Genomic DNA, 57,671 nt, shown 5'->3' with positions numbered 1-57,671 from the left:
CGTGCGGGGCGATCTGGTTCATCCCGCCGAACACGCTCTGCTGAGGGATCTGCGGGACGCCCTTCAGCGTCGACTCGGCGAACGTGAGGAGGGACACCGGGAGGCCGTCGATCTCCCGGGTGGCGTCGTCACGGAACTCCAGGTTCGCGCCGCCGTCGCCCGGATCCTCCTGGAACTGCGCGAGTTCGTCGACGATCGCCTCGCTGTTGTCCGAGAGGAATTCCTGGAACCCGGGGTCGAGGAGCGCGCGGACGTCCGTGAGCTGGGAGCGGGACAGCACGACCGTCAGGTTCTTGATCTGGCCCCGGTCCTCGTCCTGCGCGAGGTAGTCGGCCATGGCCGCGACCTGCATGAAGAACAGCTGGCTGTAGCCGTCCAGGGCGTCCGTCTCCAGCCGCTTGCGCTTGCGCGCCGACTCCTGGCCCTGTTCGTACCGGGCCACGACCTGCTCGGCGAACGTCTTCGACTGCGAGAGCCGGAACCGGGCGCGGGGGAGCGGCGCCCCCGGGGCCTGGGGAGCGGCATCCCGGAGGTGGTCGAAGAACATCGGCATCCCGGCCAGCGGCACACCGACCGAGTAGTGGACGAACAGCCCGTCGCCCATGCCCGGGGCGCCGGCGTAGTTCGGGAAGTCGAGGTCCGGGGCGATCCGGGCGTCCTGCCCCGCGGGCAGGATCTCCAGTTCCAGGCCCATGCCCGCCAGCGGGGTCTTCTCGGTGGCCCGGTAGAACGCCTCGCGCACCGTCCTGATCTCGTCGACCAGCCGTTCGAGGGCCGCCGGCCCGGACTCGCTCCCCGTGCCGACCACCGAGACGGCCCCGGTCACGAACTCCAGGTTCGAGTAGTCGGCCCCGTTGCGCAACGACCGCTTGTCGGAGACCAGCTTGAAGTCGGCCGCGGTGCTCTCGGCCAGGTCGGTGTCGCCCTCGTACGTCGCGCCGCCGGACGTCTCGACGGGCATGTCGATCTCCGTCTCGAACCCCAGCTTCCGCTGCACGGCGGGCTCGCCGGCCCCCGCGGCGGCGGCGCCCGGCTCCGCCCGCCGGACCGCCTCCGGTCGGCCGGCCGGCCGCGCCATCACCCGTCGCGCGTTGGCCTCGGCCTCGCGCTCGAAGGAGTCGCCGGGATGGCTGACCCGCAGGCCGTCCCCCCGGTCGGTACCGGCGACGGCCCCCTTCCGCTGCTGGATCACATGGGTCAGCTCGTGCGCGAGGGTGTGCCGGTCGCCGCCCCCGTGCCCGATGACCACGTCCCGGCCGGAGGTGTAGGCCCGCGCGCCGATCTCGGCGGCCGACCGCTGGGCGGCCGCGCCGGTGTGCAGCCGCACGTCGGAGAAGTCCGCCCCGAGCCGCCCCTCCATCTCCGCGCGCACCGGCCCCTGGAGCGGCCGTCCGGCCCCCCGCAGGACCTCGTGCACGCTGGACCGCTGGACCGGGTCCGGGCCCTGTTCCTCCCGCCCGCCCCGCGCCATCCGGGCCACGACCGCGTTGCCGATGCTCCGCTGCAGCTCACGAGCCTGCTCCGGGGACATCGCCCCCGCCACGGGCCCGCTCACCCGCGCCTCCCGGGCCCTGTGGTCACCTCCGCCGGCCCGCTCGCCGCCGTTCCCCCTGCGATCGTCCGCCCTCGCGCGCACTGGCCCTCCCGGTCGCCTTCCGCTGCCCTGCTCTCCTCTCCCTACACCGCCGGCACCTCCCGCTCCCATCCCCGAAAGTGCAGCCCTGGGGCCATGCCCCCTGCCCGACCCGGGTGATCCCGGGCCCACGGGTCGCCGGGGGGCTGGGCGGCCGTGGCGGCTCCGGCGCCCCCGGTGGGGCGCCGGAGCGGGGGCTCAGGCGTACCGGCGGTGGCCGGTGTGGTCGGACCCACACCCGCGGTACCACGCCGCGGCCGTCGCCCCCTCGCGCACCGTCGTGGCGATCGGCGTCGACGCGGAGCCGAACCAGCGGCTGGGCAACCCGGACGTGCTGCCGCTGGTGTCGCTCGCCGCGGAGCGGGCGTGGGTCGAGCGGCTGCTCGTCCGGCGGCCCGAAGTGAGCTGGGACCGACTGCTGTTCAGCGCCAGGGCATCCGTCTACCAGGCGTGCCTCCCGGTGGTCGGGCCGCTGGGCTTCGACGACGCGCTGATCACGGTCGACCCGCCGGCCGGCACCTTCCGGGCCCGGGTCAGGCTCCCCTGGCCCGCCGGGCGCTGGTCCCGCTCCACCCGGCTGACGGGCCGGTCGTGGCCGGAAGCCGACGTTCGGTCAAGAGGCCAGGAAAAGCGGGGGTTTCGGACGCCGACGGCCGCTCGCCGTCCCGGGGGTGGCGGAGGGGACCCGGCCGTGCGCGGTCGCCCGGCTCCGGCGGACGGGCCGGCCGGCGTCGTGGCGCGGCTGCCGGGAACGGGTGAGCGGGACTCGGCGGGTGGCGCCGGACCGCAGGACACGGAACGTCTGACGCCCTGTCAAAGTTCCTGGTTCTCCTGCGAACTTGTGTGAATGCCCTTTACGCTCCCATTAAGGATGGGCGGCTTTCCGTCACGCTCGAACTCCCTCGCGGGGTCGGGGCGGAGGGCCCGAACCGTACGATGAGAGCAGGGATGACAACGACACGTGAACAGGAGCCCGGTGCCGTGCGCGGCCCGGAGCGGCGGCGTCCGGGAGTGCTCGGCCGCCGGACCGTGGGGGGCGCCGCGGCGTTGCTCCTCGGAATCGGGGCGTGTTCGCTGCTGGCCGCCCCGGCCGCGTTCCCGCAGGCGGCCGACGGGACGGTGACGGTCCGGGTGGTGCGGGCCGTGGACACCACCGGGGTGTGGACGCCCGCGCTGGAGCCCGGGATGGCCGGCGTGACGGTGACCCTCACCGACGACGCGGGCACCGGCGTCGAGGGCAGCACGGCGGCGGACGGCACGGTGACGTTGACGCCGGGCAGCAAGCTCACCGGCGGCAAGTACCGCGTCCAGGTGGTGAACCCGAAGCCGGGCAAGCTCTACCCGGCCTTCGCCTCGCGGCAGGGCCTGGCCGGCGCGCCCAACCAGCTGAGCAGCAACGAGGAGTTCGTCGACCTCTCCGGCGGCAAGAACGCGGTGCTCACCACCGGGCTGTGGAGCCCCGGTGACTACTGCCAGAAGAACGCCCCGCTGGTGACCACCTGCCAGCCGACGACCCGGGAGGGCGGGACGCAGCGCACGCTGGTCTCCTTCCCGTACAGCGCGCGCGGCCAGGACGGCGTGGACGTGAACGTCACGAACGTCGCCACCAACGCCGAGACCGGCACGCTGTTCGGCATCGCGTGGAACCGCGCCGACCGGCGGGTGTTCTCCTCGGCCGTCGCCAAGCGCACCACGGACTACGGCCCCGGCGGCGCGGGCGGGATCTACGTGACCGACCTGGAGACGAAGCGGACCACGCTGTTCGCCACCGTCCCGGACGCCGGCCGGACCGTCCACGGCGGCGGCACCGACGACGCGTTCCTCGCGACGCCGGGCAAGGAGAGCCTCGGCGGCATCAAGATCACCGACGACGGCAAGGACCTCTTCGTCGTCAACCTCGCCGACCGCAAGCTCTACCGCTACGACGCCACCGGCCCGACGGCCGCCGCGCCGAAGGCCGCCTACCCGATCCCCGACCCGGGCTGCCCGGCGGCCGGGGACTGGCGCCCGTTCGGCCTCGGCCTGCAGGACGGCACCGGCTACCTCGGCGGCGTCTGCTCGGGCGAGTCGACCGGCCAGGTGTCCGACCTGCGCGCGGTGGTGCTGCCGTTCGACCCGGCCACCGGGGCCTTCGCGCCGGCGGTCCTGAGCCAGCCGCTCGACTACCCGCGCCAGTCGACCGTCGGCGGGGGCCCGTGCGACGGAGCGGGTTGGTTCCCGTGGACCAACACCTACCCGACCACCCAGAACGGCCGTCCGTGCGGTAGCTCCACCATCGCCAACCCCGAGCCGGAGTTGGGCGAGATCGCCTTCGAGACCGACGGCTCGATGCTGCTGTCCTTCCGCGACCGCTTCGGCGACCGCGCGCCGGCCGCGCCCGCGCCGGGTTCCGTCGCCGTCGTCATGTCCGGCGGTGACCTGAACAAGGCCTGCCCGGCGAACGGCACGTACGTGCTGGACACCAACAGTGGCTGCGGACTGTCCCCCCGGGGCACCCGCTTCTTCGACACCAGCTGGGGCGGTCACCGCAACACCGCGTTCGCCGGCATGGCCTTCTCGAAGACCGAGAACACCATCGCGACCTCCGCCTTCGACCCCAACCACACCGCCTTCGGCTATGGCACGTCGTTCCTCCAGCGCGACGGCACGCAGGACCCGAAGTTCGGCCTGCGGCTCAACCCGGCGGGTCCCATCGCCCCGTTCGGCAAGGGCGCCTCGATGGGCGACCTGGAGGTGCTCTGCGACCAGGCCCCGCTCCAGATCGGCAACCGGGTCTGGTACGACCCCGAGCGCAGCGGCATCCAGCGCCCGGGTCAGCGTCCCGTACCGGAGGCGACCGTCAACCTGTACGACGAGTCGGGGAAGCTCGTCGGCACCACGAAGACCACCGCGCGAGGTGAGTACTACTTCGACGACTCCAACGTCACCGGCGGCCTCAAGCCGCGCACCAAGTACACCGTCCGGCTGGACAACCCCGCCGACTACGCCAAGGGCGGTCCGCTGTACCAGTGGGTGCCGACCGACGCGGACGTCGGCGACAACACCTTCATCGACTCCAAGGGTGTCGTCCCGGCGGGCGGGCAGTACGTCGAACGGGCGCTGACCACCGGCGGGCCGGGCGAGAACGACCACACCTTCGACTTCGGCTTCCGGCAGCAGGAGGGCGCGCTGCGCCTGGTCAAGCACGACCAGGACGGCAAGCCGCTGGCGGGCGCGAAGTTCCGGCTCTGGAAGGAGACCAACGGCACCGACGGGCTGCAGAGCACCGGCGACAAGTCCGACACGGCGGTCGGCGACCCCTGCACCACCGGGGCCGACGGGATCTGCGCGGGCAGCGGCGCACCGGGCACGTACTACTGGCAGGAGGTGAGCCCGCCGGACGGCTACTCCGCGCCGGCCACCACGGTGTTCGGGCCGCTGGTGCTGAACGCCGACAACCTCGCCACCGGAGTCGAGGTGACGGCCGTCAACCGGCTGATCCCGACGCCCACGCCCACGCCGACGCCCACACCCACGCCGACGGTGACGGAGACGCCCACGCCGACCCCGACGCCCACGCCGACGCAGGCCCCGACGTTGCCGTCCCCGGCGGCGACGCCGCCCGCGCCGCTCCCCGCCCCCGGTTCGCACCTGCCCAACACCGGTGCGGGCGAGGGGATCCCGGTGCTGTTGGCCGGTGCGGGCACGCTGAGCGTCCTCGGCGCGGCGTTCGTCCTGATGGCCCGCCGGCGCCGGGCCTGGCGCCGGTAGCCGACCCCCTGTGGTCGACCCCCGGTAGTTGGCCGCCGGGGGCGACCCCAGGCGGCTGACCCCCGGCGGGGTCGCCGCTTGAGGCGCCGCTGCTGAAGCGCCGCCGCCGATCGGGCGGGTCCGGGGACCTCAGGTCCCCGGACCCGCCCGTGTGTGGTGACCCGACCGACGAGAGAAGGAAGACCCATGGCCCGGAAGACGAAGGCCGACCCGCCCACGACACCTCCCGGGCCGCGCCGTCGGACCTTCCGGCTCAGGGCCCTGGTCGCCCTCGCGGTGTGCGCCACCGCCGCGGGCGGCCTGGTCGCCTACCGCACGGTCGCCGCCGAGCCGGGGGAGCGGGCGGTGACCGTCGACGAGGCCTCCCGGCTCGCGCTGTCGCGGCTGAGCCTGTTCCAGGCCAGCCCGGTCGCGGTGAAGCTCACCGCGGCCGAGGGCGGGGGCGTCGAGGTCCGGGTCGAGGGCGTCGTCGACTACCGCACCCGCCGGGGCGCCGGCCGCTACCAGGTCACCGGGGCGAACGGCCCGCTCGACCGCGGCCTGGTCGTCTGGGACGCCGGCGGCCTCGGACTCGCCCCCGAACCGGCCGGCGCCGAGGGCCCGGCCTGGCAGCAGGCCGAGCGCGTGGCCCGGCAGGGCTGGTCCCCGCGCACCTACACCGCGGACCCGTTGGACGCCGGGCTCCAGCTGATCGTCCAGCTCGGCGCCGACCGGCCCGACAACCCGCTGCTGCTCGCCCAGTCCGGCGCGCGCCGGCTGGGCCGCGACCGGCTCGACGGCCGCGACTACGACCGGTTCTCCGGCCCGCGCGCCCAGGGCGCCGCGCCCGACGGCGAGCGGTCGCCGCTGACCTACTGGGTCGACGACGACGGCGTGCTGGGGCGGGTGACGATGCGGCTGCCCGGCCTGGGCACGCCGACCACGGTCGCGTTCGGCGGGCGTGACGACACCGCCAAGCTCCCCGAGGCCCCCTGGCTCACCGGCTGACGGGCCGGCCGGCCGCCCGCCGCCATCCGGCCGGCCCGCCGGCGCCGTCATCCGGCCCGCCGTCAGCCCGCCGGCTGTGGCGGCAGCGTGCCGGGGTCCGTCGGGAGCGGGTACGCCGCCGGGTCGACCGCCCCCGGCAGGCCGGTCGCCGGACGGCCGGGCGCCGCCGGGTCCGGCAGCGACGGCTGCGCGGGCGGCGCCGGCACCTGGCTGAACGGGACACCGGGCGGCGCCTGGACCGGTGCCGGGCGGCCGCCGGGGAGCGGTCCGCGCCCCGGTCCGCCGCACGCCGCCGCGGCCTCCAGGCCGGCCGGGCTCTGGGTGACGGGCCGGTTGCCACCGAAGCAGTTGCCCGGGTCGACGGAGGCGAGCACCAGATCGACGCCGTTGCCGTCCACCTGGTTGCCCTCGACCCGGTTGCCGCTCGCCGGGTGCCCCGCCGGGTCGGTGACCACCACACCGACCGCGCGGTTGCCCCGGACGAGGTTGCGCTCCACCCGGTTCGCGGTGCCGCCGCCGATCCCGATGCCGATGCCGAAGCCGCCGTCCGCCTGCTCCGGCGAGTCGGCGGCGTTGTTGTCGACGACGACGTTGCCCGCGATCACCGCGCCGTGCTGCGGGGCCAGCGCCTCCAGGTCGTTGGAGTTCACCGTGACGCCCACCCGGTTGCCCGCCGCGCGGTTGCCCAGGATCCACAGGCCGTCCGAGGCGTTGGTCAGCTCGACGCCGACCGCGTTGCGCTCCACCGTGTTGCCGCGCACCAGGGTGTCGCACGGTTTGCACTGGCCGACGTAGATGCCCGAGTCGGCGTGCCCGGAGGCGTAGGAGTCCTCGATCACCCCGGCGCGCGCGTCGAAGGCGTAGATGCCGTACAGCCCGTTGTCGTACGCCGTGACCCGGGTCGCCCGGAAGCCCACCACGGGCGGGAAGCGGCCGGTGTCCAGCGGGTCGTACGCCGAGCCGCCCGCGCCGCGCTGCTGCAGCTTCTCGTCGGTGACGCCGGTGAACAGCACACCGTTGGCCAGGTAGCCGTGGACGGTGAGGTTCTCCACCACCGAGCCGGGCCCGGTGACGGTGATGCCGTTGGCCAGCTTCAGCCCGCCGTCGAACACCACCGCGGTGCGGTCCGTGCCGCGCACCACGACGTTCCGCTTGGCCACGCGCACGCTCTCCCGGTAGGTGCCGGGGCCGATCAGGACCGTGTCACCCTCCCTTGCGACGTCCACCGCCTTCTGCACGGTGGGGAAGTCCTCCGGCACGCGGACGACACTCCCGGGCGGGTGCGCGGCGTCCGACGCGGCCGGACCGGTGGAGGAGCACCCGCCGGCCGCCACCGCGACCGCGGCGGCCACGGCGGTCGCGACAACCGCCCTGGAGAATGAGTGACAGTCAGAAAGCTTGATTTGCATGCCACGTGTTCTACCGTCTCCAATAGGGCGCATGCCCCCTGAATCGGAGATCGCGCCGCCGTCGAACCCCGCCGCGGGCCACGCCGTCGGGCGGCGACGCGCGCTGCTGGCGGCCGGGGCGGTGCTCGCCGCCGGCGTCGGCGCGGCGGTCGGCGAACTGGCGGACGACGACCGCGCACCGGGTCGCGCCACCGCCGGCACCGGTGCGCCGCCGCCCGAGCCGCCGATCCCGTTCCACGGCGCCCGGCAGGCCGCGCTGACCTCCGCCGTCCTGGCGGCCCCGCAACTCCCCGCGACGAAGCTGCTCGCCTTCGACCTCCCGCCGACCTCCGCCGCCGCGGACCGCGCGGCCCTGCGCGCCCTCCTCACCGCCTGGACCGGCACCCTCGCCGCGGTGGTCGGCCCCACGCCCGACCCGCGCCTGCGCACCGACGACGGCGTGCACCGGCTGACCTCCCTGGTCGGCCTCGGCCCGGACCTCGCCGCCCGCCTCGCCCTCGCCGTCCCCGCCGGATTCGCCGACCTGCCGCCGTTCCCCGGCGACCGCCTCGACCCGGCCCGCGGCGGCGGCGACCTGCTGCTCCACCTGTGCGCCGCCGATCACTGGACGCTCGCCGTCGTCGCCGAGCTCGCCACCACGGCCGCCCGCGCCGCCGGCGCCACGCCGCGCTGGGCGCAGTCCGGCTTCCTGCCCCCGACCGCACCGGGCGCCACGCCCCGCAACCTGTTCGGCTTCAAGGACGGCACCGCCAACCCCGACCAGGACACCGCCCGCCAGTGGGTCTGGGGCCCGCCGGGGCCGCACGAGAACGCCACCGTCCTGGTCTACCGGCGGATCCGGATGGACACCGCCGCGTTCACCGCCCTCCCCGGAGAGGCCCAGGACCTCGCCATGGGCCGCCGGGCCACCGACGGCGCCCCGCTGACCGGCACCGCCGAGCACGACGAGCCGGACCTCTACGCCAAGCGCCCCGACGGCGCCTACGTCATCCCCGCCACCGCCCACGTCCGCCTCACCGGCCCCCGCCTCGACGGCGGCGCCCGGATGCTGCGCCGCGGCTACAGCTACGACGACGGCCCCGGCGACCGCGGTCTGCTCTTCTGCGCCTTCATGCGCGACCCCGCCCAGTTCACCCGGGTCCAGAACCGCCTCGCCGACCGCGACGCGCTCAACCCCTTCATCGAGCACACCGCCTCCGCCGTCGCCTACGTCCTCCCCGGCGCCCCGGAGGGCACCACCCTCGGCGCCCACCTCTGGCCCTGACCGGCCCCCGCCCGGCAGTCAGGGCGACTCGGTTGCGCAGACGCAGCGGGTCGGGATGCCCGACGAGGACGGTTGTCAGGGTGCGCGGACAGTCGTGCAGCGGCTGGGGCGAGACGATCGTGCACGCCTTCGACGGTGAGGAGGTCGTGCGGCGCTCGGCCGGTCAGCCACTGGGCGAGGTCTCGGCCGGGGAGAGGAACTCGCTCGGCTGTCCACTCCAGGTGACCCGCAGTGCCTCGCGGGCCCGGGTGCAGGCGACGAACAGCAGGCAGCGCTCGCGCAGCAGGTCGGACTCGTGCTGCAGCGGGTCGATGTCGGCCGGGGTGATCTCCCGGGCGAAGGGGACCGCCTCGGCCGACGCGCCGAGGACGGCGACGGCCCGGAACTCCAGCCCCTTCATCGCGTGCATCGTCGCCAGCCGTACGCCGGGTGTGCCGGTCGCGCGCTGCCCCTTGACGCGGATGACCGGTACCCCTGCCGCTTCGAGCTTCTCCACCGCGTTGTCGAGGGTCAGGTTGAAGCGGGCGCAGACGCCGATCTCCGAGGGGTCCATTCCGTCGATGATCCACTGCTGGACCTGCACGACGAGTGCCGCGACTTCCTCCTGCCGGGTGGCGAATCCGTACGTCTGCGGGCGGCGTCCGTGCAGGAGCGAGCGGTAGCCCGCCAGCGAGTCGCTGCCCTCTCCCTCCAGGGATTCGACGCTGACCGGCGCCAACAGGCGCGCCGACCAGGTCAGGATCTCCTCAGTGGAGCGGTAGTTGACGCGCAGCCTGAAGCTGCGGCCGGTTGTCCGGATGCCGAGGGATCCCAGCGTGACGCGCGAGTCGTAGATCCGTTGGTGCGGATCGCCGGTGAGGAACAGGTCGTCGGCCCCGGCTGTGACGGCGGCGCGGAGCACCCGCCACTGCGCCGGGTGAAGGTCCTGGGCCTCGTCGACGACGACGTGCCGGTGGGTCGGGCCGTGGTCGCGGAGCAGGTCGGCGGCCCGGGCACAGACGCGCAGATGGGTGGTCTCGCCGCGGTCGCGCAGGGTTCGCTCGAAGAGCTCGACGCCCTCCCAGAGCAGCTTGCGCCGACCGGCGCCGAGCGGTGTCCCCCGCCCGTTGCGGGTGGTGGCGAGGTACGAGTCCAGGTCGCGCCGGTCCTGGCCGAGGACGATGTGCCGGTACTCCTGGGCGAGGAACTGCTCGGTGAACGGCAGGCTGAGCCGCTTGACGATCTGGCTCCACAGCTGCCGCTGTTCGCGGTCGCCGAGCGGTTGCGGAACCCGAGGGTCGTGGCGGCGCACGATCCCGTTGGCGTAGGCGTCGACCGTCATGATGTCGACCCGCGCGAGTTCCTCCTCGTCACCGTCGAGGAGGAGGCCCAGGTTCTCCCGCAGACCGGCGGCGAGGGCGTTGGTGTAGGTGGTCAGCAGGATCCGGCCGTCCTCGGAGCGGCTGAGCAGGTGCTTGACGCGATGCAGCGCGGCGACCGTCTTTCCCGTGCCGGGCCCGCCGGTGACCTGGACCGGGCCGTTGTAGGAGGTGCGGTAGGCGACCCGGCGCTGCGACGGGTGGAGGAAGATCCGCCAAGCGGCGAACGGCTTCTCCAGCACCTCCTCCAACTCTTCCGGACCGGTGACGAGCCGGATTCGCCCGGAGGTGTTCGCGATGACGGTGGCCAGGTCCTCGACCGGCTCGGCCGGTGCGTCGCCCGGGCGTCGTGCGGCGACGACGTCGCGGTAGACGTCCTCCGGGGTGAAGCCCTCCGCAAGGTACTGCAGCACCTCCAGCTGGTCCTCCGGGAACAGCGTGGCGAACGCCTCCAGCTGTGCCTTGTCGGCGATCGAGCGCACCGCGCGCAGGACCTGATCGTCGATGCCGAGGTCGCGAAGTGTCCTGTCGGAGACCTTCTCGAAGAGCAGTCGCGGCGCCTGACGCGCGGCCTGTTCGTACATCGGCGTCAGCTGGTCGATGGCGACCGCGTTGCGGACCTCCAGGGCGCGGGTGGCGGTGTTGGCGCTGTAGAGGCGCTTGGTGGCCCAGGAGTACGCGTCGTCGTGGGGGAGGACGTTGACCAGCAGGAAGACGTCGCTGCCGTCGTCCGGGGCGAGGACGACGCCGCGCCAGAAGTCGGTGATGCGGATGGTCCGCATCCGCGGGTCACGGGACTTCTCCACCGACTCCAGGTGGAGGCCCTTGTCGGCGTTCAGCTCGGCGGCGCTGAGGGCCTGGAACTTCGCCATGGCCTTGCGCACCCCTGCGCGGACCGGCTTCTCCAGGGTGTCGTAGCCGTCCCAGAAGCTGTGGGCGAAAGCGAGTCGGGGCATGGTTCCTCTCCTGTCCCGGTGATGGTCGGGGTGGCGCGCGCGGAACCGCCGCGAGTGTGCCGGACGGGGGTCTGCACGGGTCGTCCGGTCATGATCCCGGACGGCTGTCGGTGCCGGCCACCAGCGCCGCGAGACCGCGGAAGACCGTGAGGAGTTCAGCTGGCCCGGTGTCCAGGTCGAGGGCATGCTGGTGCAGCCTGATACCCCGTCCACCCAGGCCTTCGGCGCCGCGCACCTCGTGAACCCGTGCCTCCTCCCGTCCCGCCGCGTAGACCAGGTGGCCCTCGGTCAGCCCAAGGGCCGTGCAGTACGCGAGCATCTGGTACAGGTCCGCGTTCGGGTAGACGCCGGACTTCTCCGTCTTGTACTTGGCGTCGACGACGGCGACCGGTGTCCGTCCGTCGGCGGCGTGGATGACGAGGTCGGGGCGCATCCGGATGCGGCGGGCGGTGTCCAGGTGGTGCCGGTCCTGGAGGCGGCCGGTGAGTCCGTGTTCGCGGGCGGCCTCGCGCAGCGCACCGGTGACGAAGTCCTCGAATAGGACGTTCATGTCGAACAGGAAGCCGTCCAGGCGGAGTTCGCCGGGCCGGTGCTCGGGTGAGGAACCGGCCAGGATCACCTCGGCCAGCCGGAGCGCCGGCTGGTAGCGGGCGTTCAGGCGGGACGGCTGCCAAGCCGGCAGTGCGTGCCCGCGTACCAACGGCTCCGCGTCGACCAGGCGGACCCGATGGTGCGCCAGCCGTCGCCGTACCGGGCCCGGTACGCCCGGCAGCCGCAGCAGGGTCTCGGCGGCGGCCCGGAGGATCCGGTTCTCCGGAATGTCCGCCGTGTAGGCGTCGTAGGCGATCTCGACGGGCGGGGTGCGGCCGAAGTGCCGGCGGATCTGCTCCGCTTCGCGGATCCGGCCGCGCACGACCAGCGCGGACTCCTCCACCTGCCGGTAGCCCTGGAGGACGCCCTGCCGCAGCGCCGCGTCGAGCTGCCGTTCCACCGCGTGCGCGAGGGCGGGCACCACGTCGTCGTACGCCCCCGAGTCCACCGTGCCGTCCCGCCCGCGCCGCCAGGCCTGCGCCGGGTCGAGGCTGAAGCCGAGCAGGAAGAACAGGCGGCGCACCGGCGTCTTGGGCGCTATCCGGACCGTGAGCGACCGTCCGGTTCCCGGAACGGGGACCCTGACCGCGCCGACCAGGCTCCCGGCCCGGAGCAGCCAGTGGCCCGTGCGGTACGGGTCCGGCACGGCGCTCTCCAGGACGCCCGAGGCGGCCAGGGCTCGTCCGGCGGCGTCATCCAGCGGGACGGAGCGGGCGGGCGCGTACTCGCGGACGGAGATGTCCGCGGCGTCCTGGCCGGCGGAGTCGTCTCGGAGGTTCACGGCAGGGACTTCCGCAGGGCGTCGAGACCGTAGCGGGCCTCGATGTCCTCGCCCTCCCCGTAGTGGTGCTCCTCCAACAACGGCAGGATCTTCGTCCGCCAGACGCGCCGCAGCCGTGCGTCCTCCTGGATTCCCGGCTTCATCAGGTACGAGGGACCGATGGCGAAGTCCGGGTCGCCGATCCGCTCGTTGAGGGCGTTGAGGAGCCGGGCCGGCTCCGGTCCCGCCTGTTCACGCTCCGACCAGCGGGCGAGCAGCCCGGCGGTGGGCTCTATCCGCGGGGACAGTTCGACGAAGGCGAAGCGGCGGCGCATGGCGGCGTCGACGAGCGCGATGGAGCGGTCGGCGGTGTTCATGGTGCCGATGACGAAGAGGTTCGGCGGGAGGGCGAAGTCGTCGCCGGAGTAGGTGAGCCGGACGGACTTCCTGCGGTATTCCAGCAGGAAGTAGAGCTCGCCGAAGACCTTGGCCAGGTTGGCGCGGTTGATCTCGTCGATGATCAGGAAGTGCGGTACGTGCCGGTTTCCCTCGCGCGAGGCGAGGTCGGCGAGTTCACGCAGCGGACCGGCGGTGAGCCGGAAGGCGACCTCGTGCGTCTCCGGGTCCTCGACCGGGCGGAACCCCTCGAAAAAGTCCTCGTAGGCGTAGGACGGGTGGAACTGCACGAGCTTCACCTGCTCCGGCCCGCCGCCGAAGTGCTCGGCCAGCTTGATGGCCAGATAGGTCTTGCCGGTGCCGGGCGGTCCGTAGAACACCAGCTGCCTTTCCTCCCAGAGCAGTTCGCGGACCTCCTCCAGCCAGTGGGTGCCGTCGACGAGAAGCTCCTCGGCGAGGGAGTCGTGGACCGGTGGCAGTGACAGCTCCTTCGCCTCCTCCACCGGCGGGTGCGCGGTCGCCGTCGAGACGGCCACCGGAGTGACGAGCCGGGCGAGGACATCGGCGATCGGGGTCAGGTCGACGACGTCGTGCTGGACGGAGAGCTTCTGCTGCACCTCCTCCGGAAGGTCCTCGTACGGAAGGCCCTCCGGCTGCCAGACGGCCTTTCGCCGCAGGTTGGACAGGCCGCCCGGGGAGTCGGTCTGCTCGGCCGGGCCGTCGATCTCCCCGAGATGGAGCAGGCCGTCGGCGAGCGTGACGACGGTGTCGCCGGCCCGCATCTGGGTCAGGAACGCGTGCATGTCGTCGACCAGGCCGTGCTTCTGGTTGTACGTGGCGGAGCCCTCGTAGCCCTCCTCGACGTAGTTGCGCAGGGCGCTCTTGGTCGGGTCCGACTCGTCGAGCGGCGGCAGGTGGGCGCCGGAGAGCGAGACGATCCCGTCGGCGAGCCAGAGCCGCCGCACCAGGTTGTGGCCGGAGACGTTGGAGCCGCGCACCAGCCACGCCTTGTGCGGGATGCGCCAGCTGCCGGGCAGGTAGTCGGAGAGGGGGTGGCCCTCGGCGGTCCGCCAGGTCTCGGGCCCGCCGGCGTTGTAGCCGAGTACGACGGTGGCGGCGGCCGAGGGCGAGTTGCACTCGATGTCGCGGTTCGCCACCCAGTAGCCCGGGCGGTCGTCCACGAGCGACCAGTCGGCCCGCAGGCCGGCACGCAGCCGGCGGCCGTAGTCGCCCAGCTTGGGCCAGTCGGTCACCGCCGCCGACGACCCCTCCAACAGCAGGAACTTGGGCGAGCCGTTGTTGCCGATCTCGTCGAGCAGCCGCCCGCGGGCGACGAGGTCCACACCAGGCAGCTTGATGCGGAACTCGGGGTGATCCGGGTGGGACATGGCGGGCCTCTCCTGCGTCTACCTGATGGCGGGTCACAGCCTACGTGTTGACTGTGTCAATCGATGATGTCAGTCGATGATCAGTCCGGCGTGGGCCCGGTAGTCGATCCCCTGGACGTGGACCTCGATGCCCAGGTTCTGCAGTGCGCGCGCGGTGTGAAGCAGCGAGATCTTGGACACGGTGAACAGGGAGTCGGGGGTGAGCGCGGCGCCCGTCTTCAGGGCGATGGCGAAGACCACCCGGCGCGGCTCGAAGCGGCCCTCGGGGAAGGTGGGGAACCGCTTCCGCACGGCCGTGACCAAGGCCTCGTTCGCGTCACTCTCGGCGTGCAGGGCGTCGGCCGACACGTGGCCCTGGACGAACAGGTGGCTGAGCGGGCCCGAGTCCTTGGCCCGCTTGACGTGCACGAGGGTGCCGTCAGGTGCGATCAGGTCGGCGGCCTCGAAGCCGTGGGGATGCAGCTTGCACTGGATCAGGCCCCCGTCCAGGAACGCCCATTCAAGGGCACGGGCCGCCAGCCGGTTGTAGCTGTTCTCGTGGGTGTTCTTGAGCCCCTCTGCCAGGGCCTCGTCCTGCGTCGGCCACGCGGGGAGGCCGTAGTCCGGCGAAGCCGCGAACAGCTTGCGCACCTCGGTGTCGACGTACTCCACGTGGTTCGCGCCGATCTCGTACCACCTGTTCTGGTGGCGGACGAAGGTGCTGTTGCCCAGGGCGAACTCCGCCGAGATCCACTTCAGCGCGTCTGTGGCCGGCCCGATGGGCACGCCACCGTCAATGTCGGTCATCAGCTGGATCCCGACCCTCTTCAGGGCATCCAGACGCTCCTCGGCCGGGAGTGCGTCCAGGAGGCCCTGGAGACTGTCGAGTGTCACCTCCTCGGCGAGGAAGGGCTTCCTACCGCGACGGGGGGAGACACGTGCCGACTGGCTCTCCGCCATGACGTCGAGCAACGCGGACGGGGTAGCGAAAGCGACCCGCCCCGAGCCCGCGCTGCTGTGCAGGGCTTCGGCGAGCTGTGTGTCGAGGACCGCGATGCGGGGATCGGTCCGGGCGAGGTGGCGGACGTAGGAGATCCGCTCGAATCCGGAGTCGGGCTCCCGGTCGAGCTGGGCGCCGATCGCCCGCAGGTCGGAGACGAGGTGCGGACCTTCGAGCGCGAGGCGCACGTTCAGGGAGTCGGATCCGAGGACACGCGGGCGGGCCTTCCTGATCCGGGGGTTCAGCTCGGCGCTGAGGCCGATCTCCATGGCCCGGCCGACGACGCGGGTGCAGATCTCGCCGTACTCGTCCAGGTCGAAGGTCCGGATGTGCTGTCCGCGCGCGGTGGAGCTGCGGTCTGTGTACGCGCGGGAGTCCATCCGGGTGTGCGTCAGCTCGCTGACGGTGCCGGGGTCGACCGTGCGGAGCGCGAAGTCCAGGCCGAAGGACGGCGTGATGAAGAGGGACTCCAGCAGGAGGTGGCCGGAGCCGAAGCAGACCGCGAAGACCCGGTCGTCCACGGGCAGGAGGACGGCAGCCGCCGCGAGGTGGTTCGTGAGGTCGACGGGCTCGCTGACGAGCCGGACCAGATCTCCCTGCCAGGGCGGCTTCCTCCCTACGCCGATCACGCCGTACGACGCGACGCCGGGGATGCCGGCGATGTTGACGGTCTTGACCTGGAACCCCTGCTGCTTCTCGTAGTCGGAACGGAGGGCCGTACGCAGTTCGGCGGGCGACGAGCCGACACCCTGGAGCAGGTAGACGGTCGTCGGCCTGGTCTCGGGGAGAGCGGCCGGAGCGAAGGGGAGGGGGAGCTGGGTGTACACGGGAACCGCCGATCGCTGGTCGGGTGGCGAGCTGTTAACAACAGTAGCAGTGAACTCTGTTGGCAATGTTAACAAGCTGCTCGGGGCTGTGCTGTGAATTACTCGTGCCCGCCGGGCCTGTCCTCCGAGTAGCAAGAAGCCCCTGCTCGATCGAGCAGGGGCTTCTTCGTTCGGGTGGTCAGACCTCGCCGAACTCGCCGGCCTGGACGGCGGCCACGAAGGCCGCGAACGAGGTGGCCGGGAAGACGAGGGCGGGGCCCTGCGGGTCCTTGGAGTCGCGGACGGGGACGATGCCGTCGGCGACAAGGTTCCGTGCGGCCTCGATGCAGTTGCCGCCGTTGCTGCTGTGCGAGGACTTGAACCACTGGGGTTCGGCGGTCACGGTAGTTCCTTCCTGAGCCGGCGGATCACAGCCACAGACTCGGCCTGGGAGAGTGCGAGGGCCTGCAGCTGATAGTAGGCCGTCAACATGGGGAGGACGGAGTCGCTGTCTCGCTCCAGGTGCCCCTGCTGAGCGGACTCTGCGTAGGACATCAGGGTTCTGTTGGGAAGCGTCAACACGTTCACTGGCAGGTCGAATGCCCGATCTTCGCCTATGGCATACGGCGCCACCTGAACTACGGTGTGCGGCAGTTCGGCGAAAGTGACCAACCGGTCCAACTGTGCAGCCATGACCGACGGGCCTCCGACCGGCCTGCGGAGGCAGCTCTCGTCCATGACCACGTGGATCAGCGGCGGAGGCTCGCGGCGCAGCTGTGCCTGCCGGCTGGCAAGAACCTTCACGCGCTCGTCGGCTTGCTCCGGCGTGATACTCCCTCGGCGTACTGCCCCCGCGGCAATAGCTGATGCGTACTCGTTGGTCTGAAGCAGGCCGGGAATGATGCCGAGGTCGAAGAGCCTGAGCTCGACGGCGCGGCGCTCATGAGCAACGTACTCCGGGAATCCTTCCAGCAAAGCCGTGTACTTCACGTCGCCGGCATGGCGCTTGAATACGCCGTCAGTGCCGAAGGCCATGTCAAGTTGGAGTGCCAAGCGACGGGTTGGGGGGCGTCGGCCAGTTTCCACGGCAGACACGTGTGTGGCTGAGTAGCCCGTGGCGTTCGAGAGTTCGTCCTGAGTCCACCCCCGGGCCTCGCGTGAGCTGCGGAGGAAGGCTCCGAATGCTGCTGCAGGCGACGAGTCGGGGTTCAGCTCAACCTTGTTCACGGACCAGCGTCCTTACTCTTCGAGCAAGCCTGACACGTTGAAGACTGTCCCGACTCTACGTCAGAGTTGGTCGCCCCGGGTAGTGAATCGACTACAGAAGGGAGCGGCCGTCATGCCTCGAAAGAAGTCGGCCCCCACCTGCCAGCCCCAAATCGGCGAGATTGTGCGCGACTTGGCCAAAGGGAGGACCAGCGGTGGGCTGGTTGAGGGCGTCTACATGGACTGCCTGGCCGGCCTCTACTACCTCCGCTCCGAGCGCGGTGGCTGCGAGTGGACCACGAGACCCGAGAACGTTCAGCGATTGGACACTCCCCGCTTCGTCGCCGTGCAGCACCTGAGCCGGCCGCGTTCAGTGGGCTCGGTAGGAGAGGTCGCGTGAAGCCCCGACTCGGGGTCATGGCGCTGCTGTTGTACGGCGTCGTCGTGGCGCTCAGTGCGTTCGCCGCCCTCGTTGTCGGCTGGCCGATCCGGAGCGGCCCCATCGCTCCGTGGCTCCTGGTCGTCGGCCTCGTCTTCTCGGCCGGAGTGATCGGCGCGCTGCCGGTCTCGGCGGCGTGGCTCCGTCGCCGGGGCGGCGACGCCTGACCCCCTGTTCCTCACCGCAAGCTGTGCGCCACTCAACCCTCATGGAGACACCGCGATGTTCTCGCTGCCCAGGATCCTGACCGACCCGCCGGGTCGCCGCCTCGGCCACCAGGCCCTCATCCTCAACCGGGACGGTGCCGTGCTCCTGATCGGCACCACCTACAAGGAAGGCCTGCTGCTCCCCGGCGGCAGTGCCGAACGCAACGAACTCCCGCACCTCGCCGCCCGGCGGCACATCGAGACCGAAACGGGCCTCGCCCTGCCGCTCGCCCGTGTCCTGGCCGTGGACTACGTGGCCATGCAACTTCTGCCCGAGGGGATGAACCTCGTCTACTGGGGCGGCCGACTCATGCCGACTCAGGAGGAGATCGTGAGACGCCACCGCCCGCCCGCGGAGATCGTCGAACTCCGCTGGGCCCACCGCGCCGAACTCGCCGACGCGATGGAGGCCGACCAGCACCGCCGGGCGGAACAGGCGTTCGCGGCCCTCGGCCGAGGCGCCCACCTGCCCATGCTCCTGCGGGGCGTCCCGGCTGCGTAGATGAGGCGCACCTGCCCGCCTGGCGCACAGCACCAGGCGGGCAGAGCCGCTCGCGACTACGCGTCAGCGGCAGGGTGGCGGGGCCCCTGCCCCGGCGGAGGGTTGAGCGTGGACCTGAAGGTTCCGGACTCACCCTCGGTCAGCGGGTTCTCCAGGGTCAGCCCGGCAGCGGCCATCCGGTCGTACTCGGCGAGGATGAGCTCCTTGGTGCGGTAGGTACCGTGCGCCTTGAGGTCGTTGTCGCGGGTGACGTTGAAGGTGTCCAGGATGTACGCGGTGTCGTCGCGCGAGATTCCGTAGAGGCGGAAGAACAACGCGTCCAGCTCGGCGCGGATCACCGCCCGGCGCTCGGGATCCCAGCGGAATGGCGTGCCAATGTCGCCGATGTCGGCGGCGAATGATGCCATGTCATCTGCAGTGTAAGTGAGTTCAAGAAGCCTGGGAATGATGGCCGCTGCGTGGAGGGCCAGCTCGGTCGGCCCTGGGATCGGGGTCTGTTCGACGTAGGTGTAGGTGAGGTGGGTGCCCCCGATCTTCTGCCGGACTGCGTAGTCGCAGGCCAGTGAGGACATTGCCGCGGCGAGGAGTGGTGTGTTGCTCGGCAGGGCCGGCAGGGCGAGAGGAAAGGGGTGTCCGAAGCCGTTGGCCGGAGCAACGGCCGTGATCATCGTTCGCTCGTCGCTTGCTCGGCAGATGTCCCGCCAGCCGAGTAGCCAGCCTCGGTCCCAACTCCTGGCCGCTAGACGTGCGGCAACGCCTGCTTCCATAATCTCCTTGCCGTTCTTGTCGTAGCGGCCTGTCGGTACATCCTGCTCAGGAACCCAGTACCGCGGCATTGGAACGGCGGATGCGTCCTGATGCTGCTCGACGGTGAATCGCGGCAAGGTGCCCTTGTTGAGCTGCTTCTCAGTGGCGTTCTCATAGGTGGAGAAGCGATGGTCGTAATGATGGAGCATCTTTGCCTCGTACAGCGGAAGCAATCGTTGGTCACCACGCGCCAGCACGTTGCCCTTCCGTTCCCATCCGTCCTTTAGGAGATCATCGTAGGTCTCCCCTGATTCGGCGCTGGGTCGAAAGAGATGCGAGTCATTCGACATGTGAAACATGGTCATGAATGAGATTTCCCAAGGGTTCCCGTCTTCGCGGCCCTCGTGGATGAGAACTGGGATGCGACGGTAGATGTCGAGGGCGATCTCCGCGTCGCGACGGCTGCTGAACGTCGGGCAGGTTCCCGTGTTGGGATTCATACGGAGAATATCGGCTGCCGTCAGCTGATAGCGACGCTCGGGAATCTCCTCGGGCTGGCGGACCTTGAAGACGATCTGGGCCGGGGTATCCAGGTCGCCCTGGCTGCGCAGCATGAAGAGGCAGAAGCGCAGCTGGTTGTGGACCTCGGGGAAGATCTTGTCCTCGTTCTCGAAGTCGTAAAGTGCGGCCAGACGTCCCTGCGTTACCAGGTCCTTGAAGAAGTACTGCGTCGTCGCGTCCGTGGCGATGCCCGAAGGGACGATTACACCCGTGCGTCCCCGGGAGCCGGTCAGTATGCGGTCGGTCTCCGTGAACACCGCATAGGTGTTGATGTCGCCTCGGCCCGTGAGCGGGAACCGGTTGCTGGTTCGCAGGAAGTGACTCTCGCCTTCCGCCCGCCGCTTGGCATCCTCGAACTCGGTGTAGAGGTGGCTGCGGTCGGGGTCGTCGCGCAGGGAGACGATCAGGCTCTTGCGGGCGGCCGCGTTCTTGGCGTTGGCGATCGAGGGGTCGCGCTGGGCGAAGAACTCCTGTTCCTGGAGCTTAACGCGCTCCCATGGCGGGTTGCCGACCACTGCGTCGAAGCCGCCGGCCCAACCCGTGTCCGGCTGGACTCCCGCGCCGGACTCGGGTACGGAGAAGACAGTCGGGAACTCCAGGTGCCAGTGGAAGAAGTGATACTGGTTGCGGAGCTGGAGGATCTTCGCGTGTGTGGTGTCCGAGACGGCCGACTGGTTGCGGCTGCGAAGGGCGCGGAAGAGCTGATCGGTAGGGGCGTCGGGCGCACCGACGTGCTTGGGCCAGACGAACGCGGCGCACCAGGCGTCGGCAGCGTGCAGGTCGTGGATGTAGGCCGAGGTCTCGGTGTACTCGCGATAGGCGTCTTCCTGGGCGCGTACATCGGAGAGGATATCCGCGCGGGCGGCCGTGATGCGGGCGAGTTCGGCGGCGTACCCGTCGTTACCGGGAAGGGTGTCCGTGTCGAAGCTGAGTTCGTCCGCCCCTCCGCGCTGGGCCTTGTTGCGCTTGATGAGGCCAGTCGCGTACTTCTTGTCGTCACCCTCGATCGCCTTGAACGCGTCCTCGGGGATGCCGCCGGCCAGCAGCTTGGGTGTGGCGCCGATCAGGCCGTTGCCGTGCTTCACGTGCGCGTCGAGGAAGCCGAGCGGCTTGCCGGGCTCAAGCGCCTCCAGCCACAACGACACCTTGGTCAGTTCGACGGCCATCGGGTTGAGGTCGACGCCGTAGATGCAGCGTGCGATCACCTCGTGCAGCGCGTGCCGCATGGCGTCCGCCGTCGGCTCGGGGTTGTGCTCGCGGACCGCTGCGACCCGCTTGGCGATCCGCCGCGCCGCCGCGACGAGGAAGTGCCCGGAACCGCATGCGGGGTCGCAGACCGTCAGGGCCAGCAGCTCCGCGATGATGCTCTCAGTCGCATCCGGCTGCTTCTCCTTCGCTGCGCGCTGCTCACCGCGCTTCACGGCGTCGTCTATCACCGGGTCGAGTGTGGTGTCGAGGAGGCACTCGATGAGAGATGAAGGGGTGTAGTAACTCCCCGTCGTCTTCCGACTGTTACCCGCTACCTCGACCAGCTCGAAGCTGCGGTCTGTTGCCGAGTGCTTCGGCTCCAGCTCCAGCAGCGACTCGTAGACCGACCCCAACTCCTCCGCGTCCAGGTGCCGGTAGTCGACCGCTCGCCACCGCCGGGCACTGGGGTCCCGCACCTGGGCGAGGTGGCGCACCGCCGTGAGCAAGGCCTCGTTGGAGAGCTTCAGCCCGGCGAGCGGCGCGTCGGCGTCCTTGTGGGAGAAGAGGCCGCCGAGCCCGGGCAGCCCGAGCTCGGGCCTACCGTCCGGCTCGCCGAGCGCGTTGAGGACGATCCGCAGCGCCTCATACAGATCGCCGTGCGCGGTGCCCTGACGCCGACGGGCCTGGGCGCGCAACCGTGCCGAGGAGAAGTACTTCTCATACGTCCCGCGCTGCTGCTCGGTCGCATCAGGGTGAACCAGAGCGTCGCGATCCTCTGCAACGAAGACGAACAGCAGCCGATAGACGAGCCGGAGCAGCGCCGCCTGCAGTGCCTTTGGGCGGACGTTCTCGCGTAGCGCGCCGTTGTCCGGGTGGCGCAGGAAGCCAGTGCCCAGGACGGTGAGCGCGTTCTGCACGCCGAGGCGCAGCTGGTCGAGCGCGCGAGCACCCGAGCTGACAGCCTCCGCGCGCCACTTCTCCAGCCAGCAGGCGGATGCAGGGGAGCCCTCCGCCACCGTGAACCGGGAGGCATGCAGCACGCAGTACAGCAGCACGAACTCGCTGAACAGCTCGCCGTCGAAGAGCGCTTCGAGGTCGAACTCGACGTACGCAGCCGTGGCGAAGGACGACGAGTCGCGCAGCAGCCGGAGGCGGCGGCCGTTGGTGAGCAGGGCCCACTGGTGGGCCTCAACGCGGTTGAGGCAGTCCTGGAGCATCGACTGCGGCGGCATCTGTCCGGCCGCGGCTCGCTTGTCCAACTCCTGGTTCCACGGGATCTGGTGGATCAGCGCCGGCCCGTGGCGGTGGCTGACCGGGAACCGGTGGCCGGGGTCGGCGTCGGCCGCGATGCCCTCCGCGCCCACCGGTGCGAGCGCGCCGAAGTCGAGCTTGCGGAACAGCTGCGTCAGCCAGTCGGCCCCGGCCCGCCCCGTCGGGTCAGCGGCCGGTGCGCCCGTGACCGGGTCCGACGGCAGGGCAGCACGCAGCTCCCGCCAGAGCGGCTTCAGGTACTCCCAGGCCCGCTCGGCCTCGTCCCGTACAGGCACCGAGGCGGGCAGCCCGTAGTCGGCGGGCTTGGTGCCCGGCAGGTTCCGGGCCTCGGCGATGCGCAGCAGCATGTCGGTGGGCAGCAGCCCGCCGACGGTGGTGACGGCGGTGAAGACCTGGGCGGTGCGGGTGGCGGCGGACATCAGGCGATGGCTCCAGCGGACGGGACGGCGGCGGACGCCGGAGTGGCGGGCAGGTAGACGTACGCGCCGAGGATGTCGGCGTCCTCCTGCGGGACGACCTTCAGCCCGCGGACGATCTCGTCGCCGGCCTTGCGGACCCGCCGGTGCGAGGCATCGAGTTCGGCGGCGAGGCGCTTGCCGTACTCCTTCAGGTGGTCCGTCAGCTCGTCCTTGCCGTCCAGGGTCCGGACGATCTGGTTGCGGGCCAGCTGCGGGTTGGTGTTGTCCGAGGCGCGCGCCGCCAGCAGCTCGGCCGCGGCCTCGTCGTCGAGCCAGCGGGCCCGGGCCGGCATGCCCTCGAAGGCGAGCAGCCGCGCGTCCTCGGCGACCAGCTGCTTCTCGCCGGTGCGTGAGGGCAGGGTGAGGTGGAAGCGGTACCGGACGAGCAGCAGCGTCGTGCGGACGCTCACCGCGTCCGTGGTGAGCACGCCGCACCGGCGGGCCGGGCGCGGCCCGGGGGTGTTCGCGTCGAGGGCGGAGTCGAGCACGTACGAGGCGACCGCACCCACCGCCGGGTCGGTGCGGACGAGGGCGGCCTCGCCCCGGGCGATCGCCGGGTCGGAGCGGAACGGGATCTGGCGGTCCTCCTCGACGATGCGGCCGCCGAGGGTGGCGGCCAGCGCGTCGCGCAGTCCCGCCGGGGTGCCGCCGACCTGTGCCGTGAAGTCACCCGATCCGTCCCGCGGGTCGCGGACCAGCGCCTCCAGCCCGTGCAAGGCGGCCAGGGTGAAGTCGCGCACCTCCTCCGCGCCGCCCAGCGCCGCCCGCACGGCGGCCACCTCGCGGGCGACCTCCTCGGGGTGGATGGACCGCTGGGCGTACTTGGAGCGGGAGGTCCGCTCCCGCTCGGCGGCCGAGTTCCACTCCCGTTCCGCCTGGTCGAAGGACTGCTGGGCGCTGGGCAGGTCGAACAGACTGTCCTGTACGCCCTGCCGGCCGTGCAGCAGCAGCCACTCGACGATGGCGTCCGTGACGGCGGAGGCGGTCTCGTCGGGCACGGACACGGAGATGCCGAGGTCCTTCTGGATCTGCCGGTGCTTGGCGAACAGCACCTCCAGCACCTTGCCGTCGATGCCGTTGTCCTCGCCGAACATGGTGACGACGCGGACCTGGTCGCGCTTCTGCCCGTACCGGTCGACCCGGCCTTCGCGCTGGTCGTGGCGGGTCGGGTTCCAGGCCAGGTCGTAGTGGACGACGGCGTCGAAGTGGTGCTGCAGGTTGACGCCTTCGGAGAGGCAGTCGGTGGCGATCAGCACGCGGCGGGTGGCCGGGTCGTCGGCGTCCTGGGCGGCGAGTTCCTCGATGCGCTCCAGCCGCTGCTGCGGGGAGATGGTGCCGGTGACGGCGGCGACCTTGGCCTTGCGGCCGAGCGCCCCGGCCAGTTCCTCGGCGAGGTATTCGGCGGTCGGGATGTAGCGGCAGAAGACGATCGGGTGGTAGCCGTCCGCGAGGAGCGACTTGAGGTGCTTGACCAGGGCCTTCAGCTTCGCGTCGTGCTGCGTGCCCTCCAGGGCCTTCGCCCGTTCGGCCAGCTCCTTCAGGCGGGAGCCGGCGTTCTCGGTCTCGCCGGCGCCGGGGGCGACGTCCAGGCCTTCGAGGGTGTCGCTGTCCGCGGCGTCGCTGGTCAGCGGCGCGCCCAGTGCGTCCGCCTCCTGGGGGGTGCGGGCGACGGCGGAGGCCGAGCGGGTCCGCAGGGTCTGGGCGGCGGCCCGGGGCGAGGAGACCATCGAGCGCAGCAGCGCGATCACCGACCACCAGGCGATCCGTGCCTCCCGCTTGCCCTCGTCGCCGGCGGCCCGGACCCGGTCGCCCGCGTAGGCGATGGCGTCGTCGAGCAGGGCCCGGTAGCCCGGGGCGAGCTTGTAGGGCTCGTCCTTCGTCCACCGGTCGGAGGGGAAGGCGGTGCGCTCGGCGAGCGAGTCGTCCGCGAGGCCGTCCTCCTTGGTGAGGTAGCTGCGGACGTCCGCGCGCTTGCGGGCGATGAAGTGCTCGGCGAGGCGGGCCCGGCCGGTCGGGGTCTCCAGGTTCAGGTTCGCCAGCTCGGGCTTGACCAGGCCCAGCAGGTTGCGGAAGGCGGACTCCTTGCCGGAGTGCGGGGTCGCGGTGAGCAGCAGCAGGTGCCGTTCGGGGTCGATGGCCACGCGCTTGAGAAGCTCGTAACGGAGCTGGTTGGCGCCGGACTTGGTACCGGTCTGGGCGTCATCGGCGGCGACACAGGTGTGCGCCTCGTCGACGATGACCAGGTCGGGGCAGTTCTTGATGAAGTCCTCGCGGTGGCGGGTGGACTTGATGAAGTCGGTCGAGATGATCGTGTGCTTGTGCTTCTTGAAGAGCGACTGGCCGAGCTCCAGCTCGCGCTCCAGGCGTGAGACGGTGGAGGAGAGCACCAGCTCGGCGTCGATGCCGAACTTCTCCCGCAGCTCGCCCTGCCACTGCTCGGCCAGCGCCGGGGAGCACAGTACGGCCAGCCGGCTCGCCTCGCCCTGCTCCAGCAGCTCCTTGGCAATGAGGCCGGCCTCGATGGTCTTGCCGATACCGACGTCGTCCGAGACCAGCAGCCGGACGGTGCGCTGGCGCAGCGCCATGAGCAGCGGCACCAGCTGGTAGGCGCGCGGCTCGACGGCGATGGAGGCCAGCGAGCGGAACGGACCGGCGCCCGACCGGAAGCCGATGCGCAGCGCGGTGCGCAGCAGCCCGGCGGCGAACTGGTCGCCCAGGTCGTCCGGGCGGGGATCGGCGAACTTGGCCTGTTCGACGTCCTCGAAGGCCGGGAAGACGGCGGCGATGTCGTCGTTGCTGCCGCCTAGCGGGCGCAGCACCAGCAGATCGGCGGCGCTGTCGGGCAACACCACCCATTCCCGGCCGCGGGCGGTCACCAGCGAGCCGGCCGTGTACGTGGGGCTCATGAAGTCTCTCGGTTCCTTAGGTGTCTTCGACCAGTGTCTTCGACGCCGGGGTCGCCGGCAGGGGGTTCAGCGGGTGCGGAAGTAGCCGGCGTTCTTTTCGACGATGGCATCCCAGTCCGTTCCCGCCGGGAATCGCAGGACGTCCCAGCCCATCATCTCGAGACGGTCCACCGCCTCGTCGTCGCGGCTGGCATCGTCGCCGTGAGCCGGGCTGTCGACGAACACGGCCACGTTGCCTCCGTCGACCCGGAAGATCAGGTCCGGCACGGCCGCGGCCTCCGGGACGAAGGCGGACACCTCGTCCGGCAGCCGGTGTCCCTTGGCCTTGAGCCAACCGAGGAGATCACCGGCCGCTACCAGCTCGGCGAGGTCCGACTCCAGCGGTGTGACGGTCTCCGGCGCTGTCCCGGTCACCGAAGACTCGGTCCCGTCGCCCGTTCCGGCGGCCGGCCGTTCGGCCGCCAGCCGGAGGAACTGCTCGGTGCGCGACTCCCCGCGAGCGGTCCGCTCGGTCTCGGCGGACGTGAGTCGCAGCAGCAGCGGACCAGCCGCGTGGCGGCTGAGCTTCCGGTGATGGGTCTGGTTGCCGTAGGTCAGGAGGCACTCGTAGCAGCCGCGCGCGCACTCCCGGTCCTCGTCCGGACCGCCCTGGTCGACTCCGTGTTCGTCGAAGTGGCAGATGTCCAGGGCGGTGCTGGCGGCCTTGGCGAGCGCGTGCCGGTCGTGCTGGAGGCGGCGCAGCACGCCGGCGCCGCCCTCCGCGGCCTCGGTGAAGAGGATCCGGCGGCGCGGGCCGTCGTCCGGGGGCAGGAGTTCGGCGGTCAGCTCAGCGTCCTCCAGCTCGAAGGCGGCCTCGATGCCCCGCTCCAGCGCGTACATGAACGACAGCGCGATCGGTTCGGGCAGGGCCTCGTCGAGGGTGACGACGAGGATGTTGCGCCGGTCCTGGACGTACGGCAGGACGCGCTTCTTGCGGCGCTTCTCGTTGCCGTCCTCGTCGGCGACCGGCATGCCGGTGCCCTCGATGGCCTCTGATGCTGCCTTGTCGTTCAGCCAGCGGCCGTCGCCGAGGTCGAGCCAGTAGCCGTCCGGTTCGTTCTCCTTGTCGCGGACCCGCCCCAGGTTGGTGATGCGGACGGTGGCGGAGTCGCCGTAGTCCAGGGCGAGTACCGGGGCACCGGCGGCGTCGGTGACGTGCGAGGTGAGGCGGCCCTTGCGGATTCCGTGGTCCTGGAACGCGTAGGACGTCTCCAGGCGGAAGCCGGCCCGGCGCCGCTCCTCCTCGTCGGAGGAGATCCGCTCGCGGGGGGTGGTGTAGACGGTGTGCAGCTGCAACAGGTTGCTGCGCTTGGCGGGGAGCGGCTCCTTGCACATCTCGCAGCGGTTGGTACCGACCTGTACCTCGTGGTGGTAGCCGCAGTCGCCGCAGCGCCTGGACTCGGCCGTCGGCAGGTCGCCGGAGGCATCCGGCGGGAGCTGGATCCGGGTGACCTGGTAGCGGGCGCCCTCGTGGTAGATCAGCGCGCCGGGGCCGAACTCGCGGATCGCGAGGAACCGGGGGCGCTGGAGGTAGTCGCCGTCGCTGTTGCGGCGGCTGCCGGGACGCGGGATGTAGGCGGCCAGCGGCAGGCGGGGGAAGCTGTAGCCGGGCAGGAATCCCTCGGACGCAAGATACCGGTAGGGGTTGAAGTCGCTCATGACCGACTTGGCGTCGGTGGAGCGGTTCAGCAGCAGGTCCCGCTGTGTCTCGGCCTCGCGCCGACGCGAACGGGCGCGAGCTTGTTCGCCGTTGCTCAGGCTGGTGTCGACGACCCGCCGGTTCTGCTCGTACTGGTCGAGCACGGCGGCACGGAACAGCTCCCGCCACCGTTCGAATGCCTCGTTGAAGGTGTCCGGGGCCTTCGTGACCTGGTCCTCGATCCAGGTCTCGTACCACCAGGTGGTGTTCGCGAAGTCGGCGACGAGCGGCGCGAGCACTGTCCGGGCCGCCACGACGGCCCGGAGTCGGGCGCCCTCGTCGAGGGACTGGTCGCGGATGTCGGGGCGCAGCGGCAGCGGCATCTCGGGGTCGGGTCGCTCCTCCCCGGCCGGATCGTAGGCGACGTCGATCACCTCGGGGACGGCACGGCCCAGGCGCATGGCTGTTTCGGCCAACCAGATGCCCTGCAGATGAGACCGGACCAGGTCCTCGTTGGCCAGGTCGAGGCGCGGCGGGGCGACTTGTCCGGCGACCATCGCCTGCGAGTTGCGGAAGTAGTACTGGTCGTGGCTGTTCCCCGTCGCGCAGTAGGTGGTGACCAGTGCGGGCTGGCCGGACCGACCGGCCCGGCCGGAGCGCTGGGCGTAGTTGGCGGGAGTCGGCGGCACGTTGCGCATCATGACGGCGTTGAGCGAGGAGATGTCCACACCCAGCTCCATCGTCGGGGAGCAGTAGAGCAGCGGCAGGGCGGCGGTGCGGAACTCCTTCTCGCGCTGCTCGCGTTCCTCCGGGGTGACCTGCGCGGTGTGCTCGCGGGCGAACAACCCGGCGAGGCCGGCCGCCGCGTCCTGGTAGAGGCGGCGGAAGAAGGGGTTGACGCGCGGGCCCTCGCCGCTGTTGTAGGTGCGGGTCAGCGGGTCGATGGCTCCGGTCTCGCCGGTTCCCGCACGCCAGATCAGTGTGGCCGCGGAAACCCGGTAGCCGGTCCGCTTCTCGGCGGTGCGGCGGCGGAACACCGGCCCGGAGGTCTCGGGGACCACCTCGACCTCGTTCACGAGGCCGAGCTCGCACAGGACCGTCAGCAGGTCCTTGATGACGGTCTGCAGCTCGGTCAGGTCGAGGGCGCGGAAGGCCGGCGCCGTGCGCTTGAGGTACTTCCCGAACTTGCCGCGTGCGGACAGGAACAGTGCGGTGCGTTCCATGCCCGGCTTGGACGCGGTGGGGTAGGCGGTGCCGATCCCGGGCTTGTCGCTCTCCGCCAGCACCCACGGGCCGGTCAGCCGCTCCTCGCTGGCCCGCTGCAGGCTGTCGAAGTCGTCGCGGAAGTACTGGACGTCGATGGCGAGACCGCGGCGCAGGTAGTCGAGCAGGGCCCGGGCCACCTCGCTGCGCAGCGCCGGCTCGGCCTCGCGCAGGGCTTCGTGCGCCCTGTTCCAGTGCTTCTGCTGCTCGGCGAGCCAGTCCAGGTCCTCGTAGTCGATGCGCAGCAGGCCGGTCTGCTCCAGGTTGGGCATGGTGATGCGCCAGCCCCGCTCCAGGTCGCGGTAGAGGCGGTAACCGACGACGTCGCGGAACGTCTTGCCGGCCCGTCGCTCCAGCCCGGGCGCCATGGTCGGATTGCCGGTGTACTCGCGCGGTGCGAGGCCCATGACGTCGGTGACCGCCTGCGCCAGGTCGTCGTGGTGCAGGCCTTCGTCCCCGGCCTGCAGCGCAGCCCGGTACAGGGCCCCGCGCAGCTGCGTGACCTGGGCGAAGTCGTTGAAGTGGCCGGCCTGGAGGGAGGCGTCCTGCCGGTTGTCGACGAAGGTGAGCAGCTTGCGGGCCTCGGCGGACAGCACCTCCTCGGGCACGGCGCGCAGCGACTTCACGATCGATGCGGAGATCACGGAGGTCGCCGAGGAGCGGCCCTCCTGGTCGAGGGTCGCCAGCTTGGCGAAGTCCCGGCCACGGGTCTGTTCGTAGGAGATCTGGCAGTGCAGGCAGAACAGGAAGGGAGCGGGCACGAATGCGGCGACCAGCCCCTCGCCCGACTCGCCGCCGTGCGGGTCGACGACGACGCGCTGCGGCACCCGCGGCCGGTAGGACTTCTTCACCACGGTGGCGCCGTTGGCGTCCGTCTCCAGCCACGACTCGGGGAGCCGGCGGTCGTCGACCGCCCGCTGCGGGTCGGCCGGCCACTCGTAGTCCTCGCCCGGCACACCGATGTAGAGGTACCCCTCGCCCGCGCGCCCGCCGGAGGCGGAGGTGTCGCGCCGGGGCTCGTAGCGGACGGTGCCGTCCTCGGTGGTGCGCCACACGGTGACGTACTCCTGGCCGCACTCGCGGCAGAACGCCAGGGGGAAGAGCGGCCTGCCCGGGCTGCCGGTGCCGGCAGGCTGCTCCAGCTGGTAGGTGCGGGTCAGCGGGCGGGTGAGCGGGTCCTCCAGGGTGGTGTAGACCGTGTCGCCCTTGGAGAGGAACTGGTGCAGCCGAAACGCGAACAGCGGCCGCTCGGTCACCGGGTGCTTCGCCTGTGAGCCGGCCTCCAACGTCGCCCTGATCGCCTCCTGGACGGTCTCCGCCGGGATTCCGGACTCGGCGGCGAGTTCTGCGGCGGCTTCCTCGATCTTGCCCGGGGGGCGGCGACGGAGCCGACCGGTCCCCTCCTCGCGCTCCAGCCCGAACCTGGACTCGATCCAGCGGGCCAGCGGGTCCTTGGTCAGCGCCTCGTACCCGCGTGGTGCGGCGACGGCCCGCAGCCGCTCGGCCGGGACGGTCGCGGGCGGCTCCCCAGTGGCACGGACGAGTGTCTCGCCGATCACGCGCCGCGGCAGCACGGTCGTGCCGAAGAGCCGGCCGGCGACCTTGGCGACCTCCCGCTGCTGGTCCTCCCAGCTGCCCTCTGTCGACATGGTCGCGGACGTGCCGATGCACTGGAGGGTGTCTGCGGCCCGGCAGGCCTCGCGGACCCGGCGGATCAGCAGGGCGACGTCGGCACCTTGCCGGCCGCGGTAGGTGTGCAGTTCGTCGAAGACCAGGAACTGCAGGCCCTCGGCCATGCGGATCAGGCTCTTCCGGTCGTCGGGCCGGGTGAGCATCAGCTCCAGCATCACGTAGTTGGTGAGCAGGATGTCCGGGGGGTTCTTGCGCAGCTCGCGGCGCTGTTCGTCGCTCTCCTGCCCGGTGTAGCGGGCGAAGGTGACCGGTTCATCGCCCTTGCCGAATCCGTACCGGAGGTACTTCTTCAGCTCCTGGCGCTGGGAGTTGGCGAGCGCGTTCATCGGGTAGACCACGATCGCGCGCACCCGCTTGGGCGTGCCCGGCCGCTCGGTCGCGCGCTCCTTCAATACCCGGTCGACGATCGGGACGATGTAGGAGAGTGACTTTCCGGAGCCGGTGCCGGTGGTGAGCACGTAGGAGTCGCCGGCCTGCGCGGCCTCGACGGCCTCACGCTGGTGGCGGTGGAAGGTGAGTGGCCGACCGTCGGGGCGCGTGGAGGTCTTCTTCTTCCCGGCCTGGAAGATCTCGGCGCACTTCGGGTCGAGCACGGTGTCCCGGACCAGGTCGGTGACCTGGCCCCCGTCCGCGAAGAAGGGGTTGAGGGAGAGCCACGGGTTGGGCCACTGAGACTTGTCGGCCAGGTCGTCCTCGATGAAGCCGGCGATCCGGCCGTCCCGGACGATCGCGGCGCCCTTGGTGAAGCGCTCATACTCGTCGATCAAGGTCCGGTGGATGCCGAACACGTCCATAGCGTCCGGGAGGCGGCGCGGCGGGCGTGGCACCGGCACGGGGGCGGCCGGCGCGGGCTCGGGGAACTCGGCGCGCAGGCGCTCGACCGGGTCCATCGCCGTCCAGTGCGGGGCGAGAAGGGTTGCGGTCTCGTCGGGCGCCAGGGCGAGCGGGACCAGGGCCTCGCGGACCCGGGTGGCATTCTCCGGGCGGTTGGCCTGGTCCTTCTCCAGCAGCCGGGTGACGAGGCGGACCAGCTCGGACGGCAGGTCCGGGCGGATGACGGTGAGGGACGGCGGCGTGTCGTGCTGGTGCTGTTGGGAGAGGTCGAAGGGCGTCTTCGCGCCGAAGGGCGGCTTGCCGATCAGCAGCTCATACAGGATGCAGCCCAGCGCGTACAGGTCGGCGGGGGCGGTCACCTGTTCGGCCCGGAACTGCTCCGGGGCCATGTAGCGGGCGGTACCGACGCCCACTCCGGTGCTGGTGAGCCGGGTCTGGTCGGAGTCGTTGACGATCCGGCCCATGCCGAAGTCGAGGATCTTGACCGTGCCGTCGTGGGTGAGCATCACGTTGGCCGGCTTGAGGTCCCGGTGGATGACACCGGCCGCGTGCGCCGAGGCGAGGCCGGCCGCGATCTGCGCCGCGATGGCGGTGGCCCAGGAGACCGGGAGCTGGGGCTCTTCATCGATCAGGTCGCCGAGCGGGCTCCCGTCGAGCAGTTCCATGACCAGGTACGGCAGGCTGCTGCCGTCGGCCGGGGTGTCGACGCCGCCGGCGATGAGCCGGGTCAGGTTGGGGTGGCGGGGGGAGAGGCGGCGCATGATGTCCACCTCGCGGCGGAAGCGCTCGACGTCCTTGTTGCCCCCGGACGCGTCGATCGCGATGCCGGTGCGGCTGCGCAGGATCGTCTTCAGGGCGACTTCCCGGTCCGGTGAGCCCTCCGGGGCTTCGAGGTCGGCGGCCCGATGGACTTCCCCCATGTTGCCGCGTCCGACGGGCCCCACGATGCGGAACCTGTTTGCGACCGTCCCCAGACCCACTGGCGCTCCCCTGCCTCACGTGTCTCGTTGCGTCGTGCGCGGCAGACGGGCAGCCGGCGCCCAGCCAGCTTACATGAAGCGCTGTGCACAACACCATGATTGCGTTGACTGTGTAAACGTACTGACATGCTGGGTGCCCGCTTCTGCTCCGCACACTATCGGCATCGATGGGGGATGGGATGAGTGCGTGAGTGGTGTCAACACAAGAACGTCCCCCTGTGAATGTGGGTGCATGCGTGTACGGTGACGTCCATGGACGACCCCGTCACGCCCCGACCAGCCACCGAGGACAAGCAGCCGCCCACGCTCGTCACCAGCGCCGAGATCGCCCGCCTCGCGGGCGTCACCCGGGCCGCGGTCTCCAACTGGCGACGCCGTTACGAGGACTTCCCGGCCGCCGCGGCCGGGAGCGCCGCCAGTCCGCTCTTCGCCTGGCCCGCCGTCCAGGAATGGCTGCGACGACGTGACCGGCACCAGGACGTCTCCCTGGAGGTCCAGGCCTGGCAGGCGCTGCGCGCCGCGTACGGCGACGCGACCGTCGCCGCCGTGGCCGCCGCGGCGCGGCACCTCGCGCCGGCGGGCGCCCCTGGAACCGCCACCGTGCAGGAGGGCGAGCGCCTGCCCAGCGCGGCGCAAGTCCTGCTGGACCGGTTCGCCGGCGAATCGGATCCGAACGCCGCGCTGCGCGCGCTCACCGACCGCATGGCCGACTCCGCTCGCCGCACCGGATCCGACCAGGTCACCTCCCCGCTCCTCGTCCGCGCGGTCAGCCACTTCGCGCCGCGACTCCAGCCCGGCCGTACGGTCTTCGATCCGGCCTGTGGCATCGGCGCCCTGCTGCTCGCGGTGGAGCCCGAGCGCCGGCTGGTCCGGCTCGGCCAGGACAGTGACACCGATGCGGTGGACATCGTTCTCGCCCGCGCCGCATTGGCCGGGCTCGGCGATCTCCGGATCGCCCACGGCGACTCCTTGCGGGCCGACGGCTACCCGGGGCTCGCCGCCGACCTGGTGCTCTGTGATCCACCCGTCGCCGCCGGGGACTGGGGGCGGGACGAACTCCTGCTCGACCACCGCTGGGAGTTCGGCACGCCGTCCCGGGCGGAGGGCGAGCTCGCCTGGCTTCAACACTCCTACGCGCACACCGCGCCGGGCGGCCAGGTCCTCATGGTCCTCCCTGCCTCCGTCGCGTACCGCAAGGCAGGGCGCCGCATTCGCGCCGAACTCGTCCGTCGAGGCATCGTCCGCCAGGTCGTCGCCCTGCCCGGCGGTGTCGCCGCCGGGCACAGCCTGCCGGTCCACCTATGGTCCTTGCAGCGACCGAAGGAGGGCGAACCGCGCCCGGCCGCCGTGCGCCTGATCGACCTGACCGAGAACGCCCCGGACGGCTCGCTGCGGCCGACCGATGCACAGACCGTCGACATTTCGCTGGTCGACCTCCTCGACGATGTCGTCGATCTCACCCCGGCCGTTCACCTGCCGACGGTTCGACACGAGCTCGCCAACGAGTACGAAGAGGCGCGTTCCGAACTCGCAGACGCGCTCGCCGGGCTGCACAGCCGGCTGCCCGAGCTGCGCCGCGGTGACGGCGCGGACCTGTGGGACGGCGCCACCGTCACCGTCTCCGACCTCGCCCGGGCCGGACTCGTCGAACTGCACGAGGGTGAAGCCCGTGTGCTCGGCGACCAGATCGACCCCGAATACCTCGACGGGTTCCTTCGGGCCGGTCCCAACGTCCGCCGCTCCACGTCCCAGAGCGGCTCCTACCGCCTCGACGTCAAAGGCGCCCGCATTCCTCAGCGCGAACTCACCGTCCAGCGCCGTTACGGCACCGCGTTCCGTGCCCTGCTCGACATGGAACGCGAAGCGACTCGGCTGGCCAAAGCCGCGCAACGACTCGCCGAGATCGCCCGTGAGGGGCTGGGAACGGGAGACCTCGAACCCGGTGCGTGAGTGGTCCTCGGCAGTCGCCGGCGCGGCGCAGCCCCCAGGGGGCGACGGGTGGTTCACCGGGTGTCGGTGTGCCAGGCGCTCGACGAATCCAGGTGGCGCAGATTGACCCACTCCTGTGCGATGCGTTCGCCGCGGACCAGTAGATCGACGGCGTGCGCGCGGTGTCGCTCCGGCAACCAGGCGGCCAGCTCCTCGGCCTTGGCCCGGGGGAGCGGATCCTCCTTGCCGGGAAGGGCCGTGCCGACCTGGAAGAGCGCGTCGTACAGGTGGGCGGCGGGCGTGACCGGTGGCAGTCCCGCCGCCCTGGCCTTCTCGGAGGCCCGGACCGGGATGGCGAGGCCGCTGGCGTCCAGGTCTCCGAAGTACCTGATCGCCCCCACCCCGTGATCGGGGCGGATGCTGCGCACGGAGGAGGAGAAGGACTTCCCGATGCCCCAGGCCAGGTAGCCGAGCCGGTGGTCGACGCTCTCCAGCGCCTTCGTCAGGGACCAGCAGGTCGTGTAGTTCTCGACGACGAAGAGGATGTCACCGCGCTCCATCGTGGTGAAGCCGCGCTCGTGCGGCTTGGCCGGGTACCACTCGTTGAGCAGTGGGGGTTCCGCCCGGAGGATGTGCAGGAACTTCCGGAGATGCACCTGGTCGGAGAAGAGCCAGCCGAAGGAGAGGTCCCGCAGGGTCTTCTCCGGCTCCGGGAAGTGCGCGAGGTGGGACGGGCTGCCGAATACTTCGAGCGATCGCTCGCACATCGGCAGCGGGGTCAGGTCCGGATCGCCCGTCAGCCATGCGTTGACCGCGATGTAGGCGGCCAGGTGTCTCGGCTTCCGGCTGTTGAGCTGCCACTCGGAGGCGACCCGGCTCAGGTCCGGGTGCAGCGGTGGCATGGCGGGCCGCTCGGGGCGCGGCGTCGGCTGCTCACGGACTCGGATGCTCACCGGGAGCTCGACGCGCTCCTGGTCCGTCCGTGCGACGAACTCGACCTCTCCCGCCTCCTTGAGCCGGGTCAGCGTGTCGAGCAGAACCCGGGGGGTGAGTGTCTCGTCCCCGGCCCGGCCGAAGAGCTCGTGGTGGAGCTCCTTCACCACCGGGGCTGCGAGCTTGCGCCAGGCGGCGGCGTTTCGCTTGCCGGCGGACGACCGCTCGCGGAGTGCGGTGAGGAACTTCCGGTCGGCGGTGTTCAGCCTGGTGGGATCAGCTTTCGGCACGGTCGCTCCCCGAAGGACGTCGGTAGTACCGGGCTGCGGCGATCTCCGCGCCCTCGTCCCCCGGCTGGGCACCGTCCAGCAGCGGTCGGAGGCTGTCCTCGACCGTCAGGTACTTGCGGTGGGCTGCCAGGTCGGCGCTGTTGCGCAACCGGACCACCAACGGGAAGTTCTCCAGGACGTTCAGGTCGAAGAGGCCAGTGGTGTAGACCAACTGAACGCCCAGGGCGGCCGCGACCGACTGTTGCAGCCGCAGCAGGTACGAGGCGGACGCCCGTCCGATCGGGTTGTCGAGGAACAGCACCCCCGAGTGACGGTGCCGGGTCCTGCCCTGCTCGCTCGACCGGAGGGCCGCCATCGTGCAGTAGAGGACGATGGCCGCGGTCAGCACCTGCCCGCCCGAGAAGACGTCCTTGATCTCGGACACCGGGACGCGCTGATCGCGCAGGACGGCATCGGGCTTGAGGATCCGTACCTTGAAACCCGACACCCCGACCGAGGACGCCACCCCGCGCAGAACCAGGGACAGGCCGTCGCGCCTGGTCGGCCGACCATGGGCGGCCTCGACGGAGACCTCGTCGACGACGGTGCCGAGCCGGTCGGTCAGGGCGCCGTCCTCGGCGGGCGTGAACCCGATCTGCAGGAACGGCTTGCCGGACCACTCGGACAGCCCGTCCGGCAGCTTGGAGAGCGTCTCGGCGCGGCGCACCACCCGCAGAGCCTCCTCCACCTGTTGGCGCAGCTGGCCGACGATGGCCTGCCGGTGACGGCCGATGGAGTCCAGGTCGGTCTCCAGCGAACGCAGCCTCTGGTGCAGCAGACCGCTCCAATGCGCGGCATGGGCGGGCAGTTCGGTCGGGTCCGTCGCCACGATGATCGAGCGGTTCGGCAGGTGGAGCGTGGCGAACCGCTCGTCGACGGCGTGCCGCACCAGCCGGTCGGTCAGGGCGCGCTCGTCGAGCGTGGCCCCGGCGAGTGCCTCGTCGGCCTCGACGAACCGTGACTGGACGGCGTCGTGGCGCTGCCGGGCGGCCGAGGCGTCGCCCTCGAAGGCCGGCTCCTCCGGGGTCGGTTCACCCCCCGGCACCGAGCCGAGCAGCGTCGACAGGTCGGCGAAGAGCGTCGCCTCCCGGGCCGCCTCCCTCGCCCGCTGCCTCGCCCGCTCGCTACGGTGGCCGACCTCCCCGCACAGCCGCTCGCAGTGGTCCCGGGCGGCCTCCGCCTCGGCGGCCAGCGAAAGCCCCTCGGCGAGGTGCCTCGGGTGACCGAAGGGCGTGAGGTCGACGGGTTCGGCGGGTTCCGCGAAGGCCGCGAAGTCGGCCTTGCGGACCGCCGCCAGCCCGGCGGACTCGGCGAGCCGCTCCTCGGCGGAGAGGGTGACTCGTGCGGCAGCCTCCCGTGCCAGCGCACGGGACACCGCGTCGGCCGCCTCGGGACCGGCCAGGAGCTGTTCGGCCTGCCGGCGTACTGCCGGGGCCAGGTCACCGAACTCCTGGTCCGCGGCCGCGAGCCGGTCGCGGGCGAGTGCCGCCTTCACCTTGAGGTCCTCGCCGACCGAGACGCGCCGCAGCTCGTCCGAGGCGGCGGCGAACGACCGCCGCAGCACCTCGACCGGCTGTTCCGCCGTGGATTCGGCTCCGTCCTGGGGGCCGCCCTCCGGCGGCAGCGTGTTCAGCTCGTCCAGGAGGCGCTGCGCCGTGCCGCGCAGGGTGTCGGCGGTGCGTCGGTGGTCGGCGGCCAGGACACGGCTGCGCGCGCTGTGTTCGGCCGCCCGCCCTGCGGCGTCGCGATCCGCCGCGGCGCCTTCCAGCGCCGTCCGCTCGGCGCTCTCCCAGCCGGGAATCCGCGCCTCCTGCTCCGCCAACCGTTCGAGTGCGTGCACGGCCGACTCGGCCGCGTGGAGCGCCCGGCGCGCCGGAGGGAGCGCCGTGCCGACGGCGGCGCGCTCCTCGGCGACCACGTCGAGGCAGGCCTGCCGTTCGGTCAGGGTGACGCCGGCGGCCGAGGCCTCGGACCCACGCTGCCGCAGTTCCTGTCCCAGCTCCTCCAAACGCCCCGGTGGGAACTCCCGGCGCCAGTCGACGAGCCGGGTGTACAACGCCGCGTACCGCTCGGCCCGGTCCCGGAGTTCGGTCTGCTGCCGTACCTGCTCCCGATGCCGCTCGGCCAGCCGGACGCGCTCCTCGTCGGCGGCCCGTTCGTCGTACAGCGCCGGATGGACCGGGACCGTGAACAGCTCGTCGTCGTCCTCCGGGGCGGCGAGCAGATGGGCGGTGGTGCCGACGGCCAGGTGGTCGGTGGGCCACAGCCGGCTGTTCCTGAGCGAGTCGCACGCCTCGTCCAACCGGTCGTTCACGACCACGCCGGAGGCCAGTCGGGGTGCCTGGTGGGCGAGTTGGCGCCGCCGTTCGGCGCTGCCGACCGAGGCGATGTAGTCCCAGCCCGTCCAGGCGGTGATCCCCTGCTCCTGGAGCCGCTGCCGTACCCGGACGGCGTCGACCGACGCGGGGAGCAACTCCGCGGTCTCCAAGGTCGTCCGAGCCCGTTCGTCCCCGGCGATCTCCACCTGCAGGGCGGCCTGGGCGGTGTCCACCTCGCGGCGGACCCCGGTCAGACGGGCGAGCAGGTCCGCGGCGTCCCGGTCGAGATCCACGGCACCGCCGTCGGCCGGGCCGGGGAGGTCGGGATCGGCCGCCAGCGACGCCGTTCGAGCGGCGGCCGTGGCGACTTCGCGTTCGGCGGCGCGGAAGGCCTCGTCGGCGGCCGCGCAGCTGTCGCGTGCCGAGCCGAGGGCCTGCTCCGCGTGTCCGTACGCCAGGTCCAGGTCGGCCAGCGACGCCTCCAGCCCGGTGACGTGCGCCTCGGCTTGAGCGACCCGCCCCCGTGCGCCCTCCGCGGCCTCGGCGGCCGTCGTTCCGGTGGGCAGCCGGCCTTCTGCCACCGCGGTCGCGAGGTCCTGCCGGACGGATTCGATGCTCTCGCGGCGGACAGCGGCCTCGGCGGTCTGGTCCGCCGCGCGGGCCACCGCCGTGTTGTGTTCGGCCTGCGCCTCAAGGGCGAGGCGGTCCTGCTCCTGGCCGGCCGCCTCGGCCTCGTCCGCCTGACGCTCCGTGCGGTCACGCAGGCCGACGAGGGAGCGGCGTAGGGCTGCCGTCGCCGCGTCCCTGGCGGCCAGGGCCGGCCGGGCGGCCTCGTGGGTCTCCGCGATGATCTGCCTGAGTCGCAGGTCCTCGGCCACGGCCTCGCGACGGCGCAGTGCCGTCGGGACGGCCGCCCAGCCGCTCTCGGCCAGCTTGGCCCGCCGGACGGTGTCCCGGTCCTGCGCCTCCTCGTCCCGCGCCTCGTCCAGTCGCATGGAGGACACCAGCCGGCGCAGCTCGACGGTCACCGCGGTCAGCTGGGCGTGGCGCCTGGTCTCCTGCTCCAGCGCGTCGGCCAGGCTCCGGCTCTCGGCCCGCAAGGCCTCGGACCGGTGGCGCTCCCGATCGGCGCGGACCCGGACCAGTCGGAGGTGTTCGTCCAGTCGTACCCGGGCCTCGTCCCGGCGCGCGTTCTCCGTCAGGCGGGTCCGCCGGGCCTCCGCGAGGGCCGGCAGGTGCTCCAGGGCCCCGCGGACGAACTCCCGCTCCAGTTCGAGACTGCCCCGGACGGCGAGCTTGTCGGCGTAGGCGCCCACCACACCGGCGAGTTCCTCCGCCGGCTCGGGTGGCAGCACCGCGCTCAACAGGGAGTTGACGAAGGCATCGTCCCCCGAGAAGGAGAACGCGTCGGCCGCCTCGCCCTCCTCGGCGTTCATGGCACGCTGGTAGCGGAAGAGCTCGGGGTCCAGGCCGAGGTCCGAAAGTCGTTCGGTCCACTGCTTCTGGATCCGGACGCAGGAGTATTCGAGGGCCGGGTCGGACTCGGCCGCGGCCAGCATCCGGTCGCAGTAGTCGGAGAGCGCGCGGTAGCGGCCGTTCTCGACGATCGGGAGCGTCCGCAGCCCGAGGGTTTCCGTCGGCCGGAAGTGGTACCAGCACTCGGTCAGTTGTTTGAGGTCCTTGGAGGGTCGTCCGTTGCGCCAGGCCGAGACCTTGCCGGTGACCAGGTGCCGTCCGCTCTTGGCGTGTACCCACTCCAGGACGACATGGGAGACGTCGCCCTCCAGCACGAAGCTGCTGAGCGCATGGGTGCTGGAGGTGCCGACCGCCTGGCGGTGGCCGGGGAGCACGACGGAGAAGATCAGCTTGATCAGTACCGACTTCCCGCCGCCGTTCTCCAGGTGCAGGACGCTCGCCGGGGAGGGCCGGAGGACCGGCTCGTCCTCGCCGAACAGCGTGGTGGACGTGGTGGCCACGGGTGCGCCGGCCGAGCTGAGGTCGATCAGCACGTCCTCGTAGCGGGCTGCGGCCGGTCCCACCGACCGCACCAGGACACGGGAGAGTTCATACATCGGTCGCCTCCAGGGTGAGATCTTCGTCGTGGTCGCCGGGGACGACCCGCAGGGTGCCGGCGGCACCGGTCATGGGGACGGGCGTGATCCTGAGCAGCTCCTGGAACGCGTTGGTGGCCGCGAGTTCGCGCACCTGGAGCTGATACCGCGGTGTGGTGCGGTAGTTGCCGTCCGTGGCTTCGCCGACCGCGGTGAGGAAGCCGCAGTCCGTGAGGAAGTTGAGCGCCCGGCCGGTCATCGCGCGGGTCGAGTTCACGGCCGCCCGGCTGTCCTTGGTCCGGGAGGTTTCGGGGCGTCGGGAGTAGACCCGCCACACCTCCTCGAGCTCCGGGGTGTGGGTGGCGGCGTCGGTCTCCAGCTCGGCTTCGGCGGCCCGCTGCTGGAGCCGCCGGCAGACGTCCCGGACGGTCGAGTCGACGATGTCGATGCCGACCCGTCCGATGAAGCCGTCCTGGGCGAGGTCGTCCGGCCGGGGGAAGGCCAGCGCGGCGATCGCCAGGTGGATGAGGCCGTGCAGGACCTTCTCGTGGTCGCCGCGCTCGCCCCGGTACTTGGCCCGCCGCGCGTAGTCCTCGATCCTGGTCTCGAACACGGAACCGTCCAGTGCCGCCAGCACCAGTGCCTCGGTGCTGCTGTCGCTGCCGAGGACGGACAGTCCGAGCCCGCGACCCACGCGATCGGTCAGGGTGCGGAACTCGGTGTCCTGCCGGTACCGCCGGGTGAGGCGGAGGTAGTCGCTGTCGCGGCCGGGGACCTTCCTGGTCCGCAGTCCGTACGCGATCAGACGGGCCGCCGCCTCGGCGTCGGCGATGTGATCCGCAGTGGTCACGGGTGCTCCTCGGGGTCGGGGGACTTCTCGGGCCCGGCGTACTCCTCGTACGCGGCCGGCCGGAACGGGGCGGTGGACGGACGGGACCGTGCGGACAGGGCGGCGCGGTCGATCTCCGCCCGCGCCAGCAGCAGGTCGTCACCCCCGAACTCCGGGTCCGCCAGCTCCTCGCCGGTCCGGAAGGCGAGCAGGACATGGCTCGCGCCACTGCTGACCGCACTGCCGACCGAGGCGGCGAAGGCCTGTCCGGCCCGGTGGAGGACGAGCCTGGCCACCTCGGCGCCGGCCGTCAGGCGGGCCCGGGCCAGCAGGTTGCCCAGCCGCTCGGGCCGGTCGAGGTCGAGGACCTGATCGCCGAGCAGGTGCTGCTCGGGGGTGAAGTCGGCCGTGTCGACGGTGGTACGGAGCTCCGGTTCGGGGACGGCCGCCCCGAGCGGGGGCTCCGACGGGCCGGACCGGCACAACCGGGTGACGATCGAGGCCAACGACACCGAGTCCGGCGGGTCGGGTGCCACGGCGGCCCGGAAGTAGTCGGCCAGGACCGGGAGGGCGAGGCTCACCGGGAGCTCCAACGCGGGGACCAGCAACTGGCCGAACAGATCCAGCGCGGCGCGCTGCGGCGGCCCCGAGAACTCCTGCCGGTCCTGCTCCCGGCGGAACACCGCGCCCGCGCCCTGGACATGCTTCTGGAGTCGCATGTGACGCCCGATGCACTCACGGACGATCACGACCAGTTCGGCGGCGCGCTGCTTGTACCGCGGGTTGTCGGCCTCGTCCCGGCGCCGGGTGATGTGCCCGAGGATCTGGCTCTCCATGACGTAGCGACCCTCGATGTGCGTCAGCGCGGCGTGGAGGAGGTCCGGGATCTCGTTCTCCCAGTCCACCGTGCGGACGTTGCGCCGGGTCGCGTCGAGTTGCCGGCGCAGCATTTCGCCGTACTGCACGGTGCGGTGCCGGGCCTGCTCGGCCGCCACCTTGGCGTCGTCGAGCCGCCCGCGTTCGATCAGGTTCCTGAGCTTGTGCTCGGCGGCGACCTGGGACGATTCGACGTCCGTGTCGAGTGCTCCGACCAGGACGTTGATGGCCTCGTCGGTGGTCCGCAGGTGCAGCCGGCCACCCGCGGACCTCTCCTCGATCAGTTTGAAGTCGAAGGCGAAGGTCCGGTAGCCGTCGTCGTCGATCCGGCCGCAGATCTGGCGGAAGCCGCGGTCGACCGTACCGACGTTGATGAGCTTGTTGAGCACCCATTCGGCGATCCGCCGGTGTTGTTCGTCGGTGTGCCGGGGCTGCTGGAGCGCGGCGTACCGGGTCAGCTGGCCGAGGACCCGGTCGGGGTCCGCGCCGTGGTCGAAGTCCATGGCGACGGTGATCTGGTCGATCGCGTGCAGGCCCAGCTGGGACATCTGGTAGCCGCGGGCGTCGATGCCTTCCAGTGAGCCCTTGTAGGCGTCGAGGGTCTGCAAGGGGGCTGTGCAGGCCAGCGCCTTGGCGCGGCGGACCAGGCCCTCGTCGGGCAGGTCGGTGGGGGGCGGGGGTTCGTCGTCGGGTGGTGTCACGGGCCGATGCCTTTCGGGCTTCGTCGGGGGACTGGGACGTCGGCCTGCCGAGCCGTTGGCCGGGGTGGGTGGCCGGCCCGGAGCATCCGGTGTCCACCGGGAGGGGCGGGCCGGCAGGCCGACCCGCCCCGGTGCGGTCAGGTCAGGAGGGCGCGGGCCCGGTGGTCCCAGATCCCCACCTTGGTCATCGCGTCGCCGAGCTGGTGCACGGCGGTCGCGATGTCGTTCGCCGGGCCGCGCAGCTCGCGGTGCATCGCGATCATCACGTCCACCACGGTCCGGAAGAGGGCGAGCGTCTGCGCGCCCTCGCGGGCCGCCCCGGAGATGCCGACGAGCTGGGACAGGAAGCCGTGGTCGTCCGTGCTCCACAGGGTCGGCGGGATCTTCTCGTACAGGTCCAGCGCGGCATGGATGCTGGAGTCGAGCTGGGTCATCCGGTCCGTGAACCGGCAGGCGGTCGCCTTCAGTTCGGCGGCCGGCTCGCCCATCGCGGTCGCCAGCCGCCTGGTGACGGCGAGCTGGGCGCTCATCGGGCTGCCGTCCCGGGCGACGCGCTGCATGTCGGGGCCGAACTTCTCCGCCAGCTCGGCGATGTTCGTGATCAGCGAGGTCATCGCGGTGAGGTCCTCGGCCATCGCCTCCATGCCCGGTTCGAGCTCCGCGAACCGCTCCAGCAGCCCGGGAGCGTCCTCCTCGGCGCCGTCCCTCCCGGAGCCCGTCCCGTGCGCCGTCTCCTCGGTGGTGGCGGGCAGGCCGCGCAGGATCCGGGCCGGGGTGAGGGGGGTGAATCCTTCGTGCAGGGCCCGGGCGAGCGTTTCGGCGAGCTCGTCCCTGGCCTCGATGAGGCCGCTGCGGGTTCGTTCGAACTTGATCGTGCGGATCGGGGCGATGTCGAACGGCAGCCGGTCGAACTCCCCGAGATGGACGACCGGCCGGCCGGTGGTGTGCCGGAGACCGAGTTCGTACATGACGTTGGGGTTGCCGCCGCTCACGTCGGCGATGACCAGCTCCGACTCCAGCAGCCGTCGGCAGATCTGTTCGGTGATCTCACCGGTGTGCGAGATCTGGTCGGCCCGTACGGGTTCGAGGCCGACGAGGGAGCAGGCCGGGTGGATGACCTTCTCGAACACCTGCAGGGCGCTCTCGTACGCCTGGCGGGCGGGCGAGCCGACGCTCGCGTGGCGGTCGCCGATGGGGCCGATGACGAAGCAGCTCCGGCGTTCCTCCGGCTGCCCCCCGACGGGCGGGGGGAACGGGGCCGCCGGCTGGGGCAGGTCCCGGGCGTACGGCAGCGTGGCGGTCATGCGAAGTCCTCCGGTTGCAGCAGATCGAGGGTGAACGGGTCGCGTTCCTGCCGTGCGGCGTACTCGGCACCGGTGAGGAGGTCGACGGCCTGCACGGGGCGCGGCTCGATTCCGAGTGCGCGCAGCAGGCCGGTGGTCGGCACCCGGTAGCACCAGCCGACCCGCAGCACCGGGCAGGGGAAGGAGTTGAGGGCGATCAGGCGGTATGCCGTCCCCAGACAGATGTCGAACGCCCGGGCGGCGGTGCGCAGGTCGACGGCCAGCGGGAGGCCGAAGACCTCGGGGAACGTCATCGTCGTACCGTCCCGGCGAGTCATCGGCGGACCTCCGCCGGCCGCACCGACAGGGTGCCGAGCCGGGGCCCGGGTTTCGGCCTCCGGGCCTGGTGGACGACCTCGCGCAGGCCGAGGCGTTCGGCCAGGGCTCCCAGCCGGACACCTTCGACGCTCTCCCGCGAGGCGATGAAGCGCAGGGGTGCGGCCAAGCCGTCCGGGCGGTCCGGTGGCGTGACGGACAGCTCCCAGGCCAGCTCCTCCGCGGGGTCCGGGAAGGACTGCCGGATGTCCGCGAGCTGATCGATGTCGCGTACGCCCCGTTCACGGAGGGCGGGGCGGACCAGCGCCCAGCAGTGCCGCACGGCGGAGCCCACCAGCGGGGCGTCGGGCTTCGGGTGGTCCGGGTCCGTCCCGTCGAGCTGCTCCAGCAGGCCGAGGACCGCCGCGGACTCCAACTCGGCCCGTTCCAGGCCGAACTCCCACCCCAGCCGGCGCACCGTCGAGCGCAGCCGGGGAACGGCGAGCCAGAGCAGGACCAGTCGCCAGCCGGACACCGGACCGCCCGCGGGGGCGTCGGCACCGCCGGATTCCTGTCGGGCGAGCCGGACGGCGCACCGCCAGATCGCACGGTTCGTGTCGGCGTCGCGGTCACGGCCGTAGAGACGCTGCCACGCCTCGGTGGGGGAGAGCCGGAGCGGCTCCTCGTCCTCCGGGCCGGGAAGGACGAGGTGCGCCGGGTTCGGCTGCGACGCGCCGGTCACCTGGCGGTGGATGACCGCGAACACGCCGCTGACGGAAGGGACGAGGGGGACTATCGCCATCGGTCGGTACCTCCTCGGGGGTCGGGCGGGGAGGCCGGCCGGTCCGGCGGACCGGCCAACCTCAGGAGCTGGGTGCGCAGCCCGAGGACGAAGTCGTCCAGTACGAGGGCGAGCCGGCGCGCGGTGTGGGAGAACGGGCTGTCGCACGCGTGCCGGGAGCGGCATTCGTGCAGGGACTGGAAGGTGATGTTGATAGTGGTGTTGACGGCCTCGTTCACCGCCATGCCCTGGTGAACGATCTGGGTCAGCCGGCGGCCGGTGCCGTCCGGGCCGGGGGAGGGGGAATCCGGGCTGCCGGCTGGAGCATGTGTCACCGGCTCCGCTCCGACTGGTTCGCCACCACGGGGAACGAGAGGGTGACGTCGCCGGAGACGTGGTGCGCCACGGCCACGCCCTGGTACACCTGCTGGGCGGTGCCGGCCCCCTGCCCCGGCCAGGGCTCGTACTGGTGGCCGGAAGGGCCGCCGGCTTGCGGTGCCGCGGGTGTCCGGCCTTCGGACGGGGCGCTGGACGTGGGCGCGTCCGCGGGGACGGTGAGCAGACCGGCCGACGGCACGGGGATGTGGATCCAGGCCGGAGCTCGGAAGACCTTGCCCGTCACGGTGGCCACCACGCCGACGAACCGGGCGGGGTGCAGCCTGCAGTACCTGGAGACCACGACGTCCTGGTACACGCGGTCGGAGACGATCGCCGCCAGGAAGGTGACGTTCGGGTCCGCCACCTCCATGGCCCGCTTGAGCACGTCGGCGTCGACCAGCCGGTGGGCCTCGTTGCGGGCCGTCCCGTTGCCGTCGCCCGGCCCCCCTTCGGCCGGGAGAGGGCCGCGGGTGACGGCGACGCGCATCCGCACCGGTGCGCCGCCGGGGGCGGCGTTGTGGTGGGCGAGGGCCCTCTCCAGCTCGGGGAGGAACCGGTCCAGCAGACCCGTCAGGTGGTCCGACGAGCACCCGAACACCAGCCCGTCGCCGGTGTCGCGGAAGAACAACTTGTTGTCCCGGACCGCTTCGAGGCCGGCCCGGGAGAGGGCCTCGTCGGTCAGTCGGCCGGTCAGCGCGCTGAGCTCGGCCTGGTCCGCTCCGGGGCGCTGGGTGAATGCCTCCTGATCCAGTACCACCACGGTGAGGTCGAGGGGCGGGCGACTTCCCGTGAGGGTGTCGCGGCTGGGGGTGGAGTCGGTCATCGAACCTCCTGGGGCGTGCTGCTCTGGCCGGCTGTCGGTTGTCGCGCCGGTCCCTGTCCTGCTGCCCTACAGCGTCGGCCCGGGGAAGGGCTCGCGGTTATGCCGTTGGCGCTATGGGCGGGGCGCGAGTGGTGGTACGTGTACGCGGTAGGAGGTGTGCCGCCCGGGGAGAAAAGTTCGGAAGAATAGCAGCAAGGCGGACGGGAAGGCCGAAACCGGTGACAACACCCTTGAAATCAGCGAGAGATGACGACCCATGTCCTACCGTTGCCTGCCATGGTCAACAGTTCAGATGGACAGCGATGGGGCCTTGGCCGGGGCAGTACCTTCCGGGACCTGATGGGTGACGGCCGCTGGGTGGGGACGATCGGCGGGTGGGAGCGAGAGGTGATCAATCCGGGCGAGACGCTGATCCAACAGGGTGCCTTCTCGGACAAGGTCTACGCGGTGGAAGGCGGTGTGCTCAGGGTCGAGCGCCTGGAGGCCGACGGGGCGGTGGGGGTGGAGGCGTTCCGCTCCCGGGGTGACCTCATCGGGGAGGCGCCGGTGCTGGACCCCACTGCGCCCAGGGCGGCCCAGGTCATCGCGCACACCCGGTGCCTGGTGGCGGTTGCGCAAGCCGGGTGCTTCGACCAGTTCCTCTCCGGTGCGCAGGCCGAGCGCCTGCTGACCCAGTACCTCTGGGGCCGCAACCTGGAGACGCAGATGGTGCAGGGGCTCGGCGATCCGGAGGTCCGCCTGGCCGCGTTGGTGCGGCCGCTGGTCCGCCACCAGCAGCGACTGAGTGCGGGGCGGGCCAGCCAGGTCGTGCTGAGGGTCAGCCGCAACCAGCTGGCCCAGGGGCTGCGGATGGGCCACCGCAGGGCCGGGAGGCTGCTGAACGGCCTCTCCATCGGACGGTTCTACAGCAAGGGGCTGCTGACGGTCGATCTGGACCGCTGGGCGAGGTGCGTGGCCCGGATCGGCACCTGATCCGCGGGCGCTGACGGGTGCGGCCGGGGCCGGCCGCACCCGTCAGCCCGAGGCGATGACCGCGGCGCAGGCCTCGAATCCGTGGTGCCACGCCTGGTCCATCAGGTAGGCCCCGTTCATTCCGCGATCGGCGAGGTCGACGAAGCGGCCTCCCCTGGTGGCGTGCGCCAGGCGGTGCAGCAGCCTGCGACGGTCGGCGGCGTAGTGGCTGGCGGCGGAGAGGGCGAGCGCCGTCGCGAGGCGGGAGGGGCGCAGCCCGAGCCCGAGCGTCCGGTTACCGAGCAGGAGCACGGCGGCCTGAGCCGCGGTGTAGGAGGCCACGTGGGCCGCGCAGGCGCGGTGCCCGGCCGCCCCCGACTGCCCGGGGGAGTCGTCGTGCTGGGCCTTGGTGCCGGCCTGGTGGTCGGTCTGGATCCAGTGGTCGGCCACGTCGGCCGCTGCCCGCATCAGGGCGTAGACGGCGGCGAAGCGGGCAGCGCGGGAGAGGTCGTTCAAGGGCACGAGAACTCCAGGTGGTATCGCGGGCGCAGGGGCCCGTAATGGAACGAGAGGGGAGCGAAGACGAGGACGGTGGAACGTCGCGACCGGTGTTCGACCACCGGTCCGGGGGGGCTTGATCAACAGGGAGTCGCCGCACCGGCGCGGCCGGCCGGCGTCTCGGACCGGCGCGTCCGGCGTTCGGGCAGGTGTGTGGCCACGACATGGAGTCGCCACGGAAGGGGAGCGGCGCGGTGGTACCTCGGCCGGGAGGCGAGACGGACAAGTTCGGCAACCGCTACGAGGGAGCCTGGACGGTCAGGCACGCCCTGTACGTGCTCCTGGGCATGGGGACCTCGCTCACCCTGGAGCCGAGCGCCCGCACGGTGGGCGACGGCGTGGAGTTCGTCTACCGGGCGGGTGCTCGGATCGAGGTGCACCAGGTCAAACGGCAGAACCGTCATGCGAACAGCTGGAATGTGGCCTCCCTCCGGGACAAGGACATCTGGAAGCACCTGCGCGACCACGTCGACGCGGGCCGCGACTACCACTTCGTCTCCCTCGTGCCCGCCCGCCCGATCGAGGAGCTGGCCGACCGGGCCCGTCGTGCGGACAGCCTCGCCTCCTTCGAGGCCGAGTGGTTGACGGGTGAGCTGCAAGGCCCCTTCGACGCCCTGGCCGCACCCGATGTCTACGGGTCACGCGCGACGGCATGGCGCCTGTTGCGAGGGCTGTGGGTGGGGTGGCACAACGAACGGGACATCGTCACCATCAACACGGCCCTGGCCGGACAGGTCCTGGCCGGAGCGCCGGGCCGGCTTGCGGCACTGGCCCTCGGCGACCTCCTGTTGAACAACCTCGGGACCACGCTCGACGCGCCGGCCATGACCGCCGGGTTGGCCGAGTACGGTCTGCGGCGGGCCGGCCGGCTGGACGGCGAGGCGGTGAGGGACGAGGTGAGCGGCGCGACCAACCGATGGGCGGCGAGCGACGGACGTGCCCTGCTTCGGCCCACCATCGCCCGCGAGGAGGCCGATCGGCTGGTGGAGTCGGTCACGACGGGCACGAAGCGGCTCACCCTCCTCACCGGCGCGGCGGGAGGTGGCAAGACCGCCGTGCTGTACCAGGCCTTCGCCGCGCTCGACACCCGGGCGAGCCCCGTCCTCGCCTTCCGTCTCGACCGGCTGGATCCCTTCGCCTCGACGCATGAGCTGGGCCGGCGGATCGGCCTGTCCGTCTCCCCGGTCAGCGCCCGGGGTGCGGTGGCGGCCGGGAGGCCCTGCGTCCTGATCGTGGACCAGCTCGACGCTGTCAGCCTCGCGTCAGGACGGATCCCGGACACCTTCGACGCGGTGGCCGACCTGGTGGGCGAGGCGGCGGCCTATCCCGCGATGCGCATCGTCCTCGTCTGTCGCGCGTTCGATGCTGCGGCTTCCTCCTGACGGGAGGCTCTCGCCCTGGCACGAGTTCACCCTGCTGTCGGCCCTTCCTGAGGAGCGGCTCTCCGCGGGGGCCGAGCGTCGGCTCGGGGAACTTCGCAGACGTCACCACGGCCTGCGGGAACCGGACGCGCCACCGGGCATGACGAGCGGGTTCCTCGGTCCGCCCATCCCGTCGGAATCGGCGCGGCACATGACCGACGACCAGTGGCTGAGCGCCATGAGGAAGCACAGCCGGGACCACACCGACTGGGTGACCTTCACGGGCGGTGCCCTGGAACAGTCGCACGTGCTGCACAGCATGACGACGGCGGACCCGGTCAGGTTCGCCCGTCTCGCCCTGCGGATGGACACCGGTACGCACCCTGCCTACGGAGCTCCGCTGCTCCGCGGGTTGGGTGACGCGCAGACCCAGGATGACGCGGAGGCCGTGTTCGCGGCGGTTCGCCATCTCGCGGGTGCGGGGAAGCCGGAGCATGACCGCTGGCTGGGGTGGTCGCTGCGGAAGTACCTCGGCTGCGTGCCGCTCGATCTGCTGCAGACGCTTCTGCACCGCGCGCTCGGCGCGGACCCCGGCCAGGTGGCCGATGACGAGGAGGACAAGGAGGGCGAGGAGGACGAGGTCGATGCGGAGCGCGACCTGCTCACCGCAGGGATCCCAGCTGCTGCTCCTGGGGTCCTACGGGGTGGCTGAAGCCGTCGGGACCGCCGACCGGGACTGAGGAACCCCCGCAGCCGGGGCGGCCGGGCCGGGTGGCCCGGTCAGGTTCGGCTGATCGTCGCCACCGCGTGGACGGCCCGGTCCACCTCCTGCGGGTCGGTCACCAGGCTGGGGCCGAGGCGGACCAGGGCGCCGCCGTACGGGGTGACGTCGGCGAGGACGCGGTGCTCGGACTCCAGGCGGGTGACGACCTGGCGGGGCGTCCGGTCGGTGACGGAGAAGCACACGATGCCGCAGGAGAGCGCGTCGTCACGGGGGGTGGCGACATGGACGCCGGGGATCGCGGCGAGTCCGTCCTTGAGCTGCCGGGCCTGCGAGCGGATGCGGCGCGCGATCCGCTCCCGGCCGATGGCGGTGTGGAAGGCGAACGCCTCCGGGAGGGCCCAGCGGTGCTCGAAGGTGTGGAATCCCCCCGGGGTGGCCATCAGGCCGGGGTCGACCACCGGCGGCGGCTCCTCGCGGATCCAGCCGAAGCTCGGGATGATCGGCTGCACCAGGGGCCAGGCGTCCTCGCGTCCCCAGAGGATCCCGGTACCGCGCGGCCCGTACAGCCACTTGTGGGTGCCGGCGGCGAAGAAGTCGCAGCCGAGGTCCGCGACCACGGTGTCGGTCGCGCCGAGGCCGTGGACGCCGTCCACGCAGACGATGAGGCGATCGGCCGCGTCCCGGCGGGCGTTGATCGCGGCCACCGCGTCGGTGATCATCCGAATCGGGAGCATGACGCCGGTGCCGGAGTGGACCCAGGTCAGCGCGAGGACCCTGGTGCGCGGGGTCACGGCAGCCAGCAGCCGCGTCGTCAACTGGTCGGCCGAGACGGCGGCCGGGTCCTCGTAGAGGCTCACCCGGCGCACCGCGGCGCCGGTCAGCAGCGCGCGCTGGCGCAGTGCCTCGTAGGTGGAGTGGAAGTCGTGCCGGGTGGTGAGGATCTCGTCCCCCGGCCTGAGCCGCAGTCCCTGGTACAGGACGGCGAGCCCCATGGTGGTGCTGTCGGTCAGCGCCACCTCCAGGGGGCGGACACCGAGGTAGTCGGCGGCGGCCGTGCGGACGGCCAGTTCGCGGTCCGCGTTCTCCCGGTGGTAGCGGCTCGGATCCTCGTCCAGTCTGCTCCGGTGTGTCGCGATGGCTTCGCGCACGCCGGCCGGGTGGGCGGCGAACGTGAAGGCCGCGAACTGCGCGTAGCCGCGGGAGAGCCGGAACTGGTCGCGGACGGAGTGCCAGTCTCCCGGGGTGAAGCCGCGGGGGCCGTCCGGTGTCCCGGGCGGTGCCGGGCTCGCGGCGGCCGCCGGGCCGGCGGCGAGCGGGGCCAGGGCGCCCCCCGCGAGGCCGGAGAGGATGAGTCGGCGGTCGATGAGCGGGTTCATGTCTCCTGCGCCTGATCGCGTGGCCGGGGGGGGCGGGGTGGGTGGGCGTGCCCGGGGCGCGTCGGCACGACAGGCCGACGCGCCCCGGACGACTCAGCAGAGCAGCAGCTCGCGCCCGGGCGCGGCCGACCGGGAGGGCGTCAGACCCGGCTGGGCCAGGCTCGTCGCGATCTCGGCGGGTGCGATGCAGCCCTGCTGGGCGGCCCAGGCCCAGTAACCGTTCCAGAGGCCGCAGCGCCAGTCGTTGCCACTGGGGTCGCTGTAGGTCTTGCCGTCCTTGGCCGGGGTGCACTCCGGCATGGAGGAGCACTCGTAGACCACCGAGCCGATCCGGCACCAGGACGTCCCGAGCAGCCCCGTGACACCTTCCTGGACCGAGGGACCGACCGTGGGTGCCTGAACGGCGGCGACCTTCGCCGACGGGGCTTCGGGGGCGGCCGCGGCGGCGACCCCCTGGACGGCGAACAGGGCCACCACGGCCAGCGCGAAGGCCACCAGAACGGAGCGGATGGATCGAGATCCTGACACGATTTGTCCTTTCCCGATGAGCGGTTGACGTGCGTGAGGCGTTGCCGCACGCCGGCCCGGTGGTCGTGCCCGCCGTTTCGCCGTCGGCTATTCGGGCGGGAACACCACGTCCCGGGTCGGCGTGTTGTAGCCGGGCGAGGACAGGAGGTCATGGAGGGCGGCCGTCACCTGCTCAGGGGGGACGAAATCCGTCAGGACCTGGGTGGGCACCGCCCGCGGGTCTGCCAGGATCGCCAGGAACAGATGCTCGACTCCGACGTATTCGTGACCGAGTTCGGATGCGATCCGGGCGGCTTCGTCAAGAATCGTGAGATAGCGCGGTGTAGCCGTTGGTACGTGGTCGTCCGCCATGGTGCCTCGATACCTCGTGCGTGGGACCACCGGGGTGGCGGGCCCGACTCAGAGCATCGTAGTAAGAAATCCGGAAAAGGCGGAAGAGATCTCTTCGCGCCAGGGTGGCCGAATGCCCTTACCCGGACCGACAGTTCGTGTCGAGTCCGTATGAACTCGGGCAAGAGCCTTGTGGGGGAAGGTGGTTGGGCAGATCGGGTGACAGTGGACCGGCTCTTCCGGGCGCGGCGGAGTGCGGGAATTCGGGGGAGCCGGGGGAGCGGCGTTCCGGCCGGCCGGAACGCCGGATTCGCACGGAAGGACATCGGGTGTCCGGGAATTCCGGGATGCGGTGGAAATGTATTCCCCGTCGGACCGGTGAGACTTCGACGGCGGGGAGGGCGGCGCCCTGCGCTCGTGCGAGGGATGATCACGTTCACGAACCGCCGTGTGCCCCGGAGTTTCGCCGAGGGCCGGGCCGACCCGGAATGCGGCGGTCGAGGGGGGTGTTCGACGTGCCCGACCGGATCGGCACGCTCCGAGGGGCGGCGTGCGCGAAGTGCCGGGTGTTCCCGGGCGAAGTGCGCACGGGAGGGGGCGTGGCAGCCTCGGCCCGATTCCGTCCCGGGGCCGGTTCTCCGGTCGCGGAGCCGTGCGCGGGTGGCGGGCGGGGCGGCGCGCACACTCCGCCCTCGGGCCGGCGAAGGCCTGCCCCTTGCTGTTCGCCCGCTCGCCGACTGTTTGTTACTCCCGGGTATTGGCGCGCGCCGTTGACTGCAGTACGTTCTCGCCCAGTGGGCCGCGCCCGCCGCCCGCGCACCCGCTGCCGGACGGTCGGTCGATCCGCCCGGAGGCGGACCCTGCCGACGCGTCACCTGGCATGACCGTGACATGAAGCCCCGGGGTCCCGGGGGAGGGGCGGCTGCCGCGGACCGCTGTTCGAGAAGGGTCGTCGTTCCGCCCGTGTCGTCGTCGCGGCTCGTGCCGTCCACCGCCCCACCCGCCACCTCGACCGACAGACCAACAGACCAACAGACCAACAGACCAACAGATGAAAGGCCACATCGCCGATATGAGAATCAAGGCACGGCTCGCCGCCGCCGCGGTCCTGACGGCCGCGATCACCACCGGTCTCGCCACCCCCGCGATCGCGGCCCCGGTGGCCCCGGCGGCGGCCCCGAAGGCCGCCGCGGCTCCGGCGCAGGCGCCTGCCGCCGCCTCCGCGAGCAGCGGCACGGTGACCGAGGCCCAGTGGCTGGCCGACGTGACCGCCGCGATCGCGCCGGCCCGCGCGTACGTCGAGCAGCGCACGGCCGAGCAGACGAACGAGAAGCGCGCGATCGTCTTCGACATCGACAACACGACGCTCGCGACGCACTTCCACCCGTTCGCGATGTCGGGCATCAAGCCGGTGGTGGAGCTGGCCCAGTACGCCCGCGCGCGGGGGGTCGCGATCATCTTCGTCACCGCGCGGGTCGACTTCATCGCCCCGATCACCCGGCACAGCCTGACCGAGGCCGGCTACACCGTGGACGAGCTGCACGGGCGTGACCTGTGCGACCTCTTCAAGCCGGTCCAGCAGTACAAGACGGACGAGCGGGTCAAGGTCGAGAACGAGGGCTACACGATCATCGCGAGCGTCGGCAACAACTGGACCGACCTGGACGGCGGCCACGCCGAGCGGACCTTCAAGCTGCCGGACTACAACGGTCTGCTCTCCTGACCGACGCCGTCGGGGTGGCCCGCCGCGCCCGGGGCCGTCCGCTTCGCCGGTACCCACGAAAGAACCCCCGGACAGAAGTCCGGGGGTTCCAGCGGTGGGCCTAACAGGACTTGAACCTGTGGCCTCTTCCTTATCAGGGAAGCGCTCTAACCGTCTGAGCTATAGGCCCGCGCTGCCCGCCAAGATTAGCAGAGCACCGGCGGTGCCCGAGCCCACCCGGTCGCGGGCCCCCGCCCGGTCCGCCGGCCGGCCCCCGCGGCAGGGGGTGATCAGCCTTCGGCCGCCCGCACGGTGTGCCGCAGCAGCAGAGCGGTGGTGACCGGGCCGACGCCGCCCGGCACCGGGGTCAGCGCGCCGGCGGTCCCGGCGACGGCCGGGTCGACGTCGCCGGCCAGTCCGCCGTCCTCGGTCGGGTTGGTGCCCACGTCGATCACGGTCGCGCCGGGGCGGACGTGCGCGGGCGTGATCAGGGCGGTCCGGCCGACGGCGGCGACCAGGACGTCGGCGGTGCCGGTCAGCGCGGCCAGGTCGGTGGTGCGGGAGTGGCAGACCGTCACGGTGGCGTTCCGGTCCAGCAGCAGGTGCGCGGCGGGCTTGCCGACCACGGTGGAACGGCCGACCACCACGACGTGCCTGCCCTGGAGCTCGACCTGGTAGTGGTCGAGGAGGGTCAGTACGGCCTCGGCGGTGGCCGGGGCGAAGGCGGGCAGGCCGGCGGCCAGGCGGCCGAGCGAGAGCGGACTGGCACCGTCCACGTCCTTGGCCGGGACGATCGCGCCGGCCAGGTCCTCCAGCCGGGCGCCGCCGGGCAACGGCGTCTGAAGCATCAGACCGTGCACGCCCTCGTCGGCGGAGAGCCGCTCCAGGGCGGCGGTGATCTCGGCACCGGAGGCCTCGGCGCCGAGGTCGACGATGTCGCAGTCGATGCCGACCTTCCCGGCGGCCTTGGCGATCGAGCGGACGTACCAGGCGCTGGCCTCGTCGTCGGTCGCGGTCACCACGGCGAGCCGGGGGGTGCGGCCCAGCCGGGTGAGCGCGGCGGCGCGCTCGGCGACGTCGCCGCGGATCCGGGCGGCGACCGGGCCGCCGGCGAGCAGGAGCGCGGTCACCGGGCGATCTCCTTACGCACCGCACCCGTGACGGCCTCGGCCGCGGCGGCGATCCGGTCGACATCGGCGGTGGCGGCCAGCAGTTCGGCGCGCACCGCCTCGTCCTCGATCCCGCCGAGGTTGACCTCGACATTGATCCGGGCGGTGGTGGCGGCGGCGCGGGCCGCCTCGGTGGCGGCCGCGACGTCGGTGAGGACGTTGCGGTTGCCGATCGGCGCCAGTTCCTCGCCGAGCGCGACCAGGCGGCGGGCGACCGCGATGGTGGCGGCCGGCGGCCGGGCCGCGCCGACCAGGGCGCGGACGATGGCGGCGGAGCGGGCCGCCCGCTCCTCGTCGGAGGCCCGGGGCAGCCGGTAGGCGTCGGTGACCGCGGTGAAAGCGGCGGCGTCCTCCTCGGCCAGTCGCAGCGCGGCGGCGGCCAGTTCCTCGGTCTCGGTGAGGATCCGGGTGATCGTGTGCTGGGACTCGGCGTACCGCTCGCCGGTGCTGTAGCGGGCCACCATGCTCAGCAGGGCGGCGCTCTGCGCCGCGTGCAGCGCGGCACTCGCGCCACCACCCGGCGCGGGCACCCGGGCACCCAGCTGTCGCAGGAACTCACCGATCGTCAGGTCGCGCATCGTCTCCCCCAGGGAGTCGGCTGTCTGTCGTGGGGAGGGCGGGTACGCGCGACGCTGCGGGCAGTGCCCCGGGCGCGATTCTACGCACCGGGGCGGGTCCCCCTGCGTCCGGCGGCGACGGCCTCGGCCGGTGGGCGGCGGCCCCGTTGGCGATCGTGACCCGTCGGATCGGAACCGCCGGGGCCGCCCCCACGTCTCGGGCGCGTTGGACGCTCGGACGGCCAGGCGGTCAGACCGTGAGGCGGTCAGACCGTGAGGTGGTCGACGGTGGGGACCACGATGCCGAAGAGATCGGTGATGGTGGTGAGACTCGCCCGCTGAAGGTCGGCGGCGGGCACGGTGCCACCGTCGGGCCCGGCCAGTGACCGGGTGGCGGTCGCTTCGGCGACGACGGTGGGCCGGTAGCCGAGGTTGAAGGCCCCCTGGGCGGTGAAGGTGACGCACATGTGGGTCATGAACCCGGCCAGCACCAGATCGGACCCGGCGCCCAGCTCGCGCAGCGTCTTCTCCAGATCGGTGCGGTGGAAGGCGTCGGGGAACTGCTTGACGACGACCGGTTCGCCGTCGATCGGTGCCACCTCGGGGCTGATCGCCCCGATCTCGGCGCGGACGTCGTACGGGGTGCCCTCGCCGCCGTCGTTGACGACGTGGACGACCGGCGTGCCCGCCGCGCGGGCGGTGGCGAGCAGGCGGGCGCCGGCGGCCAGGGCGGGTTCGGCGTCCTCCAGGGCCATGACGCCGCCGCGGTAGGTGTTCTGGAAATCGATCATGATCAGGGTGCTCTCGCCGAGGCGGGGCGGCGTGTTGTCGAGGCCGATGACGTGACGCAGGGTCGTGGAGACGTGCATGGGTGAGAGGTGTCCTTTCGGGCGGGTGACAGATGACGGGGGGAGCGGTCAGGAAGGGCCGGCAGCCGAGGACAGCTGTTGGGGGCCTGCCGGGAAACGGGCATGGCGGGGCCGCCGTGGTGACGCCTCACGCGTCGAAGGGGCCGGGGAACCGGGGAGTCGGGGAGTCGGGGAGCCGGGGCGGTCAGGACGTGGTGCGGAACCGGCGGCGGTAGGAGGCCGGGGTGGTGTTGATCTGCTTGCGGAAGGCGCGGTGCAGTGTTTCCACCGAGCCCATCCCGGCGGCCGCCGCGATCTGCTCCAGCGGTTGGTCAGTGGTCTCCAACAGGCGGCGGGCCGCCTCGACCCGGGCGGCCTCCACGTAGGCGGCCGGGCTGGTGCCGGTCTCCTGGCGGAAGACCCGGGCGAAATGGCGCTCGCTCAGGCACATGCGCCCGGCGAGTGCGGCCGCCGACAGGTCCTCGTCGAGGTGCTCGGTGATGAACACCCGCAACTCGTCGATGTCCCTGCGGGCCGGGGCGGGCCGGCTCAGTGGCACGCTGAACTGGCTCTGGCCGCCCTGCCGCCGCAGATACATCACCAGCTGCCGGGCCACGGCCAGGGCCAGGTCCTCGCCGTGGTCCTCGGCGACCAGCGCGAGGGCCAGATCCATGCAGGTGCTGATCCCCGCGCCGGTCCACACCCGGCCCGAGCGGACGAAGATCGGGTCGGCGTCGACCCTCACCTCGGGGTGGTCCGCCGCGAGCTGGGCCGCGGTCGACCAGTGCGTGGTCGCCCGCCGCCCGTCCAGCAGCCCGGCGGCCGCGAGCAGGTGCGCTCCCACGCACACCGAGGCGATCCGGCGGGCGTGCGGCGCCGTCTCCTTCACCCACTCCACGACGGTGTCGTCGACCCGGGCCACCGGACCGTCCGGCCGCAGGTCCACCGCGCCGGGCACCAGCAGGGTGTCCACCGCGGTCCCCACCTCGGCGAAGGTGAGGTCGGCCAGCAGGCGGACCCCGGCCGAGGTGACGACTGCGCCGGCCTCGGGGCCGGCCAGGCGGACCTGGTAGCCCGCCCGGCCGTCGGTCTCCCGGTTGGCGAGCGCGAAGACCTCGGCCGGGCCGGTGACGTCGAGCAGGTCGACCTCGGGGAAGACCGCGATGACGACACGGTGCGGAGTGGGCATGACGTCATCGTCCCGGCAGTGCCCGGATGACTGCAATGACGGCGATCTGTCACATCCGGCCATGGGAGCGGCCGGCCCCGGTGGTTCCGGAACGCCCACGGGCGGCGAGCACCGCTCGGAACCGGGCCGGCCTGGGCGTTTGCCTCTGCCAGCAGGGGCGGGTAGTGTTTCGTAGTCGCTCGCCTGGGAGCACCGGACACGCAAGAGCGCGGACGGTCCCGTAGCGGCCAATCCTCTCGATCACCACCCCTCTTCTCGGCTGAGTCGTACCTCGGTGCGCCTACGCTCGAATTGTTGTGCGTGTTTAAGTCGATTGCGGTCGGATTCGCTTTGTGAAGCGCGGTTCGGCTAGAGTTCACCTTGTTGGAGAGGTCTTCGGACTGAAATTCGACAAAGCCTCCTGAGAGCCGGAAGCGCGAAAGACACCGCAGAGCGATCTGCTAGGGTCGGAAACGCCGAAAGGCCGAAGGAAAGCAGATCGGATGAACGAGGCGCCGGAAACGGTGCGGAAAACATCTGGTAGGCTGGAAACACGAAAGAACGAAGCGCCCGGAGGGCCCGCTGGAAGGCGGTCCGAAGGAAGTGTCCGTTCCTTGAGAACTCAACAGCGTGCCAAAAGTCAA

Annotated in this window: 39 protein-coding genes and 1 tRNA gene (1 of these 40 running past the window's edge); 11 read left to right on the top strand and 29 right to left on the bottom strand. The window is 71.8% G+C overall.

From position 1 onward, the window contains the following. Nucleotides 1-1,555 carry the 5' portion of a DUF4157 domain-containing protein gene (locus ACIQTO_RS32390; RefSeq protein WP_402395679.1) on the bottom strand. The gene continues 173 nt to the left of window position 1, outside the view, so 1,555 of the gene's 1,728 nt are visible here — the first part of the coding sequence; its start codon is at nt 1,553-1,555; the stop codon falls past the left edge of the window. 298 nt (nt 1,556-1,853) lie between these two features. Here ACIQTO_RS32390 and ACIQTO_RS32385 point away from each other — a divergent pair, with 298 nt between their 5' ends. From ACIQTO_RS32385 to ACIQTO_RS32375, 3 genes are all read left to right on the top strand, one after another. Then, nucleotides 1,854-2,480 carry a hypothetical protein gene (locus ACIQTO_RS32385; RefSeq protein ID WP_402395676.1) on the top strand — a complete coding sequence of 209 codons (627 nt, stop codon included), beginning with the start codon at nt 1,854-1,856 and terminating at the stop codon, nt 2,478-2,480. Between the two features lie 101 nt (nt 2,481-2,581). Continuing rightward, nucleotides 2,582-5,383 (top strand): SdrD B-like domain-containing protein, encoded by a 2,802-nt coding sequence (locus ACIQTO_RS32380; RefSeq protein ID WP_402395673.1) that lies wholly within the window; start codon nt 2,582-2,584, stop codon nt 5,381-5,383. A gap of 186 nt (nt 5,384-5,569) precedes the next feature. Then, complete coding sequence (locus tag ACIQTO_RS32375) at nt 5,570-6,370, top strand: hypothetical protein (protein ID WP_402395670.1); 801 nt, start codon at nt 5,570-5,572, stop codon at nt 6,368-6,370. 62 nt (nt 6,371-6,432) lie between these two features. Here the strand turns inward: ACIQTO_RS32375 and ACIQTO_RS32370 are convergent, their stop codons facing one another. Next, the gene (locus ACIQTO_RS32370) at nt 6,433-7,629 is read right to left on the bottom strand and encodes a right-handed parallel beta-helix repeat-containing protein (RefSeq protein WP_402395668.1); all 1,197 of its coding nucleotides are present in this window, start codon (nt 7,627-7,629) and stop codon (nt 6,433-6,435) included. 181 nt (nt 7,630-7,810) lie between these two features. On the opposite strand from ACIQTO_RS32370, the gene ACIQTO_RS32365 reads away from it, so the two are divergent. Continuing rightward, a complete protein-coding gene (locus tag ACIQTO_RS32365; protein WP_402395666.1) occupies nt 7,811-9,043 on the top strand; it encodes a Dyp-type peroxidase in 1,233 nt (410 codons plus the stop codon). Nucleotides 9,044-9,206: 163 nt separating this feature from the next. Here the strand turns inward: ACIQTO_RS32365 and ACIQTO_RS32360 are convergent, their stop codons facing one another. The 6 genes from ACIQTO_RS32360 to ACIQTO_RS32335 form a co-directional block, all read right to left on the bottom strand. Further along, nucleotides 9,207-11,357, bottom strand: a complete 2,151-nt coding sequence (locus ACIQTO_RS32360) for a UvrD-helicase domain-containing protein (RefSeq protein WP_402395664.1) — start codon at nt 11,355-11,357, stop codon at nt 9,207-9,209. A gap of 88 nt (nt 11,358-11,445) precedes the next feature. Continuing rightward, entirely contained in the window at nt 11,446-12,729 is a 1,284-nt protein-coding gene (locus tag ACIQTO_RS32355; RefSeq protein WP_402395661.1) for an McrC family protein, read from the bottom strand. After that, nucleotides 12,726-14,492, bottom strand: coding sequence for a DUF4357 domain-containing protein (locus ACIQTO_RS32350; RefSeq protein ID WP_402395658.1), 1,767 nt, complete (start codon nt 14,490-14,492; stop codon nt 12,726-12,728). Before ACIQTO_RS32350 ends, ACIQTO_RS32355 begins: the two co-directional genes overlap by 4 nt. Nucleotides 14,493-14,561: 69 nt before the next feature. Continuing rightward, nucleotides 14,562-16,298 (bottom strand): DUF6119 family protein, encoded by a 1,737-nt coding sequence (locus tag ACIQTO_RS32345; RefSeq protein WP_402395655.1) that lies wholly within the window; start codon nt 16,296-16,298, stop codon nt 14,562-14,564. Between the two features lie 178 nt (nt 16,299-16,476). After that, nucleotides 16,477-16,680, bottom strand: a complete 204-nt coding sequence (locus tag ACIQTO_RS32340) for a DUF397 domain-containing protein (RefSeq protein WP_402395652.1) — start codon at nt 16,678-16,680, stop codon at nt 16,477-16,479. Next, on the bottom strand, nt 16,677-17,504 hold the full coding sequence (locus ACIQTO_RS32335) for a Scr1 family TA system antitoxin-like transcriptional regulator (RefSeq protein WP_402395650.1): 828 nt from the start codon (nt 17,502-17,504) through the stop codon (nt 16,677-16,679). Before ACIQTO_RS32335 ends, ACIQTO_RS32340 begins: the two co-directional genes overlap by 4 nt. 375 nt (nt 17,505-17,879) lie before the next feature. On the opposite strand from ACIQTO_RS32335, the gene ACIQTO_RS32330 reads away from it, so the two are divergent. After that, nucleotides 17,880-18,089 (top strand): hypothetical protein, encoded by a 210-nt coding sequence (locus ACIQTO_RS32330; protein WP_402395648.1) that lies wholly within the window; start codon nt 17,880-17,882, stop codon nt 18,087-18,089. Nucleotides 18,090-18,144: 55 nt separating this feature from the next. Further along, nucleotides 18,145-18,630, top strand: coding sequence for an NUDIX domain-containing protein (locus ACIQTO_RS32325; protein ID WP_402395646.1), 486 nt, complete (start codon nt 18,145-18,147; stop codon nt 18,628-18,630). A gap of 56 nt (nt 18,631-18,686) precedes the next feature. Here the strand turns inward: ACIQTO_RS32325 and ACIQTO_RS32320 are convergent, their stop codons facing one another. From ACIQTO_RS32320 to ACIQTO_RS32310, 3 genes are all read right to left on the bottom strand, one after another. Continuing rightward, nucleotides 18,687-22,817, bottom strand: coding sequence for an Eco57I restriction-modification methylase domain-containing protein (locus ACIQTO_RS32320; RefSeq protein ID WP_402395643.1), 4,131 nt, complete (start codon nt 22,815-22,817; stop codon nt 18,687-18,689). Next, nucleotides 22,817-25,762, bottom strand: coding sequence for a DEAD/DEAH box helicase (locus tag ACIQTO_RS32315; RefSeq protein ID WP_402395640.1), 2,946 nt, complete (start codon nt 25,760-25,762; stop codon nt 22,817-22,819). Before ACIQTO_RS32315 ends, ACIQTO_RS32320 begins: the two co-directional genes overlap by 1 nt. A 66-nt stretch (nt 25,763-25,828) precedes the next feature. Further along, nucleotides 25,829-32,209 carry a protein kinase gene (locus ACIQTO_RS32310; RefSeq protein ID WP_402395638.1) on the bottom strand — a complete coding sequence of 2,127 codons (6,381 nt, stop codon included), beginning with the start codon at nt 32,207-32,209 and terminating at the stop codon, nt 25,829-25,831. 252 nt (nt 32,210-32,461) lie between these two features. Here ACIQTO_RS32310 and ACIQTO_RS32305 point away from each other — a divergent pair, with 252 nt between their 5' ends. Further along, nucleotides 32,462-34,159, top strand: a complete 1,698-nt coding sequence (locus ACIQTO_RS32305; protein WP_402395636.1) for a class I SAM-dependent DNA methyltransferase — start codon at nt 32,462-32,464, stop codon at nt 34,157-34,159. Between the two features lie 53 nt (nt 34,160-34,212). On the opposite strand, the gene ACIQTO_RS32300 is transcribed toward ACIQTO_RS32305, so the two are convergent. The 9 genes from ACIQTO_RS32300 to ACIQTO_RS32260 all read right to left on the bottom strand — a co-directional run bounded on the left by ACIQTO_RS32300 (nt 34,213) and on the right by ACIQTO_RS32260 (nt 45,755). Further along, entirely contained in the window at nt 34,213-35,361 is a 1,149-nt protein-coding gene (locus ACIQTO_RS32300) for a hypothetical protein (RefSeq protein ID WP_402395633.1), read from the bottom strand. After that, entirely contained in the window at nt 35,348-39,790 is a 4,443-nt protein-coding gene (locus ACIQTO_RS32295; RefSeq protein ID WP_402395631.1) for a hypothetical protein, read from the bottom strand. The genes ACIQTO_RS32300 and ACIQTO_RS32295 overlap by 14 nt, the downstream gene beginning before the upstream one ends. Beyond that, nucleotides 39,783-40,619 carry a hypothetical protein gene (locus ACIQTO_RS32290; RefSeq protein ID WP_402395629.1) on the bottom strand — a complete coding sequence of 279 codons (837 nt, stop codon included), beginning with the start codon at nt 40,617-40,619 and terminating at the stop codon, nt 39,783-39,785. The genes ACIQTO_RS32295 and ACIQTO_RS32290 overlap by 8 nt, the downstream gene beginning before the upstream one ends. Beyond that, a complete protein-coding gene (locus tag ACIQTO_RS32285) occupies nt 40,616-42,175 on the bottom strand; it encodes a hypothetical protein (RefSeq protein WP_402395626.1) in 1,560 nt (519 codons plus the stop codon). Before ACIQTO_RS32285 ends, ACIQTO_RS32290 begins: the two co-directional genes overlap by 4 nt. Nucleotides 42,176-42,312: 137 nt before the next feature. Further along, a complete protein-coding gene (locus ACIQTO_RS32280) occupies nt 42,313-43,479 on the bottom strand; it encodes a hypothetical protein (RefSeq protein ID WP_402395624.1) in 1,167 nt (388 codons plus the stop codon). Further along, nucleotides 43,476-43,772 carry a DNA-binding protein gene (locus tag ACIQTO_RS32275; RefSeq protein ID WP_402395621.1) on the bottom strand — a complete coding sequence of 99 codons (297 nt, stop codon included), beginning with the start codon at nt 43,770-43,772 and terminating at the stop codon, nt 43,476-43,478. Before ACIQTO_RS32275 ends, ACIQTO_RS32280 begins: the two co-directional genes overlap by 4 nt. 20 nt (nt 43,773-43,792) lie before the next feature. Then, complete coding sequence (locus ACIQTO_RS32270) at nt 43,793-44,575, bottom strand: hypothetical protein (RefSeq protein ID WP_402395618.1); 783 nt, start codon at nt 44,573-44,575, stop codon at nt 43,793-43,795. Next, nucleotides 44,566-44,889, bottom strand: a complete 324-nt coding sequence (locus ACIQTO_RS32265) for a hypothetical protein (RefSeq protein WP_402395615.1) — start codon at nt 44,887-44,889, stop codon at nt 44,566-44,568. The genes ACIQTO_RS32270 and ACIQTO_RS32265 overlap by 10 nt, the downstream gene beginning before the upstream one ends. Further along, complete coding sequence (locus tag ACIQTO_RS32260) at nt 44,886-45,755, bottom strand: hypothetical protein (protein WP_402395613.1); 870 nt, start codon at nt 45,753-45,755, stop codon at nt 44,886-44,888. Before ACIQTO_RS32260 ends, ACIQTO_RS32265 begins: the two co-directional genes overlap by 4 nt. A 339-nt stretch (nt 45,756-46,094) precedes the next feature. Here ACIQTO_RS32260 and ACIQTO_RS32255 point away from each other — a divergent pair, with 339 nt between their 5' ends. Beyond that, nucleotides 46,095-46,727, top strand: a complete 633-nt coding sequence (locus ACIQTO_RS32255; protein ID WP_402395611.1) for a Crp/Fnr family transcriptional regulator — start codon at nt 46,095-46,097, stop codon at nt 46,725-46,727. A 42-nt stretch (nt 46,728-46,769) separates the two neighbouring features. On the opposite strand, the gene ACIQTO_RS32250 is transcribed toward ACIQTO_RS32255, so the two are convergent. Next, nucleotides 46,770-47,228 (bottom strand): hypothetical protein, encoded by a 459-nt coding sequence (locus ACIQTO_RS32250; protein ID WP_402395608.1) that lies wholly within the window; start codon nt 47,226-47,228, stop codon nt 46,770-46,772. Between the two features lie 200 nt (nt 47,229-47,428). Here ACIQTO_RS32250 and ACIQTO_RS32245 point away from each other — a divergent pair, with 200 nt between their 5' ends. Together ACIQTO_RS32245 and ACIQTO_RS32240 are read left to right on the top strand one after the other, a co-directional pair. Beyond that, a complete protein-coding gene (locus ACIQTO_RS32245; protein ID WP_402395606.1) occupies nt 47,429-48,646 on the top strand; it encodes a hypothetical protein in 1,218 nt (405 codons plus the stop codon). Between the two features lie 190 nt (nt 48,647-48,836). After that, nucleotides 48,837-49,337, top strand: a complete 501-nt coding sequence (locus tag ACIQTO_RS32240) for a hypothetical protein (RefSeq protein WP_402395604.1) — start codon at nt 48,837-48,839, stop codon at nt 49,335-49,337. A 68-nt stretch (nt 49,338-49,405) separates the two neighbouring features. Here ACIQTO_RS32240 and ACIQTO_RS32235 read toward each other — a convergent pair whose 3' ends face one another. The 3 genes from ACIQTO_RS32235 to ACIQTO_RS32225 all read right to left on the bottom strand — a co-directional run bounded on the left by ACIQTO_RS32235 (nt 49,406) and on the right by ACIQTO_RS32225 (nt 51,604). Then, a complete protein-coding gene (locus ACIQTO_RS32235; RefSeq protein ID WP_402395602.1) occupies nt 49,406-50,725 on the bottom strand; it encodes an aminotransferase class V-fold PLP-dependent enzyme in 1,320 nt (439 codons plus the stop codon). 93 nt (nt 50,726-50,818) lie between these two features. After that, nucleotides 50,819-51,253 (bottom strand): hypothetical protein, encoded by a 435-nt coding sequence (locus ACIQTO_RS32230; RefSeq protein WP_402395600.1) that lies wholly within the window; start codon nt 51,251-51,253, stop codon nt 50,819-50,821. An 87-nt stretch (nt 51,254-51,340) separates the two neighbouring features. Then, a complete protein-coding gene (locus ACIQTO_RS32225; protein WP_402395598.1) occupies nt 51,341-51,604 on the bottom strand; it encodes a Clp protease N-terminal domain-containing protein in 264 nt (87 codons plus the stop codon). Nucleotides 51,605-52,655: 1,051 nt separating this feature from the next. On the opposite strand from ACIQTO_RS32225, the gene ACIQTO_RS32220 reads away from it, so the two are divergent. Further along, the gene (locus ACIQTO_RS32220; protein WP_402395595.1) at nt 52,656-53,306 is read left to right on the top strand and encodes an HAD family acid phosphatase; all 651 of its coding nucleotides are present in this window, start codon (nt 52,656-52,658) and stop codon (nt 53,304-53,306) included. Between the two features lie 95 nt (nt 53,307-53,401). On the opposite strand, the gene ACIQTO_RS32215 is transcribed toward ACIQTO_RS32220, so the two are convergent. From ACIQTO_RS32215 to ACIQTO_RS32195, 5 genes are all read right to left on the bottom strand, one after another. Further along, nucleotides 53,402-53,475: transfer RNA gene (locus ACIQTO_RS32215), tRNA-Ile, on the bottom strand. Nucleotides 53,476-53,575: 100 nt separating this feature from the next. Further along, a complete protein-coding gene (locus ACIQTO_RS32210; RefSeq protein WP_402395593.1) occupies nt 53,576-54,415 on the bottom strand; it encodes a bifunctional 5,10-methylenetetrahydrofolate dehydrogenase/5,10-methenyltetrahydrofolate cyclohydrolase in 840 nt (279 codons plus the stop codon). Then, on the bottom strand, nt 54,412-55,032 hold the full coding sequence (locus tag ACIQTO_RS32205; protein ID WP_402395590.1) for a cyclodeaminase/cyclohydrolase family protein: 621 nt from the start codon (nt 55,030-55,032) through the stop codon (nt 54,412-54,414). The genes ACIQTO_RS32210 and ACIQTO_RS32205 overlap by 4 nt, the downstream gene beginning before the upstream one ends. Nucleotides 55,033-55,277: 245 nt before the next feature. Beyond that, a complete protein-coding gene (locus ACIQTO_RS32200) occupies nt 55,278-55,880 on the bottom strand; it encodes an isochorismatase family protein (protein WP_402395587.1) in 603 nt (200 codons plus the stop codon). Between the two features lie 184 nt (nt 55,881-56,064). Then, a complete protein-coding gene (locus ACIQTO_RS32195; RefSeq protein ID WP_402395584.1) occupies nt 56,065-57,048 on the bottom strand; it encodes a GlxA family transcriptional regulator in 984 nt (327 codons plus the stop codon). Between the last annotated feature and the right edge of the window lie 623 nt (nt 57,049-57,671).

This window comes from Kitasatospora sp. NPDC091207 (genome assembly GCF_044768625.1).
Taxonomy (GTDB): domain Bacteria; phylum Actinomycetota; class Actinomycetes; order Streptomycetales; family Streptomycetaceae; genus Kitasatospora.
This window is presented reverse-complemented; position numbering and strand designations above follow the sequence as displayed.

Excerpts from the sequence above, each read along its gene's own strand:
- ACIQTO_RS32360 (WP_402395664.1), bottom strand. The coding sequence starts at position 11,357 with ATGCCCCGACTCGCTTTCGCCCACAGCTTCTGGGACGGCTACGACACC.
- ACIQTO_RS32365 (WP_402395666.1), top strand. The coding sequence starts at position 7,811 with ATGCCCCCTGAATCGGAGATCGCGCCGCCGTCGAACCCCGCCGCGGGC.
- ACIQTO_RS32320 (WP_402395643.1), bottom strand. The coding sequence starts at position 22,817 with ATGTCCGCCGCCACCCGCACCGCCCAGGTCTTCACCGCCGTCACCACC.
- ACIQTO_RS32380 (WP_402395673.1), top strand. The coding sequence starts at position 2,582 with ATGACAACGACACGTGAACAGGAGCCCGGTGCCGTGCGCGGCCCGGAG.
- ACIQTO_RS32270 (WP_402395618.1), bottom strand. The coding sequence starts at position 44,575 with ATGGCGATAGTCCCCCTCGTCCCTTCCGTCAGCGGCGTGTTCGCGGTC.
- ACIQTO_RS32220 (WP_402395595.1), top strand. The coding sequence starts at position 52,656 with ATGAGAATCAAGGCACGGCTCGCCGCCGCCGCGGTCCTGACGGCCGCG.
- ACIQTO_RS32295 (WP_402395631.1), bottom strand. The coding sequence starts at position 39,790 with ATGTATGAACTCTCCCGTGTCCTGGTGCGGTCGGTGGGACCGGCCGCA.
- ACIQTO_RS32245 (WP_402395606.1), top strand. The coding sequence starts at position 47,429 with ATGGAGTCGCCACGGAAGGGGAGCGGCGCGGTGGTACCTCGGCCGGGA.
- ACIQTO_RS32375 (WP_402395670.1), top strand. The coding sequence starts at position 5,570 with ATGGCCCGGAAGACGAAGGCCGACCCGCCCACGACACCTCCCGGGCCG.
- ACIQTO_RS32255 (WP_402395611.1), top strand. The coding sequence starts at position 46,095 with ATGGGTGACGGCCGCTGGGTGGGGACGATCGGCGGGTGGGAGCGAGAG.
- ACIQTO_RS32240 (WP_402395604.1), top strand. The coding sequence starts at position 48,837 with ATGACCGACGACCAGTGGCTGAGCGCCATGAGGAAGCACAGCCGGGAC.
- ACIQTO_RS32275 (WP_402395621.1), bottom strand. The coding sequence starts at position 43,772 with ATGACGTTCCCCGAGGTCTTCGGCCTCCCGCTGGCCGTCGACCTGCGC.
- ACIQTO_RS32200 (WP_402395587.1), bottom strand. The coding sequence starts at position 55,880 with ATGCACGTCTCCACGACCCTGCGTCACGTCATCGGCCTCGACAACACG.
- ACIQTO_RS32195 (WP_402395584.1), bottom strand. The coding sequence starts at position 57,048 with ATGCCCACTCCGCACCGTGTCGTCATCGCGGTCTTCCCCGAGGTCGAC.
- ACIQTO_RS32205 (WP_402395590.1), bottom strand. The coding sequence starts at position 55,032 with ATGCGCGACCTGACGATCGGTGAGTTCCTGCGACAGCTGGGTGCCCGG.
- ACIQTO_RS32350 (WP_402395658.1), bottom strand. The coding sequence starts at position 14,492 with ATGTCCCACCCGGATCACCCCGAGTTCCGCATCAAGCTGCCTGGTGTG.
- ACIQTO_RS32235 (WP_402395602.1), bottom strand. The coding sequence starts at position 50,725 with ATGAACCCGCTCATCGACCGCCGACTCATCCTCTCCGGCCTCGCGGGG.
- ACIQTO_RS32280 (WP_402395624.1), bottom strand. The coding sequence starts at position 43,479 with ATGACCGCCACGCTGCCGTACGCCCGGGACCTGCCCCAGCCGGCGGCC.
- ACIQTO_RS32305 (WP_402395636.1), top strand. The coding sequence starts at position 32,462 with ATGGACGACCCCGTCACGCCCCGACCAGCCACCGAGGACAAGCAGCCG.
- ACIQTO_RS32315 (WP_402395640.1), bottom strand. The coding sequence starts at position 25,762 with ATGAGCCCCACGTACACGGCCGGCTCGCTGGTGACCGCCCGCGGCCGG.
- ACIQTO_RS32225 (WP_402395598.1), bottom strand. The coding sequence starts at position 51,604 with ATGGCGGACGACCACGTACCAACGGCTACACCGCGCTATCTCACGATT.
- ACIQTO_RS32325 (WP_402395646.1), top strand. The coding sequence starts at position 18,145 with ATGTTCTCGCTGCCCAGGATCCTGACCGACCCGCCGGGTCGCCGCCTC.
- ACIQTO_RS32260 (WP_402395613.1), bottom strand. The coding sequence starts at position 45,755 with ATGACCGACTCCACCCCCAGCCGCGACACCCTCACGGGAAGTCGCCCG.